Origin of the sequence: Deinococcus sp. AB2017081 (genome assembly GCF_034440735.1) — a bacterium.
Classification (GTDB): domain Bacteria; phylum Deinococcota; class Deinococci; order Deinococcales; family Deinococcaceae; genus Deinococcus; species Deinococcus rufus.
In genome coordinates this window covers 228,127-284,183 of record NZ_CP140098.1, presented here as the reverse complement: position 1 = coordinate 284,183, position 56,057 = coordinate 228,127, and the positions used below count along the sequence as shown (strand labels likewise).

General features: G+C 71.4%; 52 protein-coding genes and 1 pseudogene (2 of these 53 only partly in view). 22 read left to right on the top strand and 31 right to left on the bottom strand.

The annotated features are described in order from the left end of the window. Window positions 1–278 carry the 5' portion of a prepilin-type N-terminal cleavage/methylation domain-containing protein gene (locus tag U2P90_RS01350; RefSeq protein ID WP_322473462.1) on the bottom strand. The gene continues 136 nt to the left of window position 1, outside the view, so 278 of the gene's 414 nt are visible here — the first part of the coding sequence; the start codon lies at window positions 276–278; its stop codon lies off the left edge, out of view. Between the two features lie 441 nt (window positions 279–719). On the opposite strand from U2P90_RS01350, the gene dnaB reads away from it, so the two are divergent. From dnaB to nrdR, 5 genes are all read left to right on the top strand, one after another. After that, the gene (dnaB, locus tag U2P90_RS01345) at window positions 720–2,066 is read left to right on the top strand and encodes a replicative DNA helicase (protein WP_295821987.1); all 1,347 of its coding nucleotides are present in this window, start codon (window positions 720–722) and stop codon (window positions 2,064–2,066) included. Continuing rightward, window positions 2,066–2,746 carry an NUDIX hydrolase gene (locus tag U2P90_RS01340; protein ID WP_295821989.1) on the top strand — a complete coding sequence of 227 codons (681 nt, stop codon included), beginning with the start codon at window positions 2,066–2,068 and terminating at the stop codon, window positions 2,744–2,746. The genes dnaB and U2P90_RS01340 overlap by 1 nt, the downstream gene beginning before the upstream one ends. A 97-nt stretch (window positions 2,747–2,843) precedes the next feature. Then, window positions 2,844–3,047 (top strand): hypothetical protein, encoded by a 204-nt coding sequence (locus tag U2P90_RS01335; RefSeq protein ID WP_295821992.1) that lies wholly within the window; start codon window positions 2,844–2,846, stop codon window positions 3,045–3,047. Window positions 3,048–3,076: 29 nt separating this feature from the next. Next, window positions 3,077–3,811, top strand: a complete 735-nt coding sequence (locus U2P90_RS01330) for an SDR family NAD(P)-dependent oxidoreductase (protein ID WP_322473461.1) — start codon at window positions 3,077–3,079, stop codon at window positions 3,809–3,811. Window positions 3,812–3,821: 10 nt separating this feature from the next. Beyond that, on the top strand, window positions 3,822–4,277 hold the full coding sequence (gene nrdR / locus U2P90_RS01325) for a transcriptional regulator NrdR (protein WP_295821995.1): 456 nt from the start codon (window positions 3,822–3,824) through the stop codon (window positions 4,275–4,277). Window positions 4,278–4,476: 199 nt separating this feature from the next. Here nrdR and U2P90_RS01320 read toward each other — a convergent pair whose 3' ends face one another. The 7 genes from U2P90_RS01320 to U2P90_RS01290 form a co-directional block, all read right to left on the bottom strand. After that, window positions 4,477–5,202, bottom strand: a complete 726-nt coding sequence (locus tag U2P90_RS01320; protein WP_322473460.1) for a 2'-5' RNA ligase family protein — start codon at window positions 5,200–5,202, stop codon at window positions 4,477–4,479. 67 nt (window positions 5,203–5,269) lie between these two features. Continuing rightward, window positions 5,270–6,226, bottom strand: coding sequence for a branched-chain amino acid ABC transporter permease (locus tag U2P90_RS01315; RefSeq protein ID WP_322473459.1), 957 nt, complete (start codon window positions 6,224–6,226; stop codon window positions 5,270–5,272). Continuing rightward, entirely contained in the window at window positions 6,223–7,113 is an 891-nt protein-coding gene (locus U2P90_RS01310) for a branched-chain amino acid ABC transporter permease (RefSeq protein WP_322473458.1), read from the bottom strand. The genes U2P90_RS01315 and U2P90_RS01310 overlap by 4 nt, the downstream gene beginning before the upstream one ends. A gap of 123 nt (window positions 7,114–7,236) precedes the next feature. Then, window positions 7,237–8,448, bottom strand: coding sequence for an ABC transporter substrate-binding protein (locus U2P90_RS01305; protein WP_322473457.1), 1,212 nt, complete (start codon window positions 8,446–8,448; stop codon window positions 7,237–7,239). A gap of 38 nt (window positions 8,449–8,486) precedes the next feature. Continuing rightward, on the bottom strand, window positions 8,487–9,233 hold the full coding sequence (locus U2P90_RS01300) for an ABC transporter ATP-binding protein (protein ID WP_322473456.1): 747 nt from the start codon (window positions 9,231–9,233) through the stop codon (window positions 8,487–8,489). After that, entirely contained in the window at window positions 9,230–10,015 is a 786-nt protein-coding gene (locus U2P90_RS01295; protein ID WP_322473455.1) for an ABC transporter ATP-binding protein, read from the bottom strand. The genes U2P90_RS01300 and U2P90_RS01295 overlap by 4 nt, the downstream gene beginning before the upstream one ends. 123 nt (window positions 10,016–10,138) lie before the next feature. Continuing rightward, window positions 10,139–10,759 carry a 1-acyl-sn-glycerol-3-phosphate acyltransferase gene (locus tag U2P90_RS01290; RefSeq protein ID WP_322473454.1) on the bottom strand — a complete coding sequence of 207 codons (621 nt, stop codon included), beginning with the start codon at window positions 10,757–10,759 and terminating at the stop codon, window positions 10,139–10,141. 368 nt (window positions 10,760–11,127) lie between these two features. Between U2P90_RS01290 and U2P90_RS01285 the strand changes: the two genes are divergently transcribed. Continuing rightward, window positions 11,128–11,718 (top strand): molybdopterin-dependent oxidoreductase, encoded by a 591-nt coding sequence (locus U2P90_RS01285; RefSeq protein ID WP_322473453.1) that lies wholly within the window; start codon window positions 11,128–11,130, stop codon window positions 11,716–11,718. Beyond that, window positions 11,715–12,977 (top strand): sensor histidine kinase, encoded by a 1,263-nt coding sequence (locus U2P90_RS01280; protein WP_322473452.1) that lies wholly within the window; start codon window positions 11,715–11,717, stop codon window positions 12,975–12,977. The genes U2P90_RS01285 and U2P90_RS01280 overlap by 4 nt, the downstream gene beginning before the upstream one ends. Window positions 12,978–13,142: 165 nt before the next feature. On the opposite strand, the gene U2P90_RS01275 is transcribed toward U2P90_RS01280, so the two are convergent. Continuing rightward, on the bottom strand, window positions 13,143–14,300 hold the full coding sequence (locus tag U2P90_RS01275) for an anhydro-N-acetylmuramic acid kinase (RefSeq protein ID WP_322473451.1): 1,158 nt from the start codon (window positions 14,298–14,300) through the stop codon (window positions 13,143–13,145). Between the two features lie 319 nt (window positions 14,301–14,619). Between U2P90_RS01275 and U2P90_RS01270 the strand changes: the two genes are divergently transcribed. Continuing rightward, complete coding sequence (locus tag U2P90_RS01270) at window positions 14,620–16,146, top strand: DEAD/DEAH box helicase (RefSeq protein ID WP_322473450.1); 1,527 nt, start codon at window positions 14,620–14,622, stop codon at window positions 16,144–16,146. 247 nt (window positions 16,147–16,393) lie between these two features. Here the strand turns inward: U2P90_RS01270 and U2P90_RS01265 are convergent, their stop codons facing one another. From U2P90_RS01265 to U2P90_RS01255, 3 genes are all read right to left on the bottom strand, one after another. After that, complete coding sequence (locus U2P90_RS01265; protein ID WP_322473449.1) at window positions 16,394–17,335, bottom strand: type I phosphomannose isomerase catalytic subunit; 942 nt, start codon at window positions 17,333–17,335, stop codon at window positions 16,394–16,396. Between the two features lie 71 nt (window positions 17,336–17,406). After that, window positions 17,407–18,240 carry a hypothetical protein gene (locus tag U2P90_RS01260; RefSeq protein ID WP_322473448.1) on the bottom strand — a complete coding sequence of 278 codons (834 nt, stop codon included), beginning with the start codon at window positions 18,238–18,240 and terminating at the stop codon, window positions 17,407–17,409. 168 nt (window positions 18,241–18,408) lie between these two features. Beyond that, window positions 18,409–21,195, bottom strand: coding sequence for a hypothetical protein (locus U2P90_RS01255; protein WP_322473447.1), 2,787 nt, complete (start codon window positions 21,193–21,195; stop codon window positions 18,409–18,411). A gap of 65 nt (window positions 21,196–21,260) precedes the next feature. Between U2P90_RS01255 and U2P90_RS01250 the strand changes: the two genes are divergently transcribed. Beyond that, window positions 21,261–22,655 carry a hypothetical protein gene (locus U2P90_RS01250; RefSeq protein ID WP_322473446.1) on the top strand — a complete coding sequence of 465 codons (1,395 nt, stop codon included), beginning with the start codon at window positions 21,261–21,263 and terminating at the stop codon, window positions 22,653–22,655. On the opposite strand, the gene U2P90_RS01245 is transcribed toward U2P90_RS01250, so the two are convergent. The 10 genes from U2P90_RS01245 to U2P90_RS01200 all read right to left on the bottom strand — a co-directional run bounded on the left by U2P90_RS01245 (window position 22,630) and on the right by U2P90_RS01200 (window position 34,731). Then, window positions 22,630–23,955 carry a hypothetical protein gene (locus U2P90_RS01245; RefSeq protein ID WP_322473445.1) on the bottom strand — a complete coding sequence of 442 codons (1,326 nt, stop codon included), beginning with the start codon at window positions 23,953–23,955 and terminating at the stop codon, window positions 22,630–22,632. The genes U2P90_RS01250 and U2P90_RS01245 overlap by 26 nt on opposite strands. After that, a complete protein-coding gene (locus U2P90_RS01240; protein ID WP_322473444.1) occupies window positions 23,952–24,641 on the bottom strand; it encodes a hypothetical protein in 690 nt (229 codons plus the stop codon). Before U2P90_RS01240 ends, U2P90_RS01245 begins: the two co-directional genes overlap by 4 nt. Next, window positions 24,638–27,781 (bottom strand): hypothetical protein, encoded by a 3,144-nt coding sequence (locus tag U2P90_RS01235; protein WP_322473443.1) that lies wholly within the window; start codon window positions 27,779–27,781, stop codon window positions 24,638–24,640. Before U2P90_RS01235 ends, U2P90_RS01240 begins: the two co-directional genes overlap by 4 nt. 97 nt (window positions 27,782–27,878) lie before the next feature. Beyond that, window positions 27,879–28,289: a response regulator gene (locus U2P90_RS01230; protein WP_295820960.1), complete on the bottom strand. Its 411-nt coding sequence runs from the start codon at window positions 28,287–28,289 to the stop codon at window positions 27,879–27,881. Then, window positions 28,286–28,603, bottom strand: a complete 318-nt coding sequence (locus tag U2P90_RS01225; protein WP_295820962.1) for an STAS domain-containing protein — start codon at window positions 28,601–28,603, stop codon at window positions 28,286–28,288. The genes U2P90_RS01230 and U2P90_RS01225 overlap by 4 nt, the downstream gene beginning before the upstream one ends. Window positions 28,604–28,639: 36 nt before the next feature. Continuing rightward, on the bottom strand, window positions 28,640–30,226 hold the full coding sequence (locus U2P90_RS01220) for an ATP-binding SpoIIE family protein phosphatase (protein WP_322473442.1): 1,587 nt from the start codon (window positions 30,224–30,226) through the stop codon (window positions 28,640–28,642). Further along, window positions 30,213–30,566: an STAS domain-containing protein gene (locus U2P90_RS01215; RefSeq protein ID WP_322473441.1), complete on the bottom strand. Its 354-nt coding sequence runs from the start codon at window positions 30,564–30,566 to the stop codon at window positions 30,213–30,215. Before U2P90_RS01215 ends, U2P90_RS01220 begins: the two co-directional genes overlap by 14 nt. Then, entirely contained in the window at window positions 30,563–32,524 is a 1,962-nt protein-coding gene (locus U2P90_RS01210; protein ID WP_322473440.1) for a glycosyltransferase, read from the bottom strand. Before U2P90_RS01210 ends, U2P90_RS01215 begins: the two co-directional genes overlap by 4 nt. Then, a complete protein-coding gene (locus U2P90_RS01205; protein WP_322473439.1) occupies window positions 32,511–33,695 on the bottom strand; it encodes a hypothetical protein in 1,185 nt (394 codons plus the stop codon). The genes U2P90_RS01210 and U2P90_RS01205 overlap by 14 nt, the downstream gene beginning before the upstream one ends. Window positions 33,696–33,846: 151 nt before the next feature. Next, the gene (locus U2P90_RS01200) at window positions 33,847–34,731 is read right to left on the bottom strand and encodes a DNA repair protein (protein WP_322473438.1); all 885 of its coding nucleotides are present in this window, start codon (window positions 34,729–34,731) and stop codon (window positions 33,847–33,849) included. Between the two features lie 71 nt (window positions 34,732–34,802). Here U2P90_RS01200 and U2P90_RS01195 point away from each other — a divergent pair, with 71 nt between their 5' ends. The 3 genes from U2P90_RS01195 (at window position 34,803) to U2P90_RS01185 (ending at window position 38,132) form a co-directional block, all read left to right on the top strand. Further along, a complete protein-coding gene (locus U2P90_RS01195; RefSeq protein ID WP_295817170.1) occupies window positions 34,803–35,453 on the top strand; it encodes a trimeric intracellular cation channel family protein in 651 nt (216 codons plus the stop codon). A gap of 283 nt (window positions 35,454–35,736) precedes the next feature. Continuing rightward, window positions 35,737–37,110 carry a deoxyribodipyrimidine photo-lyase gene (locus U2P90_RS01190; RefSeq protein WP_322473437.1) on the top strand — a complete coding sequence of 458 codons (1,374 nt, stop codon included), beginning with the start codon at window positions 35,737–35,739 and terminating at the stop codon, window positions 37,108–37,110. Then, window positions 37,110–38,132, top strand: coding sequence for an MBL fold metallo-hydrolase (locus tag U2P90_RS01185; protein ID WP_322473436.1), 1,023 nt, complete (start codon window positions 37,110–37,112; stop codon window positions 38,130–38,132). The genes U2P90_RS01190 and U2P90_RS01185 overlap by 1 nt, the downstream gene beginning before the upstream one ends. Window positions 38,133–38,135: 3 nt before the next feature. On the opposite strand, the gene U2P90_RS01180 is transcribed toward U2P90_RS01185, so the two are convergent. After that, on the bottom strand, window positions 38,136–38,528 hold the full coding sequence (locus tag U2P90_RS01180; RefSeq protein ID WP_322473435.1) for a hypothetical protein: 393 nt from the start codon (window positions 38,526–38,528) through the stop codon (window positions 38,136–38,138). Window positions 38,529–38,643: 115 nt separating this feature from the next. Here U2P90_RS01180 and U2P90_RS01175 point away from each other — a divergent pair, with 115 nt between their 5' ends. From U2P90_RS01175 to U2P90_RS01155, 5 genes are all read left to right on the top strand, one after another. Beyond that, complete coding sequence (locus U2P90_RS01175) at window positions 38,644–39,201, top strand: DinB family protein (protein WP_322473434.1); 558 nt, start codon at window positions 38,644–38,646, stop codon at window positions 39,199–39,201. Window positions 39,202–39,489: 288 nt separating this feature from the next. Next, on the top strand, window positions 39,490–40,155 hold the full coding sequence (gene trmH, locus U2P90_RS01170; RefSeq protein ID WP_295817162.1) for a tRNA (guanosine(18)-2'-O)-methyltransferase TrmH: 666 nt from the start codon (window positions 39,490–39,492) through the stop codon (window positions 40,153–40,155). 210 nt (window positions 40,156–40,365) lie between these two features. Further along, window positions 40,366–41,184, top strand: coding sequence for a TerC family protein (locus U2P90_RS01165; RefSeq protein WP_295817158.1), 819 nt, complete (start codon window positions 40,366–40,368; stop codon window positions 41,182–41,184). Window positions 41,185–41,482: 298 nt separating this feature from the next. Beyond that, window positions 41,483–42,055 (top strand): dienelactone hydrolase family protein, encoded by a 573-nt coding sequence (locus U2P90_RS01160; protein WP_322473433.1) that lies wholly within the window; start codon window positions 41,483–41,485, stop codon window positions 42,053–42,055. 86 nt (window positions 42,056–42,141) lie between these two features. Further along, a complete protein-coding gene (locus U2P90_RS01155; protein WP_322473432.1) occupies window positions 42,142–43,374 on the top strand; it encodes a 2,3-bisphosphoglycerate-independent phosphoglycerate mutase in 1,233 nt (410 codons plus the stop codon). A gap of 389 nt (window positions 43,375–43,763) precedes the next feature. On the opposite strand, the gene U2P90_RS01150 is transcribed toward U2P90_RS01155, so the two are convergent. The 6 genes and pseudogenes from U2P90_RS01150 to U2P90_RS01135 form a co-directional block, all read right to left on the bottom strand. Beyond that, window positions 43,764–45,107, bottom strand: coding sequence for a M20/M25/M40 family metallo-hydrolase (locus U2P90_RS01150; protein ID WP_322473431.1), 1,344 nt, complete (start codon window positions 45,105–45,107; stop codon window positions 43,764–43,766). A gap of 49 nt (window positions 45,108–45,156) precedes the next feature. Continuing rightward, complete coding sequence (locus U2P90_RS20150) at window positions 45,157–45,426, bottom strand: Imm7 family immunity protein (RefSeq protein ID WP_380101408.1); 270 nt, start codon at window positions 45,424–45,426, stop codon at window positions 45,157–45,159. Continuing rightward, window positions 45,341–45,736, bottom strand: a pseudogene (locus tag U2P90_RS20145) (Imm7 family immunity protein); the annotation flags it as partial. The gene U2P90_RS20150 and the pseudogene U2P90_RS20145, both read right to left, overlap by 86 nt. After that, window positions 45,621–46,613 (bottom strand): UDP-glucose 4-epimerase GalE, encoded by a 993-nt coding sequence (galE, locus tag U2P90_RS01145; protein ID WP_322473430.1) that lies wholly within the window; start codon window positions 46,611–46,613, stop codon window positions 45,621–45,623. The pseudogene U2P90_RS20145 and the gene galE, both read right to left, overlap by 116 nt. Before the next feature lie 33 nt (window positions 46,614–46,646). Then, window positions 46,647–47,732, bottom strand: a complete 1,086-nt coding sequence (locus tag U2P90_RS01140) for a quinone-dependent dihydroorotate dehydrogenase (protein ID WP_322473429.1) — start codon at window positions 47,730–47,732, stop codon at window positions 46,647–46,649. Window positions 47,733–47,767: 35 nt separating this feature from the next. Then, complete coding sequence (locus tag U2P90_RS01135) at window positions 47,768–48,223, bottom strand: RrF2 family transcriptional regulator (RefSeq protein WP_295817143.1); 456 nt, start codon at window positions 48,221–48,223, stop codon at window positions 47,768–47,770. Window positions 48,224–48,444: 221 nt separating this feature from the next. Between U2P90_RS01135 and U2P90_RS01130 the strand changes: the two genes are divergently transcribed. Together U2P90_RS01130 and U2P90_RS01125 are read left to right on the top strand one after the other, a co-directional pair. Next, window positions 48,445–50,334 (top strand): chorismate-binding protein, encoded by a 1,890-nt coding sequence (locus U2P90_RS01130; RefSeq protein WP_322473428.1) that lies wholly within the window; start codon window positions 48,445–48,447, stop codon window positions 50,332–50,334. Beyond that, a complete protein-coding gene (locus tag U2P90_RS01125; protein WP_322473427.1) occupies window positions 50,331–51,053 on the top strand; it encodes an aminotransferase class IV in 723 nt (240 codons plus the stop codon). The genes U2P90_RS01130 and U2P90_RS01125 overlap by 4 nt, the downstream gene beginning before the upstream one ends. Before the next feature lie 50 nt (window positions 51,054–51,103). On the opposite strand, the gene U2P90_RS01120 is transcribed toward U2P90_RS01125, so the two are convergent. Beyond that, entirely contained in the window at window positions 51,104–51,694 is a 591-nt protein-coding gene (locus U2P90_RS01120; protein WP_322473426.1) for a hypothetical protein, read from the bottom strand. Window positions 51,695–51,926: 232 nt separating this feature from the next. On the opposite strand from U2P90_RS01120, the gene U2P90_RS01115 reads away from it, so the two are divergent. The 3 genes from U2P90_RS01115 (at window position 51,927) to U2P90_RS01105 (ending at window position 55,866) form a co-directional block, all read left to right on the top strand. Then, window positions 51,927–52,901 (top strand): polyprenyl synthetase family protein, encoded by a 975-nt coding sequence (locus U2P90_RS01115; protein WP_322473425.1) that lies wholly within the window; start codon window positions 51,927–51,929, stop codon window positions 52,899–52,901. A gap of 306 nt (window positions 52,902–53,207) precedes the next feature. Beyond that, a complete protein-coding gene (locus U2P90_RS01110; RefSeq protein WP_322473424.1) occupies window positions 53,208–54,452 on the top strand; it encodes a Glu/Leu/Phe/Val family dehydrogenase in 1,245 nt (414 codons plus the stop codon). Between the two features lie 91 nt (window positions 54,453–54,543). Continuing rightward, window positions 54,544–55,866: a Glu/Leu/Phe/Val family dehydrogenase gene (locus U2P90_RS01105; protein ID WP_322473423.1), complete on the top strand. Its 1,323-nt coding sequence runs from the start codon at window positions 54,544–54,546 to the stop codon at window positions 55,864–55,866. A gap of 82 nt (window positions 55,867–55,948) precedes the next feature. Here U2P90_RS01105 and U2P90_RS01100 read toward each other — a convergent pair whose 3' ends face one another. Continuing rightward, window positions 55,949–56,057, bottom strand: partial view of a helix-turn-helix domain-containing protein gene (locus tag U2P90_RS01100; RefSeq protein ID WP_295817132.1) — the 3' end only. It continues 257 nt past the right edge of the window; 109 of the gene's 366 nt are visible here — the last part of the coding sequence; the start codon falls outside the window, past its right edge; it ends in the stop codon at window positions 55,949–55,951.

The window sequence follows — 56,057 nt, the reverse complement described above, 5'->3', positions numbered from 1 at the left end:
ACACCAGCAGGGAGGGCGGCTGCATCCTGGGCGAGGAGGCAGGTCTCACCCGCGGCGGTCATATCGGCACCCGCCTTGGTTTTGAGCTTGCCAGTCACGGTATCGCGGTTGGACTCGACGGCGGTGATGGTGTTGCGGATGAAGGTGGTCGCGGCGCTCTCGTTGGCCTTGGTGCGGGCGCTGAGCAGGTTGGGGATCAGGACGGCGGCCAGAATCCCGATGATGGCGATGACGATCAGAAGCTCGATGAGGGTGAAGCCCTGCGTGCTGTTCTTCATGGTGTTCTCCTGGGGCCATGCCGGGGGGATATATACCGGCCGACCTGCTCATGGCGTTCGCAGGCTCGGGTGTCTCCCTTCCTGCTTGAGATCAGCTTATGGAGAGGATTCTCACAGTGTTCTTACGGAGTCGTGTCATGCCATCTGCTTTTCCGGAGAATTGTTGAATGCGATATTTACTGAGCACGACAGCATTTTTCACGTCGTCAGGATTATTAAGACTCCGCCACCTTTCACATTCCGTCACAACTGACCCCGCTTGCCCTGTCCGGCGGGGGTGGTATGCTGCCCCTCAGTTCAGTCCAGCGGCCCCGGCCCTGGCGAATGGGCTGGCACCCTGGCGGTGACCTCCCCACACTCCACCCCACCATGACTTCGCCCCGCGTGGCCGCCTTCCAGCGGCGGCCCGGTGCGGCGAACGTCCGGAAGGAAGGTACGCATTTGGAACTCACGCCGCGCGTTCCCCCGCACAGCACCGATGCCGAGATCAGCGTGCTGGGCAGCATCCTGCTCGACAACGACACCCTGAACACGCTGGGCGACTCAGTCGCGCCGGACATGTTCTACCGGGAAGGTCACCGCAAGATCTTCACCAGCATGCGGACGCTTCAGGAACGTGGCGAGCCGGTCGATCTGGTCACGCTGTCCGAAGACCTGCGCGTCAAGGGGCAGCTGGACGAGGTGGGCGGCCTGACGTACCTGATCGGTCTGTCGGATCAGGTGCCCACCGCCGCGTACGCCGAGCACTACGCGCGGATCGTGCAGGAGAAGCACACCCTGCGCCAGCTGATCAGCGCGTCGGGCAAGGCCATGCAGCTCGCGTACGACGCGGCGCTGCCCCTGGAAGACCTGCTTGACCGCGCCGAGAAGATGATCTTCGAGGTGGCTGAACAGAAGAAGAAGGGCGAGAGCTTCTCGGACATGGGCGAGGTCGTCCATAACACGTTCGAGTACATCACGCTGCTGCACGCCAATAAGGGCATACCGGACGGGGTGAGCAGCGGGTTCCGCGATCTGGACGAGCAGATTTCGGGCCTTCAGAAGGGCAGTCTGAACGTGCTGGCGGCGCGGCCCTCGATGGGGAAGACAGCCTTCGCGCTGTCCATCGCGCAGAATGTCGCGCTGCGTGGCGAGAAGACGGTCGCGGTGTTCAGCCTGGAGATGCCGTCGGTACAGCTGGCCCTGCGCATGCTGTGCAGCGAGGCGCGGGTGGACATGAACCGCATCCGTTCGGGGCAGCTCAACGAGCGGGATTTCGAGCGGCTGGCCCACGCCGCCGGGCGGCTGGCCGAGGCCCCCATGGTGATCGACGACGAGGCCGATCTGACCCTGAACGGCCTGCGCAGCAAGCTGCGGCGAATCGCGGCGCAGCATGGGCAGCTGGGGCTGGTGGTCATCGATTACCTCCAGCTGATGTCGGGCGGCAAGAGCACCGGCGGATCGGACAACCGGCAGCAGGAGATCAGCACGATCTCGCGTGGCCTCAAAGGTCTGGCGCGTGAAATGGAAGTGCCGATCATCGTGTTGAGTCAGCTCAGCCGTGCCGTGGAGCAGCGGCCGAACCATCGGCCCATGCTCAGCGACCTCCGTGAATCGGGCGCGATCGAGCAGGACGCGGACATCGTCATGTTCATTTACCGCGACGAGTACTACAACAAGGAAACCGATCAGCAGGGCATCGCGGAGATCATCATCGGCAAGCAGCGCAACGGCCCCGTCGGTACGGTGAAGTTGCAGTTTCACAGTGCGCACGTGCGGTTCAACGATCTTGCGCCGGAGGGAGTGTAATGGCGGAGGATCACGCGCAGGGACAGGCCGGATCGCAACGGCGCAGGCGGCGGCGGCGTGGGGGCACGGCGGGGCAGGCGCTGCGGCCCGGTCAGGTGACGAACACGACGGCCGTGCCGGTGCCGGCCGCGCCGCAGAAGCGCGGGCAGAAGCGCCCGCTGGCCGATCCGCGCATCGCCGTGGGCTGCATCGTGCTGCGCGGCGAGGAGATCCTGCTGGTACGCGAGCGGGGGCGCTGGTCGCTGCCCAAGGGGGGCCTGGAATCCGGTGAGCTGGTGCAGGACGGAGCGCGGCGCGAGACCTTCGAGGAGACCGGGATCGTGGTCGAGCTGCGCGATCTGGCGTTCATCGTCGAATTCCAGGCGCAGACGTGGGGCCACCACCTCCAGTTCTTCTATACGGGCCGCGAGGTCGGTGGCACGCTGTCGCCCCGCGATCCGGACAAGGACGTGCAGGAGGCCCGCTTCGTGCCGATCCGCCAGCTGCGCGAGTTCATCCGCTTCCGGCCCCGGCTGGTGGCGCTGGAGACATGGCTGCGGGAGCGCCGGCCCCGGCATTTCGTGTTCAACCTCGACCGCGAACCGGCCATGCTCCGCAAGCGGCGGCGGGTGGGCGAGCCGGTCGGCAGTGCCCAGGTCATCGAGCCCGAGGTCGAGGGCGACGGCGAGCCTGACCTGTAGATGCAGCAGAGCTGAGTGGGCGGTCGGGGGCACTCGGCCGCCTTCTCGCTGTGTGGGGCAGGCTTGAACCCGTGTCGTAGTCTGCTATCATCAGAATATGAAGCACAAATTACGTAACCAGGTGGACATCCACCCCGCCAGCGGGCGCGGTTACGTCCACGTCTGCCCCACGTGCGGGCAGCCCATGACCCTGCACGACCTGCGCGACGGCGACCAGGCGTACTGGTGCCATGCGTGTGACCGGGGCCACCGCGCTGGCGATCCCCCGCTGGGTGCCCTGAGAGAACAGCAGGCCAGCTGAACGTAGCCCATCGCAGTATGCTGGAGGGTATGACCAGTCCTGCCCACCCCCTGCCCCACAGTGCGCTGCCCACCGGCCAGCCGCTGGCCGGACTGGTGGTGGCCGTCACCAGTGCGGATCAGGGCTACGGCCGTCCCATCAGCAGCGCCCTGGCGCGGGCGGGGTCCAGTGTCGTGCTGATCGGGGGGAATGCCGAGACGCTGGCGGCGGCGTCCAGTGGCCTGGAGGCTCTGGGCGGCACCGCCATTCCGATCAAGGCCGACGTGGGTGTGCCGCTGGACTGGCTGAGCGCCCAGAACCGCATCCTGGAGATCTTCGGGGCGCTGCACGGCATCGTGCACCTGGCCGACAAGCGGGCCAGCTCGGATTTCACCATGCTCAGCGAGAACGAGTGGATGGATCTGTTCAACTGCAACGTCAAGAGCAGCGTGGGAATCGCGCAGATCGTGCGCCGCCGGCTGCCTGGCACGTGGCTCACCATCATCGGGCCGCATCTGGACGAGCAGGGGCTGCATGCGTGGCCGCAGCGGGGCGCGATCCGGGCGCTGGTCGAGCAGGCGCATCTCGAGGATCTGCGCCTGAACCTCGTGCTGCCGGCGCGGGCCAGCAGCGGCGATGAGACGCTGGATCAGCCGCTGGCCGACACGGTGCTCACCCTGGCGCTGCCGAGCATGGCGCACCTGCGCGGGAACGTCATGGACGTGCCGCTGCCGCCGGTGCCCAGACTGCGCGTGTCCGACAGTCCCTACGGCCTGACGCTGTGACGGTGCGGCCATGAAGTGCCCGTACTGCTCGGCCCCCGACAGCAAGGTCGTGAACTCGCGGCCCAGCGACGACGGAGCCAGTATCCGCCGCCGCCGCGAGTGCCTGAACTGTGCCCGGAGATTCACCACCTACGAGCGGGCCCAGCTCGAACCGCTGATGGTCGTCAAGCGCAGCGGCCCCCGCGAGGCCTTCAACCCGGACAAGCTGCTGCGCGGCCTGACGCTGGCGACCGAGAAGCGCCCCGTCGATCAGGACGTGCTGCGGGCCTTCGCCTACGGCTTCGAGGACGAGGTCGGACTGAGCGAGATTCCCGCCACCGAGATCGGCAAGCGGGCCATGACCTTCCTGCGCCCGCTGGACGACGTGGCGTACATCCGCTTCGCCAGCGTGTACCGCGACTTCGACAGCCTGGAGCGCTTTATCGAGGAGATCCAGGGCCTGAAGAAGGACGAGGGCGAGAGCTGACCGCGGTTGGAGGTGGAGCCCCTGGGCATCTTCTCAGCCCCGGGATGGAACTGAAAACCGCTGTCATCTCAGGGACTCGCTTGGCTCGTTTCAAAGGTACCCAGGGCGACACTCACTACCTCTGAAATCTACGGTGAGTCCAGCGTGGGGGCGTCCCCGCGCCCCCCGTCCACGCTATGCCGCGCTGGACGGTAACGAGTCAGGTCCGAAGGCCGTGGCTTCCCAGCGGAACGATCGTGACCCGGTTCGGGTACCGTACGTAGTGCACCACCGTGAGCTCAGTGACCGTCGTCACTCCTGTCCACGCCTCCCGATGGGCGGTGAGCCAGCGTTGCAGGGCCGCGGCATCCACGAGTGGGCCACCGAAGACGGCCAGACTGGCGTGAGCCGACGTGCGCACGCCGTCGGCTTCCGGGCCCGTGTGGGCGGCGCGCCGTTCCAGGTGGCCGTGCAGGGCCTCACGCAGGGTCTGCAGGGTGGAGGACATCGGGTAACCCTGGGCAATGATGCCTACCCGATTCGCGTTCACACCGCGGAAGGCCACCTCGAACGGATCGTGCTGCGCACAGACATCGGCCACGGCGTCCAGGTACGTCTGGAGCAGGGGATCTCCCAGGTGGGGCAGCGGCCGGTAGACCTCGCACGACCGGACGGTGACGTGCAGGGTGGAGGGGTCGTAGAACGTGTGCCCGTCGCCCGCCAGGGGCTGGATTTCTCGGATCAGGCGCTGCATGGCCACGGTCACGGGCGGGGTCAGGCGGGCCACGACGCTGAGTCCCCAGCGGGGGCTGCCGGTCTGTGGCACCGGATCGGCGTCCACCTGCCCGCCGCGCAGGTCGGGTTCGCCGGAACGCCACATCCGGTCGTAGCCGTCCTGGATCTGGCGGTAGGCGGGCGTTGTGTGGAGATCCAGGGGGGAGTCCATCCGGTTCATGGTAGCCGCACCAGCACGAGCCCCCGCGCACGGCGGGGCCACGGAGACGGAGTGCGGCCTACTTCCGCCGTGTCCAGTGCTGCACGGTGCCGACCACACCCCGGCGGAAGAACAGCACCACCAGCACGAACACCACGCCGGTGACGATCCCGACCGGGAGGTTCGCGGTGGTCAGGATGTCGCGCAGGATCAGCACCAGGCCCGCGCCGATCACCGGGCCAAACAGGGTGGTGGTGCCGCCCAGCAGGGTCATCATGACGACCTCGCCGGAGGTGCGCCAGTTCACGACCTCCAGGCTGACGACCCCGTGGCCGAAGGTGTACATGCTGCCCGCCAGCCCGGCGAGCGTGGCGCTGATCAGGAAGGCGGTGAACTTGAAGCGCTGTGGGTCGTAGCCGATGCTCTGGGCGCGGGGCTCGTTGTCGCGCACGGCCTGCTGGGCCCGCCCGAACGGACTGCGCACCGTGCGCCACGCGACAGCGAAGCCCACGGCGAACAGCACGAGGCACACGTAGTAGCGGGTGGTCGAGTCGCTGAAGTCCAGCCCCCAGAAGCCGGGACGCTCGAAGCCCTGGAGGCCGTTCTCGCCGCCGGTCAGGTCTGTCCATTGCAGCGCCAGGAACGAGATCATCTGCGCGAAGGCGAGCGTGATCATGGAGAAGTAGATGCCGGCGCTGCGCACGCTGAGGTACGCGACCGGCACGGCGAGCAGCAGCGCAGTCAGGGTGCCGCCCAGCAGCGCCACGGGCACGCTCTGGCCGTTCGACAGCAGCGAGGCGGTCACGTAGGCAGACGACCCCCAGAACGCGGCGTGCCCGAACGACAGCAGGCCGCTGAAGCCGAACAGCAGGTCGAAGGCGACCGCGAACAGTCCCCACGCCAGGATGTCCAGCGCCAGAACCGGGTAGATCAGTTTGGGCAGCACCAGCAGCAGCAGGCCCAGGCCGGCCAGCCACACGGCGCGGGTGGTGCGTTCGCGGTCGGTCAGCGCGGCGGTGCGGGGGAGGGCGGTCACCGTGCCCCCTCCGGCAGGCCGAACAGGCCGCTGGGCCGCACGAGCAGCACCACGAACATGAGGACGAATACCAGGGTGTTGGCAACCGGCGGGTACAGCGCCGCGCCCACGGCGGCCAGCACGCCCACCGCGAAGCCCGTGACCACGCTGCCCAGGATGCTGCCCAGCCCGCCGATCACGACGACCGCGAAGGTCGTGATGATCAGCTCGGCGCCCATGTAGGGCTCGACCGAGTAGATCGGCGCGGCCAGCACGCCCGCCAGCCCCGCCAGGCCCACGCCGACCGCGAACACGCCCGTGACCCACTTGCCCACGTCGATCCCGAAGGCGCGGGTCACGCCGGGGTTCTCGGTGCTGGCGCGGATGATCGCGCCCACGCGGGTCTTCTCGATCACGAACCACGTCAGCACGCAGATCACCAGCGACAGCGCGATCACGAACAGGCGGTATTTGGGGAACACCACGAAGCCCAGGTTCACCACCCCGGACAGCACCTCGGGCGGCGAGTACGGCGCGCTGGACACGGCGAAGCGGCTGAGCATGACCTGCTTGACAAGGTCCTGGGTCAGCAGCGTCAGGCCGAAGGTGAGCAGCAGGTTGTAGCTGGGCTCCAGCCCGTATAGCCGCGACAGCAGCGTGCGCTCCAGCACCGCGCCCAGCAGCCCGACCAGCACCGGCGCGATGACCAGCGACGGCCAGAAGCCCAGGCCCAGCGCCTGCCCCAGCGCGAAGGCCGTGAACGCGCCCAGCATGTACAGCGCCCCGTGCGCGAAGTTCACGATCCGCAGCATCCCGAAGATCACCGCGAGGCCCAGCGACAGCAGCGCATAGAACGCCCCGTTCACGAGGCCGTTGAAGACCTGAATCAGCAGTAACTGTGTATTCATTCCATCCCTTTAGCCGGCGGCGTTCATCCGGCCCCTACACCTCCGGCCAGGGGCTGGTGATGCGCTGCCCCTGGCCTCCGCTTCCGTGGCCTCTGGCATGGCCCACCCGCTACGCTCCGTGAACTACATCCGGCACTTGCTCTCGCTGAGCGGCATGAAGGCCTTCGCGGCCGGAATGGTGCTCAGGCGCGTGAAGAGGTCGCCGGTCTCCTTCGCGTCGGCCTTGGCCTTGACCTGCACGGTATGCACATCCAGCAGGACGCGGTGATCCTGGGCGCGGATGGTGGCGTGGCGGGCGAACATGTCGTCGAAGGTGGCCCCTTCCAGGGCCTTGACCACGGCGTCGCCGTCATCGGTCTTGGCGCGGGCCACCGCGTTCAGGTAGGTCAGGGTGGCGGAGTACACGCCGGCCTGCGCCCACGTGGGCTTCTTGCCGAAGGCCTTCTCGAACTTCGCGGCCCACTGGCGCGAGCGGGCGTCGAAGTTCCAGAACCACGGCACGGTGGCGATGGCCCCCGCGAAGGCGTCCTGGCCCAGCGCGGCGACATCCGTCTCGAACAGCAGGCCGATCCCGAGGCCGACCCCCTGCTTCTTCAGCCCGAACTCGTTGTACTGCTTGACGACGTTCACGAGGTCGTTCCCGGCCTGCATGGTGCCGAAGATCTTCGGTTTCAGGCTCTGGGCCTTGAGCAGGTAGGACGAGAAATCCGTGTTGGGGAAGGGGGTGGCGTCGCTGGGGGCGGCCAGCTTCCCGCCGTTCTCCTGCACGGCGGCCGTCATCTGGCGGTTCAGATCCTGCCCGAAGGCGTAGTTGGGGTAGATGATGTACCAGCTGCTGCCGCCGCGCTTGGTGACGGCCGTGCCGGTGCCGTTGGCGAGCATGTAGTTGTCGTAGGCGTAGTGGAAGGTGTACTTGTTGCACGACTCGTTGGTCAGGGCGGTGGTGCCGCCGGTCACGACCATCACCGGGATCTTCTTGCCCTTGGCGACGGCCGCCGCCGACAGCGCCGCGCTGCTGGTGGGCAGATCCACGAGCATGTCCACGCCCTGGCGGTCGATCATCTCGGCGGCCTTGTTGCCGGCGACATCGGCCTTGTTCTGGTGGTCGACGCCGCTCACGCTGATCTTGCCGGCGTAGGCCTTGTTGGCCTTCATGAAGTCCTCGGCGGCGAGCTGCGCGGCCTTCACGCTGCCCTGGCCGGACAGCTCGGAGTACACGCCGGACAGGTCGGTCAGGACGCCGACCCGGATGCTCCCGCCCGACAGGGTCTGGGCGTGGGCCGCGGTGGGCAGGCTCAGGGCGAGGGTCAGCAGGGCACAGGTGGTCTTGTTCATGGGGTTCCTCCGGGAGGTGGGGCTGGATGGACGCTCTTTCAGACGCTCAGGTGGTTCAGGAGGTCGCCGCGCCGGGTGTGGGCCTCGGCGCGGCTCAGTTCGTCGACGATCTCGCCGTCCACGAACACGTAGTGGCGGTCGGCGAGGCGGGTGGCGAAGTTCAGGTTCTGTTCGACCAGCAGGATGCTCATGCCCTCGGCGCGCAGGGTCTCGATCATCCGGCCGATGGCCTGCACGATCACGGGCGCGAGGCCCTCGCTGGGCTCGTCGAGCAGCAGCAGGGTCGGGGCGCTGCGCAGCACGCGCAGGGTGGCGAGCATCTGCTGCTCGCCGCCCGAGAGCTTGCTGCCGGGGTGGTGGCCGCGCTCGCGCAGCACCGGGAAGGCCTCGTAGGTGCGCTCGGTGCTCCAGCCGCCCCGGCGGGCCGGCGGGAGTTCCAGGTTCTCCTTCACGCTCAGGGTGGCCAGGATCGCGCGTTCCTCCGGCACCCACGCCACGCCCCGCGCCGCGACCCGGTGGCTGGGCAGCCGGGTGATGTCGTGGCCGCCCAGGGTGATCTGCCCGGTGCGCGAGCGCAGCACGCCCATGATGGATTTCAGGGTGGTCGTCTTGCCCGCGCCGTTGCGGCCGATCAGGGACACGACCTCGCCTGGGTTCACGTGCAGATTCACGCCGTGTAGCACGTGGCTCTGTCCGTAGAAGGCGTTCAGGTCGCGCACGTCGAGCAGCGGCTGGGTGCCGGCGTCGGGGGTCGGGCCAGGAGTGGGGGCGGCGTGGGCGGTCACAGCTGCGCCTCGTCGCCCAGGTAGGCCTCGATCACGCGTGGATCGCGGCGCACGTCGTCGTAGGCGCCGCTGGCGAGCACCGCGCCGTATTGCAGCACGGTGATCCGGTCGGCCAGTTCGGCCACCACGCTCATGTTGTGTTCGACCAGCACGACGGTGCGGCCCTGTGCGACCTGCCGCACCAGGCCGGTCACGCGGGCAATGCCCTCGCTGCCCATGCCGGAGGTCGGCTCGTCGAGCAGCAGCACGCGCGGCTCCTGGGTCAGCGAGATGCCGATCTCCAGCTGCCGCTTCTCGCCATGGCTCAGGTCGGCGGCCAGGCGGGCGTGGGCACTGCCCAGCCCCACGTCCGCGAGGATGCGGTCAGCCCGCTCGCCCAGGGCGTCCAGGGCGCTCAGGCGCGACCAGAACTGTCCCGGCAGCCGGGTGGGCGACTGGAGGGCGACCAGCACGTTGTCCCGCACGGTCATGGTCGGGAACACGCTGCTGATCTGAAACGAGCGGCTCAGGCCCCGGCGCACCACGGCGTGAGGGGCCAGCGTGTCGATGCGCTCACCGAACAGGCGCACCTCGCCGCTGGTGGGGGTCAGGAAGCCCGAGAGCAGGTTGAACAGCGTGGTCTTGCCCGCGCCGTTCGGGCCGATGATCGCGTGGATCTCGCCCTCGCGGATGCCCAGCGTCACGTCGTTGGTGGCGCGGAAGCCCCGGAAGTCCTTGACGAGGTTACGGGCCTCCAGGGCGGGTGGCGCGCCGGGTGTGGGCGCTGGATGTGGTGTGGTCATGGCCGTCACGGCGACCGGCCGGATGCAGCGTCGGGCATCGTCCCCCCTTGTGTACGGTTGTGGTACGGGGGGAGTGTAGGGGCGGGGCGTCACACCCCCGTTACACCGGGAGCGGTGATGGGTTCAGGTGCGGCTGGGGCCGCCCACCTCGGTGGGGCGGGGGTAGGCGGGGGTCTCGTTGCCGGGCACATAACCGCGCACGCCCTGGAGCAGCGCCCGGATCTGCGCGAAATCGGCCTCAATGTCGCCGCTGGGATGCACGTAACCGATCATGCCGAAGCGCCTGCGTCCCCAGTCGAAGGCGGTCACACCGATGGGCACGCCGGCCTCCAGCGCCATGTAGTAAAAGCCGGTCTTCCAGTATTCGCCCCGCGACCGCGTGCCCTCGGGGGCGACGGCCAGCACCAGTTCGGGCTCACGGTCGATGATCGCCACGACGGCATCGACGAAGTTCCCGCCGGCCCGGCGGCGGTCGACCGGCAGCCCACCCAGCGCCCGCATCAGCAGGCCCAGCGGCGGCGTGAACAGCTCGCGCTTGGCCAGGAAGTGCATCGGCAGCCGCATGGTGAGGGCCAGCAGGATGCCCGGCCAGAAGTCCATGTTGCTGGTGTGCGGCGCGACGGCGGCGACGAACTTGGGTCCGGGCGGTGGGGCCAGCACCGGCGTCCAGCCGAGCACCCGCATGGTGAGCCCGGCCAGGCGGGAGGTCAGGGTGGGCGTGCGGCCGGGCCACAGGGGAGACATGTCGCGCGAGTATACGGGTGTCCGGCGCGGCGGCGAGATCAGTGCCGGTGGGTGTCGTGGCCCGGTGCCGCACGTTCGGTGGCGGGCCGTTCCTGCCATGCGGCCAGCAGCAGCGAGACGACAATGACCACCCCGGCAAGCATCAGTTCCATGGGTTCATGATGGAGGTGCTCATCCGACCTTCATCTGACGGACAGGCGCATGGATGCTGGAAACCGCACGGCCGCCCCCCATCCTGCTGCCCCTGCCGGGGGCATGGAGCACCGGGGGTTCCCACCGGCGGCGGAGGTGGGCTGACGGCCCCCGCACCCCGAACGCCGGTTCAGGCAATGATCCACGGTGCCCGGCCCAGCCGGTAGACTGTGGACGTGATCCGTCGCCCTGCTGTCACCCGGCACCGTCATGCGGTGCGGCGTGCGGTGGTGATCGCGGCGCTGGCGGTCAGCGCGGCCCTGAACGCGGCGGGCGCGCCTCCGATTCCGGCGCGGCCCCTGCCGGGCATCCCGGTCTTCGAGTACGTCCGGCCGGCGCGGCCCCTGCCGCCCACCCTGCCGGGCGAGGCCACGGTGCTGACCGTCGAGAACGGCACGGTTCGGCACGCGCTGACCCTGCGGCAGCTCAAGGCCCTGCCGGCCGTGCGCTACCGCACCAATCACCTGCAGCTCCGGCAGGACTACACCTACGAGGGCGTGACCCTGCGCGACCTGGCCGGTCTGGCCGGCTTCCAGGGGCGCAACATCCGGGTGTACGCCGCCAACGGTTTTGCGACCACCATCCTGGCCAGCGACTATATGCACCATCCGATCATGCTCGCGTACTCGGCCGACGGCAGCTCCATCCCGGTGCTGAGGAAGGGGCCGCTCACCGTCGTGCTCCCCGCGCGGCCCGCACGCTTCCACCAGCCCGCCTATTCGTCGGCCTGGGTCTGGTTCGCGGAGCGCGTCACACCGGCACCGTGACCCGGCTGAAGTTCGCGCAGGGCAGATGGCGCGGATCGGCCGTGCTGGTCGGACTGCGCGAGGGGCTGCTGGCCGCGCTGCCGGCCGTGCTCACCGTGACGCTGCTGCTGCTGGCCACCCAGCCGGCGTACCGTTCCCTGATCTCGAGTGGTAACGGCTGGACGCCCTACGCCTATCAGGCCCTCGCCCACGACGTCCAGGCATACGAGATCAGCCGGCTGCGGCGAGACCTGACCCCGGCACAGGTGGCGTTCACAGGTCAAATGGCGCTGTCGAGCGCGATTGCACCCGCGCAGTTCGGGGCGCTGGCCGAGGTCGAGCGCCTGGGCGAGGCGCGGCTGTCGCGCGTGGCCGCCCTGCTGCGCCAGGACACCCTGGTGTCGCTGAGTCAGGCGTCGCGGGAGGCCGTGGCCCTGAACGCCCAGGCCGCCGAATACGCCCGTGGCGTGGCGGGGCGCTACGTGAGGCAGCTGGCCCGGCTGCAGAGAATCCTGATCGGCACAGCGATCCTGACGGGGCTGCTGAGCATGCTGCTGACCGCGCGGGCGCTGATCATGTGGCGCGCCGAGCGGCACCGCCGCACCCGGCGCGAGACGCGCCAGCGCGAGGCCCTGCAGTTCGCCAGCCACGAGCTGCGCCGGCCCCTGCAGTCCCTGCTGCTGGCCAGCGACCTGCTGCGCCATGCCGACTCCCCGGAGCGGCAGCAGTACCTGCTCGCCATGATCGAGGACAGCGCCGCGCAGCTGGCCAGCCGCGCCGACCTGACCCGCCTGAGCACCCTGTATCTGGACGTGACCCTGCGGGTCGAGGCCACGGATGTCCGCACCGTGCTGCGCCCCCTGGCGTCGGCCCGCGTGAGCGTGGCGCTCCCGGACGTCCCGGCGATCTGGGAGATCGACCGTGACCGGGTGCGGCAGATCATGGAGAATCTGGTGGAGAACGCCCTGACCTACACCCGTGGCCCGGTCGAGGTGAGGCTGCGCGTCTCGCAGACCAGCCTGGAGATCACGGTGCGCGACCACGGGCCGGGCCTGCCGGCCGATCAGCTGGAGAGCGTGTTCCTGCCCTTCGAGCGGGGGCCGCACGGCCAGCAGGACGGGCATGGCCTGGGCCTCCCGCTGGTGCGGCGCTACGCCCGTGCCCACGGCGGCGACGTGACGCTCGCGCCGGCGGTGGGCGGCGGGCTGGTCGCCACCGTGCGCCTGGGCGAGCCGCCCTCGCCGCTGACCGAACCGCGCCGCCCGACGCTGTTCGAGTGATACCAATTCCGATTGAATCGGTTCAGAGAGCCGATTCCATCCGACCGGAGGGACTCGTAGAGCTGCGAAGCAGAGAAGGAACAGGATGCCGGCTCTGCGGCATGGAGCCGCGACCGGCGCTGTCCCGGTGGTGGCGCAATAGAGCGGAGTCGGCATGAGCCTGGGTCACGGCGCGGGGCGCGACAGCTTGCCGGCGATGACGGCGTGGCGGGCTCCGGTCGTGGCGGGCAGCGTGTTCGGCCAGCCCTGGTAGGCGTAGTAGCCCAGCACCGCGAAGGCCGCCGCCTCCCGCGCCGCCGAGTTCCAGCCGCGTTCCTCGAAGGTCACGACGGGCACCGGCGCGAGCGCCTGCCGGAACTGGGCCATGAACGTCGGATTCAGCGCCCCGCCGCCCGCCACGACGATCTCGTCCAGGCCCAGCGGCAGTACGAACTGCTCGTAGGCCTGCGCCACGCTCCGGACGCTGAAGGCCGTGACAGTCGCCGCGATGTCGCGGGCGTCCAGCTCGAACACGCCGGGGAGCTGCTGGAGGTTCCAGCGTTCCCGCCCGGTGGATTTGGGCGGCGCGGCGAGCAGGTAGGGATCGTCCAGCCACGTGCGGATCAGGGGGTCGGCGACGTATCCGCTGGCTCCCAGCTGCCCGCCGTCGTCGAAGCGCCGACGGAACAGCCCGGCGGCCTCGTCGATCAGGGCGTTGGCGGGGCCGGTGTCGAAGGCCAGCACGCCGGCCACGTCCAGGCCCGGCAGGTAGGTCAGGTTGCTGATCCCGCCCAGGTTGTGCACCGCCCGCCGGACGCCGTGCTCGGCGTACATCAGGTGATCCGCGAAGGGCACCAGCGGCGCGCCCTGTCCGCCGGCCGCCATGTCCGGCGGGCGGAAGTCCGAGATGACCGGCCGCCCGGTGCGCTCCACGATCATGGACGCCTCGCCGATCTGGAGGGTGCTGCGGGTGTGCCAGCCCCGTGCCGGATCGGGGGCGGGGATGTGGTGCACCGTCTGGCCGTGGCTGGCGATCACGTCGGCTCCGTCCGAGAGTTCGGCGGCGGCGGCGGCGAGCACCTCGCCAATCCAGAAGTTCGCCTGGGTGAGGTCGCTGGTGCGGGCGTCGTCGCGGCCGGCGGCCAGCAGCGCGTCCCGCAGGTCGTCGGTGAATGGTGTGTGGCGATGCTCCAGCACGGTGACGCGCGGGGCCGGGCCACTGAGCTGGGGCGGCCGGCCGGGCGTGCCGCACGCGGGCCAGCCGGGCAGCTCGATCAGGACGGCGTCGATCCCATCGACGCTGGTGCCGGTCATCAGGCCCAGGACGCGGGGGGCGCGGGTCATGCCCGGCACCGGGCGCGGTCGGCCGCGCGGGGAGCGGAGGAACAGGCCGTGCTCGGGACAGGCAGCATCCGCGCATTGTGCCACTGCGGGCCACGCCTGCCGGAGCATGTCCCGCTGTCCACTGTCCCGTCACGCGGAGCGGAACAGTCATCCCGGCCCGATCTGGGGCATGATGGGAGGGCGTGGCAGGTCGCCGCAGGGCCCTGCCGGAACGCTGGACGTCCGCCGCCTCAGTTCGGAGGCCGCGAGTCGCGCCCGTTCTCCTCTCACCAATGCCGCGTCCCGCGGCCCGCCCCTGCGGGCGTCACACAGGATGTCCATGACCCGAACCCGAACTGCTCCCCGGAGCGCTGCCACCCCTGCCGCCCCCTCGACCTCCGAAGGCGCCGCGCCCACCGTCCGCGACTGGCGGGCCTTGCTGGGCGACCGCACGCCCACCCCCGTGCAGGAAGGTGCGATTCCCGCCCTGCTGGCCGGGCGCGACGTGATCACGACCGCCCGCACCGGCAGCGGCAAGACGCTGGCCTTCCTGATTCCGGCTGCCGCCCGTGGCATCGGCATGCGCGACGTGCGCGGGATGCGCCCCGAGGTGCTGGTCGTGACGCCCACGCGCGAACTGGCCGTGCAGATCCGCGACGTGGCCCGCGAACTGGGGATGACCGCCGGGCGCATCACCGGCGGGATCACGCCGGGCCAGACGCGCAGCGAGGCGACCGGCAAGGGCCTGATCGCTGGCACCCCTGGCCGCCTGAAAGACCTGATCACCCGGAACGAACTGAGCCTGGCCGGGCTGAAGTACGTGGTGCTCGACGAGGCCGACGAACTGCTGTCGCTGGGCTTCCTGCGCGACGTGGGCGACATCCTGCGGGCCGCGCAGACCCAGACGGGCAGCGGACACGGCGGCCAGCACCTGCAGCTGGCGATGGCCTCCGCGACCTTCCCGGCCGAGATCCGCTCGGTCGCGGAGCGGTTCATGGTGCGTCCCGAGCGCATCGACATCGCGCCGGCCCGCCACGCTGACAGCGATTCGAACGCCGCCGACATCATGGGCGGCGCGACCGGGGCCACCCACCTGCTGCTGAACACGACCCGCGACGACGTGCTGAACGTGGCCGCCACGCACGCGAAAGACGCCCTGAGCAAGCCCGGCGGCTGCGTGGTCATCTTCTGCCGCACCAAGGCGCTGGTCAAACGCCGCGCCGAACGCCTGAACGAACTGCTGAGGGGCGAGATCGTGAGCCCCCTCCAGGGCAACATGGATCAGAAGAAGCGCGAGCACACCATGATGCTGCTGCGTGAAGGCAAGTCCCGCGTCCTGGTCGCCACCGACATCGCCGGGCGCGGGATCGACCTGCCGGAGGTGCGGCTGGTGATCCACATGGATATCGCCCAGACCTCCGAGGATCACGTGCACCGCTCCGGCCGCACGGCGCGGGCCGGGCGGCCCGGCGTGAACCTCGTGCTGCTGATCCCCGAACAGCGTGGGTTGTGGCAGAGCGTGCGCCGGGGCCTGCCCGAGGCGCTGCACCCGCCCCTGAGCCGCGAGGAGACGCAGATCGACCGCGCCATCCAGGAGAAGCAGGGCCAGGGCAGCGGCAACGGCGTGGGCCGGCAGGGCGGCGGTCAGCCCAGGGGCCAGGGTCAGGGTGGGCCGCGTCCGCAGGGGGCGGCCCAGGGTGGTCGTTCCGGCGGCGGTCAACCGTCCGGTCGCAGTGAGGGTGGCGAGCGGCGCGGCCAGTCGGGTGGCGGCCAGGGCCAGCGTGGCGGCAGCGCTCCGGCAGGCACCGGGGCCGGGCGCGTCGGCCCGCAGCCTGCACGGGGCCGGGGCGGACGCGGTCGGCGGTAAGAAGGATCGACTGGGCTGATTGCAGTGGGGCTGCGGGCGAACCCCTCTGCTTCGCAGGTCTCCGAGTCCGCCCCTCCGGGGCACCTCCCCTGGGGGGGAGGCAAGGATGTGATGGTTGGCTCCCCCCCAGGGGAGCTGTCAGCGCAGCTGACTGAGGGGTTCGTCCGCCGCCCCACCGCCCCTCCCACCCCATCCAAAAAGAAGACGCCCTGGATCGTGTGTCCAGGGCGTCTTCTTCTGTCCTGACTCAGCCCGGTCTCGCTACCAGGGCGCGGCCCTCGCCGTTCAGGTGGTACAGGCCGGTCGTGGCGGGCACGATGGCGGTCGCGTACTGCGGCAGCTCCAGCGACTCCAGGCCGGCTTCCAGGGTCAGGGTGCCCTCGACGGTGGTGACGATGTGCACGCGGCCCGCCGTGTCCTGGGCCTGCTCACCCGGCACGCCGCGCAGCGTGAAGTACTCGCACGCCACCAGTTCGCCCAGTCCCAGGGTGTCGTGGCCGGCCCGGAAGTCGCCCTGCGCGTGCGGATCGGTCACGCGCACGGACTCCTCGATGTGCAGCCTCCGGCCAGCGCTGGCCGGGCGATCCCAGTCGTACACGCGGTAGGTGGTGTCGCTGGCCTGCTGCACCTCGTACAGCAACAGACCCGGCCCCAGCGCGTGCAGGGTGCCCGCCGGGATGAAGATCGTGTCGCCGGCCTCTACGGTGCGCCGCACCGACAGCTCCAGGGTGTCCTTGCCGTGGCGGATGGCAGCGGCCAGGGTCTCGGGAGCGGTGCCCGGCACCACGCCGGCCAGCAGTTCCGCATCCGGGGCGGCCCGCAGGATGTGCCACGCCTCGGTCTTGCCGCGTTCGCCGGGGCCGACCATCTCCTGGGCCTGGGCGTCGTTCGGGTGCACCTGCACGCTCAGCCAGTCGTGGCAGTCGAGCAGCTTGATCAGCAGCGGAAAGCCTGTCTGGGCGTCCAGGCCCGTGCCCAGCAGGGCCTCCGGGTGGGCGGCCATGATGCCGCCCACGGTCTGTCCGGCCAGTGGCCCCTGCTGCACGACGCTCTCGCCGTCCGCGATCCACGCCTCGCCGATGGGCGTGCCGTCGGCGGTGGGCGGAGCGAGCAGGTCACCGCCCCACACCCGCGGGTAATAGCGGGGGGTGAGCAGCAGGAAGGCCGGCAGGGACGGAGGAGCACTCATGGGCCCAGGGTACGGCAGGCCCGCCGGACACGGCAGGGGCCTTCTCTTCATGGCAGATCGGGGCGGCTGGATCAGGGCGTGCGGGACACGGCCCAGCCCTCGGCCGTGACCACGCCGCCGGGCATGGCCTGAGGCAGCGCGGCTCGGGCATTCACGGGAGTGAGCGGGAGCACGGTATTCCAGCCGCTCCGGGTGCCTTCCACGGTCAGGGTCTCGCCGTCCTCCAGCGCATTGCCGTGGGTGTCGGCCAGGGCGTCGACCCGCTGCGGGGCAGTCCAGCGGGCGCGGGCAGGCGGGCCGGGCAGCACGTCCACGTCCCCGACCTCGCCGGCCGCCTGTCCGGTCGTGGCGACGACGTGCATGACGCCGGGCACGCGGGAGGTGGGCAGCCAGGTCCACGCATACAGGTGCTGCGGAGTCATGGTGGCCGTCACGACCGTGCCGTCGGGGCGGGTCGAGCGGACGGTGACGGGCAGCGCGGACACGTTGCCCTGCGCGTCGACCGGGTGCAGCACCAGCGCGGGCGGCCGGATCCATGTGACCCGGATGGCCCGCGCCCCGATCTTGAGTTGCAGCGGCGTGACCGGCGGGCCGGGGTCGCGGCGCAGCTCGCCGGTCACGACCTGTCGGCCGACCTGCACGCGGTAGGGCGTGAGACCGGCGCGGGCGTAGGGCACGCTCAGCTCGGCCCGGCCACGTTCGGTGCGGCCGTGCACGCGCACGGTGCCGGCCGGCGTGAACAGCGTCACCGTGACGGGCCGCCCGCCGGGCAGCTGCGGGCCGGTCAGCAGGAAGGCGGTCGAGGTCGCGGTGGTGCTCACGTCCACCTGCGGCGGGAGCGTGTCTGCGTCCTTGTGGGCACACGCCGCCAGCAGCAGGAGCAGCACCAGCAGCACCACTCTCATGGGCTGGGCCTCATACCAATTCGGATTGAATCGGTTCAGAGAACCGATTCAATCCGACCGGAGGGACTCGTAGAGCTGCGAAGCAGAGAAGGAAGAGGATGCCGGCTCTGCGGCATGGAGCCGCGACCGGCGCTGTCCCGGTGGTGGCGGAATAGAGCGGAGTCGGTATCACGGATGCGGCTCCGGGATGAAGGCGTTCAGGGTCACGCGGTAGGTGCCACCGGGCCGGGCGAAGGTGCCGGGCACCGGGCCGGGCGGGGGGGCCGCCTCGGTCGGGCGGGCGGGCCGGGTGGTCAGTACCCGCAGGCCGGCGGGCGGGGTGGCCGGCACGCGGAAGGCCCACGCGGCGCCGGGCGGCAGGTCGCGGGGGCTGATGGCCTCGTGCACCCACGCCGCGCCGCGTGCGTCGAGCAGCGTGACCAGCGCGTGGGCCACGCCCACCGGGCGCGTCCCGACGTTTGTGACGACCACCTCCAGCTGCCCGCCGCGCACCCGGCTGCGGGCCATCAGGGGGCGCTCCTGCTCGCGGCCGGTCACCACGGCCCGCGCCGCGACCTCGATGTCCAGCGGCTGCGACGCTGTCGCCAGTGAGTCGGGCTGGAAGTCCACCCGGAAGGGCGTGCGCTCGCCGGGGCGCAGCTTGTGCAGGGTCAGTCGGCCCACGTTCTCGCGGGCCAGCGGAGCGCCGCCTGCTCCGCGCAGGATCACGGTGACGGTCGTGTCGGCGGGGCGGGCGTCCACGTTGCGCAGTTCGCCCACGACGCTCAGGCGGCCGTCCGGGACACGGATCAGACGGGTGCCCAGCACCTGGAGCACCGGCCGGTCGAGGACATCGGCGGCGGCGGTCGTGCCCACCGTCAGGCGGCGTGGGCTGCGGTAGAAGGCCACCCCCGGCTGCGTGGTGCCGGGCGTGGGTGCGGTCGGCGTGAGCGTGGGCACCACGTCGGCGGCCCAGCCGGGCGGGGCGGGCCGCACCACGGTATCGGCGGTGTCCGTCCACAGACCCAGCGGCGTCCACCAGTGGCGCATGACCGGCACCGAGTCGCCCACGCGGCCGCGTGACTGCACGTGGTCGAGCCGCGCGTACTCACCGCGCAGGCCCCCGCCGGCCGGCCGCTGCCGCGCGGCGGCGACCACCGCCGCCGTGGCAGCGTGTTCCGGCACCAGCCGGGGCCGCAGGCCCGCCCCCGCCAGCAGCGCCCCGGTGCCCAGCAGCAGCAGGGCCACCGGCCGGCGCGGCTCGGCCAACACGGTCACCACCCGCCCCGAGCGCCCCACGTCGTAGCCGGCCCCGGCCAGGGTGACGGCCGCCAGCAGCAGCGACGCGATCGGCAGCACGCCCCACACCACGCCCAGCGGCGCGGGCAGCTCGGCCCGCGCCGGGCGGGCGGGCACCGGCGGGATGTCCTCGCGCTCCCAGACCATCACGCCGTTCTCGACCGCGCCGATGGGATGGAAGCCGTACACGTGCAGCAGGGGATCGAGCACGGTGGATTTCGCGTACACGAATTTCAGGTTCGTGCGCTCCGGGTGCGTGAGCAGGGCCGTGAGCGGCCCCAGGACCGGCAGGTCGGCGCGTTCCGGGAGGTCGGCCAGCCCGCGTGGGGCCGTGCCGGGCACGCGCGGCAGTTCCGGGGGCAGGTGCAGCAGCCCCGAGGGCGTGCCGGCCCGCGTCCGGGCCGACATCAGCGCCAGCTGGCGGCCGAAGCCCACCGTCAGGAAGCGGTAGCGCCAGTGCTCGTCCTTCTCGATGAAGTTCAGGATCGGTTGCAGGTCGATCCGGGCGGGTTCCTGGGCCCGCTGGGTGCCCAGGGCGTGCAGCCCCACCGAGTACAGCGCCGTGCCGGCGATCAGGGCCATCAGACCCACGCGGGCAGCGGGGACACCGGCCGCGCCGGTTCGCAGGCCCAGGCCCACCACGCCGGCCAGCGGCAGGCACAGCAGCAGTCCGAAGAACAGCAGGGTCTCGGGGGGCGTGGCGACCAGGGCCGGCTGCCCCAGATGGGCACCGAGTACGGCCAGCGCGGCGATCCCCGCGAGGCCCGCGCCGGCCCGCGTCAGGGCGACCGCGCCGCCACACGGCTGACCGGGCCGGGCCCGTCGCCACAGGCCCGGCAGCGCCCACAGCACGCCCAGCAGCGGCACCAGCAGCGTGACCGCCACATCCCGGCCGGCCGCCGCCGCCACGCCCGGTGCCCGCAGGTTCACGCCGTCCGGGCCGCTCCACGCCGCGCTGAACGCCAGCATCAGCAGGCCCGGCGCGGCGCACAGCGCGGCCAGCCACAGCGTCCGGATCATGCGCCGGCGACTGCGCGGCTCCAGCGCGGCCAGGGCCAGCACGGTCAGCAGCCCCAGCGGCAGCGCCGCCCCCGGACACGCCAGCCCGGCGGCCAGCAGCGCCGTGCCCGAGGCCCACCACACCCGCCGTGGCCCGGTGCCGCGCAGGGCGGCGCACAGCGCGGGCACGGCGCTGAGCAGCACGGCCGCACCCAGCACCGCGTCCAGATGCCCGAACACGCTCAGCTGCGTGGCGACCCCGGCCGAGACGCCCGCCAGGAGGGCCGCCAGCCCCGCCGCGTCGGCCGGGACGCCCACCACCCGCGACGCCCGGTAGGTGCCCACGACCAGCAGCAGCGCCGTGAGCAGCTGGAGGGTGCCGTACGCCCCGGCCGGGGTCAGCTGCTGCTCCAGCACGGCCAGCAGCTGCGGCACCAGCGGCGGCAGGCCGGTCAGGGGCATGCCCGCGTACCAGCGCGGCTCCCACGGATCGAAGGGATGCTCGCGGTACGCCGAGGCCAGCAGCAGCAGCGTGCCCGCCCGATCCGAGTTCAGGAAGGCCCGCGAGAGCATCAGCGTGCCGTGCAGCAGCCCGGTCAGCAGCAGCGCCATCCACAGCAGGCCGCCCGGCACCGGACGGGCCAGCGGGGGCGCGGACGGGGGCGCGGCGGCGCTCATGGCGCCACGCTACGACACGGGCCGTCACGCGCGTCTGAACGCCGGGCCCATGCTTGAATGCGGGCGTGGCCCCCCGCCCCCTCCGTGCCCGGCCCCGGCCCGCGCTGTTGCTGGTGGCTGCGCTGCTGGTGGCGCTGCTGGGGCTGGTGCTGCTGGGTCTGGGCGTGCGGGCGCTGCTGGCGGCCCGGAGCGGGTCGGCGTCCGCCGACGCGCAGACCGCCGTGGGCGCCCTGGGCGACGGGGGCGGCATCCTGGCGTGGCGGCCCGACCTGGGCAGCCCCCGCGAGATGGAAGCCTCGACCCGCGAGGCGATCACGGATGCGTGGCTGCGCGGCGAGCGCGAGCTCCGCTACGCCGTGCGCAGCGGCACCGTGGCCGGGCTGGAGGATCTGTTCCAGTCGGCCGCGCTGGAGGATGCCCGCGCCACCGCCGCCAGCGGAAACGCCCTGCTGACCTGGGCGCATGCGCCGCAGCTGCGCTTCTATGCCCCGGACGGCACGACGGTCGCGTTCACGGACACCTTCCGGTACGTGGCCGTGAACCCGGACGCCGGCACCCCGCCCGAGGTGCTGCGCGTGGCGACCCGCACGCTGGATGTCGTCATGATGCTGGACGACGGCAACTGGCGCACCCACCACCAGCGGGTCATGGCCGACCGCGAGCTGCCCCCGGCGCTGCCCGGCGTGCCCCCGGCCGGCGTCCGCGCCGTGCGGGCCGGCCCTGAGTGGTGGACGCGCCGCGCCGACACCCTGCAGCGCGACGTGAGCGCGGTGCGGGAACTGCGGCTCGATACGCTGCTGCTGGCGGTGGATCTCCGTGCCGGCCCCCGCGCCGTGACTGCCCTGGCCGCGCCGCTGCGCACGGTGCTGACCGCGGCCCGCGCCGCCCAGGTGGCCGTCATGCTGGACGTGCAGGCCCCGGCCCTCGATCCGCTGCTGCTGCCGGCGCTGGACGCCGCGCTGCGGGCCGTGCCGCCGGATCCGGGCGTGGCCGGCGTGCTGCTCGCTCCCGGCACGGCTCCCACCGCCGAGCGGCTGGACGTGTGGCGGCGCGTGATCCGCGACCGGCAGCCCGGCGTGCCCATCGGGCTGCGCGGCGACGTCGCCCCCGGCGCGGCCGAGTTCCGCGTGGGGCGCGGCGCGTGGCCGACCTACCGCCTGCGCTGGTGGCCCGGCTGGCCCCTGACCGACGCCCGACGGGCGTGGCAGGTGCAGCAGTTCGTCGCCGCGCATCCGGGCGGGCTGGAGGTCGGTACCCTGTACGACGAACCCGGCGGCACGCGCGGCCTGCTCACCCCGGACGGCTCGTTCCGCCCCGAGGCGCGGGGCGTGCGCGGCGAGGCCCGGCCCCCCGGCCTGCCTGCCGTCCTGACCGAACTGTCGCCGCTGCTGCTGCTGCTCGTGCTCGAATGGCGGCGCACCCGCCGCGTGAACCTCAGGGCGCGGCAGGCCCGCGGATGAGCCGTGTCCCGCGCGCCGTGGGCTGACCGTCCGGGCCGAGCACGTCCGCCAGGGCGGCCTGCCATCCGCCCCGCGTGCCGGCCGCCGCCAGGGCCGCGTCCTGGGCCCGGCGCTTCCACGGCAGCGGAGGCAGCCGGCCCCGGCCGGGCACGGCCAGCAGCGCGTCCGGGAAGCGGGCGGCCACCGCCGGATCGGCCGTCACCACGCCCGACAGGCCCACCCGCCGCGCCACCGTGAGGTCGGCCGATGCGCCGCGCAGGGTCGCCACCAGTGGCACGCCGGGGGCCGCCAGCCGCAGCGCCCCCACAGCCGCGACACTGCCCGGATCGGCCGGATCGACCGGGCCGGGGTCGAGGGCCAGCGTGCCCGGCGGCAGCAGGGCAATCACCTGGGCCCGCAGCGGCACGGTCTCCAGCGTCAGGGGCGTGGTGAAGGCGGGCACCAGGGCCACCCCGGCGTGCGCGGCCCGCGCCGCCCCGAGGTTCAGGGCCTGCAACTCGGCGCGGGTGGGCGGCCAGGCCAGCGGCACCCACAGCGGCCCCAGGTCGCGGCGGCGCACGTGGGCCAGCCACGTGTCCCAGGTCTGCGGTGTCCAGTCGGCCCAGGTCTTCGGCAACGTCAGGGATCGCCACGTGCCTACGCCCGGCGTCAGGGTCGGGGGCGGTGTGGGCACGGGCGACGTCTGGCCCACCGGCCTCAGCTGCTCGACACGCCAGCGGCCGTCCGCCCGGCGCAGCGTCACGTCCACGGTGCGGCGGGCCACGACGATGTCCGTCCAGGCCGCGTCGCCGGGCAAGGCCGTGGCCGTCCAGTATCCGTCGCGCAGCGCCACGCGGTCGCCGTCGGCCGGGGCGGGGCCGGACAGTGCAGCGGCACGCAGGGCCGCGCGGTGGTTCCAGTCGAGCCGCAGGCCGCGCTCCTGCCCGTATGCCCACGCCAGGGCCGGGCCGGTGAACACGCCCGGCAGGCCGGACACGTCGCCGGAGCGCTGCGCGTAGGTCAGTTCCGCGTGGGCCAGCAGGTACGCCTGGCGGATGTCCTCGCGGGACACACCGTCCAGCTGTGCGTCGGCCGGGCCGGGCTGCCAGCGCAGGGGCGGCACCGGCTCGGGACGCCGCGCCAGGTTCAGGGCGCTGACCTGCTCCTGTACGGCGGTCACGCGGGGATACACGCGGCCCAGCACCTGTAACAGCAGCAGCGCGCCCCCCAGCGCCCCCAGCAGCAGCAGCGCGAACACGGTCCGCTTCAGGCGGCGGGCCCGGTGGCCGTCGGGCCGGCGCCCGGCAGGCGGCGCGGTCACGGTGAATCCCACGGCAGGGTCACGACCGCGCCCGCCACCGCCAGCCGCAGTGTCCGGGCGCCGCGCAGCGGCGGCGTGTCCACGTCCACGCGGCCCTGCACCGTGAACCCCCGTGCGGACCACAGGCCGCCGCCCCGGTCATCCAGGGCCGCGATCTCGACCGGGGTGCCGTCGTCCGGCAGCGCGCCGTCGTCCCAGGTCAGGGGGCCGATCCGCAGCCGGTCACCGCCCCACAGCAGGGGCGGGACGCCGCCCAGCAGGGCCGAGCGGGCGACACCACGGGTCTGCGCGTGCCACGTCCCCGCGTGCACGTCCAGCGTCCACGCGCCGGCTGTGTCGGGCAGCAGGATCCAGCGGGCCACACCGTTGACGGTGGCCCGCGCCGCGACGAGTTCCGCTCCGCCGGGGCCGCGTCCCGTCAGGGTGACCAGCGTGCCGTCCCGCACGGGCGTGCCCGCCGCGTCGGTCAGGGTGGCGCTCAGCGCCCACGGCTCGCGCCGGCCGATCCGCACGACGTCCGGCGTGAGGTTCAGCGTGCCACGGGCGACCGGCGGGGGTGGGTTCAGCGCCGTGGGAACCACAACCGGCGCGGTCTGCGGCACGAGCATGAGATCCGCCGGACGCTGACACGCGACCAGCCCGGCGAGGAGCACTCCCGCGAGGACAGCAGCGGCCCGGCCCGTCACGGCACCTCCCGGCGGAAGGCGTCCGCGACCACCGTGACCTCCAGCGGCGTGCTCCGCAGCGGCACGGCCGGCGATCCGGTGCCGGGGCGCAGCTCGCGGTAGCCGGGCGGCAGTTCCAGGTGCAGCGGCGCGGTGCGGGCCTGCATGGGCGGCACCGCTTCCAGCAGGAAGGACTGCGTGACCCACGCCACGCCCCGGTCGTCGCGCAGCGCCGTGATCACGTTGGTGATGGTCGCCTCGGTCGCGCCGGTGTTCTCCACGCGCACGGCCGCGCCGCTGCGCCACAGGTTCAGGCTGCGGTCGGTGCTGCGCGTGCTGGCCGTGCCCTGGGCCCGCACGTGGAAGGCGGCCACCTCGGCCGGGGTCACGCGGAGGCCGGCCCCGTCGAAGCGCACCAGGAAGGGGCTGCGCTCGCCCGGCAGCAGGTGGTGCAGCGCCCGCTCGGCCGCGTCGTTGCGCGCCAGCTCGGTGCCGACGGCGTCCGTGAGGGTCGCGGTGATCGTGATGGCGGCCGGCAGCGGCCCGTCGTTCACGACCTCCCCGACCACGGCCACGAGGTCGCGGGCACCCGGCGCACTGCCCGCCGCGACCACCCGCGAGGACAGCACCCGGATCGGGACCGCGACGGGCGGCAGGGTGCGCTCCAGGGCGGGCAGCGGGACGACGCGCTCGGGCGGGCGCACGGTGAGCTGGGGCCGGGCCAGCAGCCGCCACCCGGCCGGCGTGCGCCGCAGTTCCTGACGGATGACCTCGCGCCGCTCGCCCAGCGCCGTGAACCACGTGAGCTGCACGCGGGCGCTGGCCGAGCTGCCCACCCGCGCCGGGTCGCCGGTGTACGTCACGTCCATGACCTCCAGGCGGTCGAGCTTGGCGTAGCCGCTGCGCAGGCCGCCGACCACCGACAGGTCGAGCCGCCAGCGTTCCTCGGTCAGGCCGCCCTGCGGCAGGATGAAGGTGTAGGCCTCCCCGAAGCGCTTGAAGTCGATGGCGTCCCAGTACGCCAGGATGGCCCCCGGCACGGTCGGCTGGGGCCGCAGCAGCCACGCGGCGCTGCCCAGGCCCGCCAGGCCCACGGCGGTCAGCAGCAGCACCGCCCGCCAGCGCTCGCGCAGGCCCAGCCGTCCACGTCGGCGCAGGCGCGAGCGCCAGCGGGCCAGCGGCCGGACCTGCGCCAGCCGGCCCCACCACGCGCCGCGTCCCGGCGGGGCGTCCGCGCTGTCCTCGCGCAGCCAGCGCACCCAGAACCGCCGCGTGCGCTGCAGCGGGGGCACGGGCCCCACCCGCACCCCCAGGCTGAGCAGCGCCGCGATCGCCGCGCCCGGCGGCAGCAGCCCCCACATCAGCCGCTGCCACGCGGGCAGTTCGCGCCGGGGCAGCCGGGTGGGCAGCGCCGGAATCCCCGGGTGTTCCCACACCATGATGTTGCCCGGCAGCGTGCCCTGACGCTCCCAGCCCAGCGCGTGCAGCATGGGGTCATAGAAGGCGTCGTTCGACAGGATGAAGCGCAGGTGGTACTTGGCCGGCATGGTCAGGAACTGTGTCAGGCTCGCCAGGCCCGGCACGCCTGTGTACTTGGCCCCCTCCAGCCGCTCGACGGGCGTGGTCGTCAGCTCGGGCAGGCGGCGGGCCGAGTGGTAGTTGCCGTCGGGGCTGGTCGCGCGGGTGTTCGCCGCCAGCCACGCCATCTGGTCGCCGAAGCCCAGCGTCATGTAACGGTAGTTCAGGTGGTCGCCCTGCTCCAGGAACCGCACCAGCGGGGCCACGTCGATGCGCTCGGGCTGGAAGCGGCGCTGGTAGGTCAGGGTACAGACCAGCACCGACAGCGTGGCCGCGCCGGCCAGGCCCAGCACGCTCAGCAGGCGGTGCACCCGGCGGCCCAGCCGCGCCACGGCCAGCGAGCGCAGCGCCCCGTGCCGCCACGATTCCAGCACCAGCCCCGCGTACGGCAGGATCAGGATGGTCGCCCAGAACGTGAAGCGGTCGAGGGTCAGGATGTCGAAGGCCCCGCGCAGCAGCAGCTTCGGGATGGGGGTGGTGCCGCCGGTGCCCAGCAGACTCAGCAGCAGGATGCTGGCCGTGACGGGCCAGCGCGGCAGCGAGCGGAAGGGCTGCAGGCCGCGCCGGATCGCGTCGGCGTACAGCGGCAGCAGCGTGGCCCACGGCACCAGCCAGAACATGAAGCCGAACTCGCGGCGCACCAGGAAGTTCTCGCGGCTGCCGTGCGGGATCGATACCTGCGTGATCGGATCGGCGCGGCTCCACAGCCAGTACGGCAGCACCACCATGACCAGCGCCGTGATCGCCAGCGCGCCGTAGATACCGCTGCGGTACACGCGCGGCAGCAGGCGGTACACCCGGCGGCCCATGCGGGCGATCACCCCGCGCCCCTGCGGCTCGCCCGGGCGGGGGCGGGCCGCGCCCTCCAGCACCAGCGCCAGCACCACGGGCGCGACGAAGAACACCGAGCCGAACAGTGTGGTGACGTGGTGCGCGGCGGTCGTGGCCGCCGTGAAGGCCGCGCCCTTCAGGAGCAGCGCCCGCTGCCCGGTGCGGATGTAGCCGGCCGCGTACGGAATGGCGTTGAGCAGCAGCCCCAGGCTCAGGGTGGTGGGCAGCTGCCCGAACACCTGCACGGTCTCGGCGATGGCGCTCGACAGCACCAGCAGCACCGCGCCGTAGCCGGCGGCGCGGGCCGGCACCAGCAGCTTCCCGAAGCGGTAGATGCCGATGGTGATGCCGCTCAGCGCGAGCAGCTGCGTGGCCGCGAAGGCCCCCAGCAGGCCCAGCGGATAGCTCAGGGTGCCGATCAGGAAATGGCTCAGCGGCGGGTACGACGTGAGCGAGAAGCCGGTGTACCAGCGCGGCTCCCACGGATCGAACCAGTGCTGCGCGTAGTGCGAGCCGAAAAAGACGTGGATCAGGGCGTCGTAGGTGCGCAGGAAGCTGCCGCTCAGCAGCTGCGAGCCGTGCAGCACCGCGACCAGCAGCAGGGCCAGCGCGAGCAGCTGCCGCCCGGCCCGCTCGTCGCGGCTCAGGGGACGGGCACTGCGCGGGCCGGCACTGTGCGGGCCGGCACTGTGCGCGGTGGGCCGCACCTGCGGCCAGCGCCACGTGGCCGCCGGTGGCAGACGCAGGGCCACGTGACCCTCACACCGGACTGAAGCGCTTCCAGACCGCGCGGATCGTGCGGCGCAGTGGAAGTTCGATCCAGTCCGGCGGGGTGGTCATGTCACAGCCTCAGTGCGGCCGGGTGGCCACGAAGACCGCGTCCAGCAGTTCGTAGCGGCTGAAGGGCTTGGTCAGGAAGGCGCGTGCGCCCAGCGTCACCGCCTCCTCGCGCAGGCGATCCTCGCCGGCACTCGTGAGCATCACCACCGGCGGCGCGTCCGGCTGCTGGCGCAGGGTGCGCAGCAGATCCAGGCCGCTCTGGCCCGGCAGGTACAGGTCGCTGACGATCACGTCGACCACGCCCAGTTCGAGTTCTGCCAGGGCGTCGGGGACGCTCCCCACCACGACCGGGTGGTGCCCGGCCTGTTCCAGGATGTGCCGCACCAGCAGCCGCATGGCGGGCGCGTCCTCGATGACCAGGATGTGCTGGGCCGTCACCTGTCCGAACAGCGTCATGTTGGCGGGCATCCACCCGCTCACGCCAGATCCTCCCGCAGGGGCAGCACGCGGTCGAGCAGGGTCAGGGACAGCAGTTCCCGGACCGCCGGACCGGCCCCGGTCAGGCGCAGTTCGTCGCCCCGCGCCCGCAGCGCCTTGAGGGTCGCCACGACCCCGGCCAGGGCGCTGGAATCCATGAAACTCACGTCCGCGAGGTTCAGGTACAGGTGGCCGGTGTGACCGGCGAGGTGCGCCTGCAGGGTGCTGCGGAACGTGGCGGCCGTCTGGGCGTCGAGCCGTCCCGACACGTGGAGCGCGTGGCCGTCGGCGCGGGGCTGGGGATCGGTGATGTTCATCGGAAGTCTCCTGGCAGGGCGGTGGGAGGGATGGAGTCAGGGTGCCGGGGCGCGGAATTGCAGGGTCTGGCGGTTCAGGGGGCCGCTGCGGTCGTACGCCCACACCCCGGTACAGCGGCGCACGATCAGCAGGCCGTAGCCGTGTTCGCGCAGTTCGCCGGCCGGGCCGGTCGGCTGCGCGGTCGGGTCGTGCGCCGTGCCGTCGTCGTGGAGCGTCACGTACAGGTGGTCGGCGTCCGCGTGGGCCCGCAGCGTGATCCGTGTGGCTCCGCCGTGCACCACCGCGTTCACGACCAGTTCGGTCACGGCCAGTTCCGCGCCCAGCCTGGCCGGGTGGTCGTCGCCGCCCACGCGGCGCAGCGCCTCGCCCACGTCCGGCAGGACGTCCAGGGAGCCGGGCAGGGTCAGCGTGACGCTGCGCTGCGCCGGGTCGCGCTGCACGGCCAGCAGCGTCAGGTCATCCATCACGCGGTAGCCGTGCAGGGCCTGCAGCGCCCCCGTGATGAAGCGGCGTGGGGTCGTGGCCGCGTGTGCAAGCTGCTGCACGGCGTCCAGCCCGAGCTGGGTCTCGGCGGCGCCGTCCCCGCGCTCGGCCTCGCTCAGGCCGTCGCTGTACAGCAGCAGCTGGTCGCCCGGATGCAGCCACACCGGCACGCCGGCCAGATCCTCGATCGGGAAGGTGCCCAGCGGCGGGGCCTGGGCCGCGAAGCGTTCCAGCGTGCCGTCGGCCCGCCGCAGCAGGGCGGGCGGGTGGCCCAGGTTCAGCACGCGGACGCCGCCGGTCGGCGACAGCCGCAGCGCCGCCAGCGTGCAGAAGGCCTGCGCACGTTCCAGGTGGCGGTACAGCGCCTCGGACAGCGCGCCGGCCAGATCGTCGCGCCGCGCGGCGACCGGCAGCGTGGCGGCGAACATCGCCGTGAGGATCGCGGCGGGCAGGCCCTTGCCGCTCACGTCGCCCACGACCAGCCAGTCGCGCTCCTGGAACTGGAAGTCCCCGCCGAAATCGCTGGCCGGCTGCGAGTGCACCTCCACGCGGTAGCCGGGGGGATCGTCGAGCTGTTCGGGCACCACGTGGCGCCACACCGCGCGGGCCTGCACCCGGTCGCGCTGGGCGGCGGCGTGGTGCTCGGCCTCCTGGCGGGCCTGCACGGCCTGCAGCGCCGAGTCGAGCAGGCTCACGAAGGCCTCCAGCAGTCGGCGTTCGCCCGCCTGGAACTGCCGTTTGCCCCACAGCGCCACCCAGCCGCGCGGGAAGGGCACGCTCAGCAGCGCGGTGGGCCGCCACGCGTCCCGGTACGGCGGGCCGGTGTAGACCCGCCCGGTGCTCAGCACCTGCGGCTGCTGCGGTGCCGCACAGCCCTGGAGCCATCCGGGCGCGCCGCCCACCCATCGGCCGTCGAGAAACAGCGCGGCGCGGGGCGTGTTCAGCAGCGCCGCCGCCTCCTGCACCAGGCCGGCGGCCTGGGCGTCGGTCGTCATGCCCAGCACCTGCGGGATCAGACGCTGCAGGAACACGACCTGATCGCTGATGTCCGCGACCTGCGTGAGCAGATCGGCATAGACCGCGTCGGTCTCCAGGGCAGCGGGCGTGCCGCCCAGCGCCCCTGGTTCAGACCGAGCCATGGGCTGCGCCGCCGGCTGACGGGCCGGTGTCCACGACAGGCAGCACAGCGTAGAGGCCGGTGATCTCCATCGCCAGCCGCACGGCGTCGCGGACATTCAGGATCTCGAGCTTCATGTTCTGGGCCGCTGCGGTGCGGTTCAGGCGCACCAGCGACGCCAGACCGCTGGAGTCCATGAAGCTCACGCCCCCCAGATCGAGCCGGGTGGTCGGCGCGAGCGGCTCGGCCGCGTCGATGAGTGCTCCCACCTGGTGGGCGTCCAGCCGGCCCTCGAGGCTGAGCACGCGGCATTCGCCCCGGGCAGTCGTCGTGATCTTCAGGGTGATCGGTGTGGTGTTCATGCGTTTGCCCCCCTCGGGCCGGCCGTGGTGGCCGGGTGGTCAACCAGTGATTCGAGATGCAGCAGGTACCAGTCCGCGACGTCCGCCAGCGGCAGTCCAGACGCCACGCGCCAGTTCGCCTCGCCCAGCGCCGCCGCGTGCCGGGGATCGGACAGCACGCGCCACAGGGCGTCGGCCAGGCTGGCCGGGTCGTCCGGCGTGAAGTACTCGGCGCGGTAGCCCTCCTCCTCGATCAGGTCGGCGAGGTCGCCGATGCGCGGCATGACCGCCCCGCGTCCGAACTCGCCGGCCTGGTGCAGCACGCCGCTCGACCCGGTCGTGGCGGAATACGGGAAGGCCACGACGGTCGCGCCGGAGAACACCCCCGCCACCGCGTCCTCGGCGACGTACCCCGTGAAGGTCACGTTCGGCAGGTGGGCGTAGCGCTGCCGCACGTCCTCCAGGTAGCCCGGCGCGTTGGGTGTGTCGCTGCCCGCGATGACCAGCCGCACCTGCGGATTGCGGCCGAGCAGGATCTCGTGTGCGTCAAGCAGCACCTCCACGCGCTTGTATGTCCCGAACTTGCCGAAGGCCATCACGGTGGGTAGCAGCGGCAGCGGTTCGGGCGGCTGCGGGATCTGGAAGGTGCCGTGCGGGGCCAGGAACACGTTCTGTGCGCCGTACCGCTCACGCAGCAGTTTCACGTAGCGGGGCATCGTGGTCGCCACCAGGGTCGACGCCAGCAGCGCCCGCGTGAAGACCCGTCCGAACGCCTGCGTGACCGCCGTCTTCAGGGGGTGCCCGCCGAAGCCGGCGGTGTCCAGGTCGACCGTCTCGAAGAGGTTGTGCAGCAGCGTGATGGTCGGGAGACCGCTTAGCCGGGCGAACATGGGCGTCAGCAGGCCCAGCGCGGCCGGCACGCGGCGATCCCCGAAGGACGCCATCTGCAGGTTGAAGATCACGGCGTCGGGCCGGGCGCGGCGCAGAGCCCACAGCACCTTCACCACGCTCAGGGGATCGTTGAACGCCCACACCCGCCGGACGTTCGGCGCGTCGGCGATGGCCTGCCCGGCCCTGTCGGCCGGGAGCCGGTCTGCGATGACGGTCACGTGCGATACCTCGGGCTTCTCGGCGAGCACGCGGGACAGGTGCAGGCCGTACTCGTTCAGGCTGCGGCGTCCAGGCGGATACGCACTGACCACCGCGATGTGCAGGCCTCCACCGGTCTCGGGTGCCCGCCGGGCGTGCACCCGGCGGATCTGGACGATGTCGCGCAGGAACTTCAGCCCGTCCCGGATGGGATCGACCTTCGAGTCCGGGGCGTCCACCCACATGACCGGCACCTCGTCCACCCGCAGGCCGTCGCGCGCGGCGAGGTACAGCAGTTCGAGGTCGAAGGAGAAGCCGTCCATGCGCTGGCGGCGGAACAGGTCGCGGGCGACCTCGCCCCGGAACAGCTTGAAGCCGCACTGCGTGTCCTGGAGCCGCACACCGGTCGAGAACTGCGTGATCGAGCGCAGCGTGCCGGACACGGCCCGGCGCAGCACACTCTTGCCGGCCTCGACCGCTCCCCCCGCCGCGCGGGAGCCCACGGCGATGTGCGCCCCGGCACGGATCTGCGCGATCAGGCGCGGCAGCTCCTCGATGGGCGTGGAATTGTCGGCGTCGGCGAACAGCACCAGGTCGCCGCGGGACGCGAGCACCCCCCGGCGCACCGCGCCGCCCTTGCCGGTGTTCGCGTGCTCGATGACCCGCAGGTTCGCCCAGCCCAGGCCGCGCGCCAGGGTCGCGGTGCCGTCGCGGCTGCCGTCGTCACTCAGGATCAGTTCCCACGGCTCGTTCAGGCCGCTCACGGCCACCGCGAAGGCCGCCAGGGTGGGCAGCATGCGCTCGGCCTCGTTGTAGGCGGGAATGACGATGCTCAGGGTGACGTGCGGCAGTGGCGTGTCGCGCCAGCGCTCAAACTCAGCGTAGGACATACAGGGGTCTCCGGGTGACGGTGCTCAGGAGGACGAGGAACGCGGCCGGCAGCAGCAGCCCCTTGCCGACCAGGGCGGCCACGGCCAGGGCCGACGGCGTGGTGCCCAGGGCCACGGCCAGCCCGGTCAGGACGGCAGCGCTCCCCGCGTACAGGGCGGCGCTGCGGCCCACGGTGGCGGCGTTGCCGCCGGCCAGCAGGTGATTGACCACGGTGCCTCCCAGCGTGAGCAGCAGCGTGCCCAGCGCACACGCCGGCAGCAGGGCCGCCACCTGGGCACCCACGGTGGCACCGAAGGCCAGGGCCGCACAGGTCTGCGGCCACAGCGTGAAGAGCAGGGCCGGGGTGCCCGCCAGCAGCAGCGTGCCGCCCAGCGCGGTGCCCAGCAGGCGGCCCGGGGCACCGTCGCCGCGGGCGACCAGCGGGAACACGGCCACCTGCACGGCCCAGCCGGCGAAGAACACCACGCGGGCCAGGGTGGCGGCGGCGGCGTACGCCCCGGCGTCGCCGGCCGTCAGCAGCATCCCGCCCAGCAGGACGTCGCCGTACAGCAGCGCGGACTGGCTGGCGGCGGCCAGGGCCAGGGGCGGCACGGCCGCGTCCGTGCGGATCCGGGGGCCCGTGTCCGGCGCGGCGGGTCTCACCAGCGGCAGGGCCAGCAGCACGCCGGCCAGCGTCGCGGCGACGGCGGCGGCCGGGCCGTCCATCACCTGCAGCAGCGGAATGGTCAGCACGATCTTCAGCCCGTGTTCGGCGACCAGACTGCCGCTGAAGGCCGACACGCGGCCGTCGCGCTGGGCCGCGCCACGCCACGCGCCCAGCAGCACCAGCGCCGGCAGGATCACGGCAAAGCCCACCATCCACGCGGCCGGCACGCCCAGCAGTGGCCCCAGCGAGACGGCCCCGAGCAGCAGCAGCGCTCCGGCCAGCGCTCCCCAGGTCACGCCCATCCGGGACAGTCGGCCGTCGGAGCGGCGCGTCTGGGCCTGCTGGAAGGCCACGGGCAGTGCCGCCGCGATCATGAACAGCGAGGTGAAGCTCGCGTAGGCCCCGTAGCCCTCGGCATCCAGCACACGCCCCAATAGCAGCGTATACGCGTAATTCAGGGCACTGGACACTAGGATCGCCGCGACCGTCATCAGTCCCGTGCTCTGGAGGTGTCGTCCAGTCATGTCCAGGAGTGTGACCGGCGGGCGCTTACATCCTCCTTTCACCGGCGGCACACAATGCCGCATAGATCACGTCATGGGCCGCACCGTTCACGACCATGGCCGGTGTGGGTGAACGCGGTTCATGGCCGTGCGGTGGGTGGCACGGCGGTGCTCAGTTCTCCCGCAGGCCGTGCTTGAGCACCTGCGCGAGCATGCGCGTGGTGCCGGCCTGGTGCTCCTCCAGTTCCGCGTGGGCGGTACGCAGGGCCGTGCGGTAGCTCTCCGCGCTGCGGGCGTCGGCTCCCTCCTGCGTCACGACGACCGCCTGCACCGTGAAGTGCGCCTCGGGCAGTCGGCTCAGGTTCGCGCCGGCCCCGGCGTGCCGGGCGGCCAGCAGCGCCCCGAGCAGGCCGACCTCCTCGCTGCGGGCCATCAGCTCGCGCTGGAAAGTACGGTCCTTGATGCTGGTGATCACGTCCCACGCGGCGTCCGACAGGGCCTCCTGGGGCGACGCGGGACGGGCGACCTCGACGTGCAGGGTCTCGCCGCTGCGCCACGCGCGGCTCAGGGCGCCGCCGCGGGCGGGCATCCAGTGCGTCTCGAAGTCACGGGCCTCCTCGATCACCGCCTTCAGGGTCGCCATGGGCGCCTCGGCGCTGACCCGGTGGCCCTCGCCCAGCGCGCCCCACAGGCTCAGGCCGCGCTCGTCGAGGGCCTGCATGGGCGCGTAGGCCTGTGCGATCGCCGCCGAACCGCTGCTGACCAGCGCCGTGCGGGCCCCGTCCGTCAGCAGGGCGATGTCGGCCCCGCCGTCGTCCCCCTCGACCAGTTCGGCGGCGTGCCGCAGGTGGTGCAGGCCCAGCCCCCAGCGGCGCTGTGCCTGGGTCAACGCCTCGGTCAGCGCGGCGTTCATGGTGGGGGTGTCGGCCCCGCTGTCGGCCAGCGCCCGGACGCGGCTGTCCACGCCGGCGGTCGCCATCAGGGCGTCGAAGGCGTCCAGGTGCGCGTACGGCGAGGACGGGGCGGTGGGGGTCTCTTTCGTCTTGACTCGGGCCATGGCTTCCCCATTCTGCCTGAAACAGAACGCGCCGTGTGTGGTGCCGTGCGGCCCCCGGTACAGTGGGAACCGTGCACGAACTCGCGTGGTCACCGATCACCCTGGCTGCTGGCCTGCGGGCGCTGGATCTGGCGGGCATCCTGGCCTTCGCGATGTCCGGGGCGCTGCTGGGGGTGCGCAAACGCTTCGACCTGTTCGGCGTGCTGGTGCTGGGCTGCGTGACCGCCGTGGGCGGCGGCGCGATCCGCGACACCCTGACCGGTCAGACCCCCCCGTTGTTCCTGCGCGACGAGACCTACCTGTGGGCTGCCCTGGTCGGCGCCGCCCTGGCCTTCGCCGTCGGCGAGCGTCTGGCCCGCTTCGAGCGCACCCTGAGCGTGTTCGACACGGTGGGTCTGGCGCTGTTCGCGGCGTCCGGGGCGGTGGGGGCCATCAATTTCGGGCTGGGGCCGCTGGGCGTGGTCTTCGCCGGCATGCTGTCGGGCGTGGGTGGCGGCATCATCCGCGACCTGATCGCCAACGAGGTGCCGGAAGTGATGTACCGCCGAGATCAGCTGTACGCCACCGCCGCCGCTGCCGGAGCCTTCACCGTCTGGGCGCTGTACCCGCACGTCACGCCCTTTCAGGCGCAGTTCGCGGGGTCTGCGGTCGTGATCGCGCTGCGCTGGCTGTCGCGCCAGGGCTGGGTCAGGTTGCCGGTGCGGCGCCTGCCGGGGGGGTAGGGGAGGAGGCTGGCCTGCGGGCGAACCCCTCAGTCAGCTGCGCAGCCAGCTTCGCTTCAGAGGAGCCAGGAACGTGTGTCACGGCGTTTTCCTTGCCTCCCCTGGACTCGTAGAGCCCGTAGGGAGGGGAGGTGCCCCGCAGGGGTGGAGGGGTTCGCGAGCGGCGTCACCGAGATTCCCACCCTGCTGACTGTGCCATCCCTGAGGTCTGGTGGACTCATCCCGCCCCTCCGCGTCAGCCCGCATACCGTCCCTGAACCCGACCTCCGCTACAACAGACGCCATGATCCATGACTCGCGCGTCCAGCCCCTGCGTCCCGGCGAGCCCGTACGGAAGGGCCCGAATGCAGGGTTCGTGCTGCTGTGGGTGCAGGCCAGTGTCCGCACGCGCGACAACCACGCGCTGGAATACGCGGTACGTGAGGCCAACCGCGTGGGCCTGCCGCTGGTGGCGGTCTTTGGCCTGACCCCCGACTACCCCGAGGCCAACGCCCGCCACTTCCAGTTCCTGCTGGAAGGGCTGCGCGACCTCCGGGCAAACCTCGCGGCGCGGGGCATTCCCCTGCGCGTGGGCCTGGGCTCTCCGCCCCAGGTGGCCCTGGACGCAGCGGCACAGGGCGCGGCCCTGGTCGTGACCGATGTCGGCCATGTACGCATCCAGCGCGAGTGGCGGCAGTGGCTTGCACAGCGCCTGGACGTGCCCCTGGTGCAGGTCGAGTCCGAGGCCGTGATTCCCGTCCACACCGTGAGTCAGCGGCAGGAATTCGCGGCCCGCACCATCCGCCCGAAGATCCACCGGCTGCTGCCGGACTACCTGGTGCCGCTGGAGAATCACGACCTGAAGCGCACCACCCGCGACTGGGACGCCGGCCTGGACGTGGGCGACCCGGCGGCTCTGACCGCTACCCTGCCCATCGACCACAGCGTCCCACCCGGCCACGAGGAAGGGGGCGAGAACGCCGCGCTGGATATGCTGGAAGACTTCGTGACGCGCAAGCTGGAGACCTATGCCACGCGCCGGAATGACCCCACCGTGGACGGCAGCAGCCGCCTGAGCGCGTATCTGCACTACGGCCACCTCTCGCCGCTGAGCGCCGCGTTGAGCGCACGCGAACACGCCGGCCCCGGCACGGACGCCTTTTTAGAGGAACTGGTGGTGCGCCGCGAGCTGAGCTTCAACCTGTGCACCTTCAACCCCGCGTATGACCGCTACGAGGGCCTGCCCGTCTGGGCCCGCGCCACCCTGGAGGAGCACGCGGGCGACCGGCGCGAGTACATGTACACACGCGAGGAGTTCGATGCCGCCCAGACCCACGACCCGTACTGGAACGCCGCCCAGCGCCAGATGACGCGCACTGGCCGCATGCACAACTACATGCGGATGTACTGGGGCAAGAAGGTGCTGGAATGGACGCCGGATCCGCGCACGGCCTACGCCACCCTGGTCTGGCTGAACAACCGCCACGAGCAGGACGGCCGCGATCCCAATTCCTGGGCCGGGCTGGGCTGGGTGCTGGGCCTGCACGACCGCCCGTGGCAGCGCCGCCCGGTCTTCGGCATGGTGCGCTACATGAACGCGGGCGGGTTGAGGCGCAAGTTCGACATTGAGAAGTACGCGCGGCAGTGGGGGCCGGACGCTGTGGCACAGTCGGGGTGATGGTGCCTGACTCCCTGCTCCCTGTCCGCCACGTCACGTCCGGCGGAACCCGCGTGTATACCGTCACGGTACCTGCCTTCCCGCACCTGCCGACCAATGTCTTTCTGGTCGTACGTGGCGACCCTAAATGGCCGGACTACACCGCACTGGTCGATGTCGGCGGTAGCCACGAGGGCAGCACTGCCGCCCTGAGCGCCGGTCTGGAGGCCGTCCGCACGGAACATGGCGAGGCGTGGTCGTGGGACACGCTGTCGCGGATCGTCGTCACGCACCCGCACCCGGATCACGTGGCGGGGCTGCCGTTCGTGCGTACGTTGACCACCGCGCCGCTCGCCGCCTTCCACACCGCCGTGCCGACCATCGAGCACCCGCAGGCACGGCGGGACGCGGGGCTGGCGGGCATAGAGGCCCAGCTGACGTGGGCGGGCATCCCGCCAGACAGTGACTACGCCACGCGCCTGCGCCGCCGCGCCGGGAACCTCCTGCTGCCGTCGGGCGTCCGTGTGGACACGCCCCTGCATGACGGCGACGTGCTGGACGACGTGTTCACGGTCATCCACACGCCCGGCCACGAGGGCTCACAGATCTGCCTGCGCGTGGACGACGTGCTCCTGAGCGCCGACCACCTGCTGCCCCACAACTCTCCGCCGCTCATGCCCGAGCGGATGCAGCCGGGCGCGGGGCTGGCGCACTACCTGGCGTCGCTGGACAGAACCGAGGCGCTGGCGGGCGTGACCGTCGCCCTGGGCGGCCACGACGGCCCGATGCCGCAGTGGCGGGAGCGGATCGGGGCGCTGCGCTCGCGGTACGCCGACAAGCTGGATGGGGTGCTGGAGGCGGCGGGCGAACCGCAGACCGTCCACGACCTCATGCATGCGGTCAATCCGCGCCTGAAGGCGGTGCAGGCGCTGCTGCTGCTCGACCAGACCGGGGCGCTGGCCGAATACCTGGCGGCGCGGGGCGACCTGACCGAGAGCCGGCGCGGGGACGGCGCGGCGCTGTACCTGCGGGCCAGGAACTGAATCTCAGGCTGATGTTAGGGCCTGGCGCATCGTGGGCTCTTTGAGCGCAGTGAGTTGCTTGAAGCCAATCACCATGCCGATCGGAACCAGGGTCAGCAGCAGCACGGCATTGACCCAGAGCCAGGGCCACGCACGGCGTCCGTGTCCGTGTGTCACGGCCCACGTGAGGCTGACCGAGTAGAACAGAGAGCTGCCGCCGATGATCACCGTCAAGATGCTCTGGATCAGTTCCTCTGGGCGGGGATCCGGGGTCAGGGTGGCATACAGCGGAGGGGGTGGCGGGCCGGTCAGAACGAGGATCAGCAGGAGCCCGCCCAGGGCCAGCAACAGGAGAGCGAAGTTCCGCTGGTAACGCAGGGCTGTGCACAGCTGCTCGGTGGGGGTGGCCTCGTACAAGGGTGTTCTCCTGGGGGCCGCATGCGGCGAATGACGTGTCAGCGTCAGCGTAGTCAGGCACTGTCACAAACCTCTTGCCTCCAGGGCGTAACCGGACGCGGCGTACACTCCGGTCATGACACAGCACGGAGACACCCCACCCACCGAGCAGGAGCAGATGGCCGCGCTGCGCGCCGCGTATCCCACCCCGGACGATCTGGTCAGCCGCATGCACCGTGAACTCGACGCCTTCGGGGCCGTGATCCGCGCGGCCGAGCCGCACTGGAACACGGTGCAGCCGGGCCGCGGGTGGACGCCTGCACAGGAGCTGGAGCACGCGATCATCATCAACGAGGGTACCGGCCGGCTGGTGCGGCTGCTGCGGTCGGACAAGGAGATCCGCCAGCCCCCACAGGTGCCCGGCGAGTACGAAAACGGGAAGCGCCAGGCTCCGGCCAGCACCATTCCGACCGGCGACCAGACGCCCGAGCAGCTGCTGGAGCGCCACGCGGCTACCCGTGACCTGCTGGCGGTGGCGGCCCCGGCCGATCCCGGCCGCACCTTCTATCACCCGTTCATGGGTCAGCTCGACGCGCTGGACTGGCTACGCATGGCCGCCTACCAGACCCGGCACCACCGGCAGGCGGTCGAGCGGGGCCTGGCTGCACTCGGCGGCGCCGCACCCGTCCGCTGATCCGTCGGCCCCCGGCCGGAACTGCGCCGTCCAGACGTGTGGGGCAGGGCTCGTCGGTGCGGTGGCATGGTCGTCGTCACAGATGATGCGGGTCACGCGGAGCTTGGGCGGGTTGTGCATGTCTTCCCCCGTGGTCGAACCCGGCAGGGTGCCGGCATGGATATGGTCTCGGTGTCGGCCCCTCCCCCCGGAGCAGGTCGGCTGTCTGTGGAGTTCGAGTATCGCCACCGGGCGTGATCAACCCGTGATCGGGCCGGGCCGGCCGCCGGCTGCGCTACGCTGCCCCCGATGACCCCGGAGCGTTACGCCAAGATCCTGCGGGTGCTGAGCAAGCGCCAACCCACCCTGACCGTCCTGATGGATCAGGTGAACAAGCCCCACAACCTGTCGGCGATCATCCGCACCTGTGACGCTGTGGGCGTGCTGGAGGCACACGCGGTGCCGCCCGACGACGGCCGCGAACTCGACTTCCAGGGCCAGACCTTCGACGCCACGTCCGGCAGTGCCCACAAATGGGTGTCGGTGCAGCGACACGCCAGCGCCGTGCAGGCCGTGCGCGATCTCCAGGGTCAGGGTGTGCAGGTGCTCGCCACCCACCTGTCGCAGCGCAGCGTGGACTACCGAGACGCCGACTACACGCGCCCCACCTGTGTCCTGCTGGGGGCCGAGAAGTGGGGTGTCGGCGACGAGGCGGCAGACGCCGCCGACGGCAACATCGTCATTCCCATGTTCGGCATGGTGCAGAGCCTGAACGTGTCGGTGGCCGCCGCGACCATCCTGTTCGAGGCGCAGCGCCAGCGCCTGGCGGCCGGGATGTACGACACGCCGCAGCTGTCCCCGGCGCAGTTGCGCGGCCGCGCCTTCGAGTGGGCGTACCCGGAACTGGCGGCCACATGCCGTGCCGAGGGCCGCCCGTACCCCGTGCTGGACGACACCGGTCAGTTGCCCGGCTGAACGGACGGCGCCCCCCACCCTCCGGGCCGCACTGTTTTGGTGCAAAACGTTCATCCGGCGTGTGGCCGCTGCACCGGGCGGTGCTCTATTGTGGGGCGATCACCGCGCCTCTTGAGCGCCCTGCGAGGGCGCTGTGGGGCCAGAGGAACCAAGGAACATGTCAGAACTCCCCACCCTGCTGCCCTTCCGTGGCACGCCCGGAGGCCGCTGATGTTCGGCCTGCAGATGCCCCCCGTCAACGCCGAATTCTGGGCGATCCTCGGCACCCTGGTGCTCCTCGAGGGCCTGCTCTCGGCCGACAACGCCCTGGTGCTGGCCGTCATGGTGCGCCACCTCAAGGGCGAACTCCAGCGCAAGGCGCTCGCCTACGGCATCGGCGGCGCGGTCGTCCTGCGCATCCTGGGTGTGCTGCTCGCCAGCTACATCCTGGAATACTGGTGGCTGCGCGCCTTCGGGGCCGCGTACCTGGCGTACCTCGCCATCTCGCACTTCGTCAAGCACCGCAGCACCGAGGATGAGGCCTCCGGTCAGGCGAAGGGACGCGGCTTCTGGGCCACGGTCGTGCTGCTGAACCTCACAGACCTCGCGTTCTCGGTCGATTCCATCCTGGCGGGCGTGGCGCTCATCCCGCGCGGCATGCCGCGTGAGCAGGGCCTGACCATCGTGGTCATCGGCGGGATCATCGGCCTGATCCTGATGCGGATCGCGGCGACCGTGTTCCTGAAGCTGCTCAACCGCTATCCGGCCATGGACAACGTCGCGTATGCCCTGGTGGGCTGGATCGCCGTGAAATTGGGTGTGGAGACGCTGGAGGCCGCGCACGAGGTCTACCCGTCGGTGCCGACCTTCCACATGGCCCCGGTGCTGTTCTGGGGCGTCATGGCCGCGATCGCCGTGATCGGCACGTTCCTGGCGACCCGCAAGCCTGCCATGACCGAGGACGCCGCCGAGGCGAAGGCCGAGGACGTGGTCAGGAGCTTTGACGACACCGTCGCGGACGCCGCCGACGGCCGGATCGACGGCCGCTGACAGCGGTGTTCGGCGTTCAGTTCCACCCCGGGGCTGAACAGATGCCCCAGGGCTCCACGGAGGCCGCTGTCATGTCAGGGACTCGTTTCGCTCGTTTCAGAGGTACCCGGGGCGACCCTCACCACCTCTGAAATCTGTTGTGAGAGAGCTCGGGAGCGGGCCACCCGGATCCGGGGTGGCCCTGTTCCTGTCGCGGGGCAGGCCAGGACGGGCGGCAGCCGGGTTCCGGCCGGTGTTTGGATGCGCTGTGGTGCAATAGCCGTCACAGGCTGACGGCTATTGCGCCCAGACTGTGGGCATGGCTGAACTTCTCGTGTTTCATCACGCCCAGGGCCAGACGGCCGGATTCCTCGCCTTTGCAGACGATCTGCGCAGTGCCGGGCACGTGGTACACACGCCCGACCTGTACCACGGCCGCACCTTCGACACCCTGGAGGCCGGGATCGGATACGCCAGGGACGTGGGCTTCGGTGCCCTGCTGGACAGCGGCGTGCGGGCGGCCGACGGCCTTCCCGACGGCCTCGTCTATGTCGGCTTTTCCATGGGTGTCATGCCCGCGCAGCAGCTCGCGCAGACCCGCCCCGGCGCACGCGGGGCGCTGCTGCTGCACGCCTGCGTGCCCGCCTCCGAATTCGGCGGGTGGCCGGACGGCGTGCCGGTGCAGATCCACGCCATGGACGCTGACCCCTTCTTCGTGGAGGACGGCGACATCGACGCGGCCCGCGATCTGGTGGCCTCGGTGCCGGACGCCGAACTGTTCCTGTATCCGGGCGACCAGCACCTCTTTGCAGACCGCAGCCTGCCGTCCTACGACGCGGCGGCGGCCGAGGTGCTGACCCGGCGCGTCCTCGATTTCCTGAACTCGCGCTGAGCCGTACGCCCTGACGCGGCGCGTCACCCCTGGGCCTGCGCATATGCCTGACGGAGGGCTGTTGGTGTCCGGCGTACACTACCCGCATGAGCGACCTGCTGGACACCATCCGTGACCTCGCCAAGAAGACCGACAGCAAGATCCTGATGGTCGTGCTCGACGGGATCGGCGGCCTGCCGCTGGAACTGAACGGCGATACCGAACTCGCCACGGCGAAGACCCCCAACCTCGACGCGCTGGCCCGCGAATCGCAGCTCGGGGCCGTGGAACTCGTCGGCGCGGGCATCACGCCCGGCAGCGGCCCCGGCCACCTGAGCCTGTTCGGCTACGACCCCCTGAAGTACGTCGTGGGGCGCGGTGCCCTGTCGGCCGTGGGGATCGGCGTGAAGCTGGGCGCGGGTGACGTCGCCGTGCGCGGCAACTTCGCCACCCTGGGCAAAGACCGGATCGTCGACGACCGCCGCGCCGGCCGCCCCAGCGACGAGAAGAACGCCGAGATCGTCGGGAAGCTCCGCGCCGCCATTGCCGACATCGACGGCACCCCGGTCGAGATCTACACCGAGAGCGAGCACCGCTTCGTCGTCGTGTTCCGTGCAGATGGCGGCCCGGCGCTGGGAGCGAACCTCAGCGACGTCGATCCGCAGGCCACCGGCGTGCAGCCCATGACCGCCGTGGCCCACGACGACGCCAGCGTGAAGACTGCCGACCTGGTCAACGCCTTCGTCACGCGGGCCGAGGCCGCCCTGCAGGGCGAGTCGCAGGTCAACGGCGTCCTGTTCCGGGGCTACAGCGACGTGCCCCACTTCCCCAGCTTCGACGACGCCTACCAGCTCCGGGCCGCGTGCATCGCCAGTTACCCCATGTACAAGGGGCTGGCCAGCCTGGTCGGCATGGATGTCCTGACGGTCGAGGGCCACGAAGACGCGCTGGACGGCAAGGTGCAGGCCCTGACAGATAACTGGAGCAAGTACGACTTCTTCTACTTCCACGTCAAGAAGACCGACAGCACCGGCGAGGACGGCGATTTCCAGGCCAAGGTCAAGAAGATCGAACTCTTCGACCAGCTCCTGCCCCAGCTGCTGGCCCTGAATCCCGACGTGATCGCCATCGTCGGTGACCACAGCACGCCCAGCAAGCTCGCCACGCACTCGTGGCATCCCGTTCCGCTGCTGATCCACAGCCAGTACGGGCGCAAGGACGCGGCCACCCGCTACACCGAGGACGAGGCGCTGCGCGGCAGCCTGGGCCTGCGCCGGGGCACGGACGTGATGCCGCTGCTGATGGCGAATGCGCTGAAGTTGAACAAGTACGGGGCGTAATTTTCACTGATTTCCCACCCCCCCAGCCCCCCTACCCGGAGGGCAGGGGGGAGCGAAGCGCTGCGCTCGGCATGTCGTCGCCATGCCTGACTCGCCGTCGGTCATGTGATTGACGTTGGCGAGGGGTAGCGTCCCTGCCCTCCGCGCCTGCGCCGTCACCGCCCGTGCGCTTCGCGCCCGATGGCATTCGGTCAGGGGCAGGGGAGGGGGCCTCGTCTTTGAACCCCTCCCCCCTTGCAGGGGACTTGGAGAGCTGCGTGCAGAGGCTGGGACTCGAAGAGCTGCGAAGCAGAGGGGGGTGGACGGCAACGCCGTCCGTACTGCAGTTGACGTTGACTCCATGCGCGAAATCCCTTTCCGGGAACGCAGCCTGAGGTCAGCGCCCCGTCCTACCCCCTCGCCAGGGCGTCCATGAACTCCACGGCGAATTCCACGCCCTTCTCGAAATCGCGGCGCAGGATGTTCTCGTTGGGCGCGTGAACCCGGCCGGTCGGGTTGCCGATGCCCATGGCGATCACGGGGGCACCGACGTGCTGCATGAAGGGATGCATGGGGCCGCTGCCACCCGAGCTGGGGTGCAGCAGGGGGGCGTGGCCGTGTACCTGCTCGGCCACGCGGGCGGCGGTCTGCACGAAAGGGCTGCTCAGGTCGCTGCGCGACGGGTGCTGGTGGCTCTCCAGTTCGACGATCTCGATGTCGTCCAGGCCCTGGGCGTCCAGATGGGCCCGCAGCAGCCGCACGACCTTCGCAGGATCCTGATCCGGCACCAGCCGGAAGTCGAGTTTCACCATGCCTCCCTCGGGGAGCACAGTCTTGCTGCCCTGTCCCCCGTAGCCGCCATGGAAGCCGTTGACGTTCACCACGGGCTTGAAGTTCATGTGGTGGTGGAAGTCCTGCGGAGCACCCAGACGGCGGGTGACGCCGTAGCCGTCCATCAGCGCCTCGCCGTCTCCGGGCAGGGCGGCAATGGCGTCCAGATCGGCCGGACTCTCGGGACGGATGTCGTCGTGGAAGCCGGGAATGGTGACGGTGCCGTCCTCGTCCCGCAGGGACGCGACGGCGCGGGCCAGCCGGTACAGGGGGTTGTCCACGACCGCGCCGGTCGACGAATGCAGGTCACTCGCGGCCACGCGGCAGCGCAGCTCCACGCACACGATGCCCTTGAGGCCCGCGTACAGCACCGGGCGGCCTTCTGGAGTGATCGAGCCGAACTCCCACCACACGCCGTCGGCCTTCAGCTCGGCCGCGTGTTCCTGCACGAAACCCTCCAGGCTTGGGCTGCCGACCTCTTCTTCGCCCTCCAGCAGCCATTTCACCTTCAGGGGCAGCGCACCGCCGTGGCGCTCGCGCAGGGCACGCAGGCCCGCCAGACGGCTCACGAACTCGCCCTTGTCGTCGCTCGCGCCGCGCCCGTACAGACGGTCACCGCGTTCGGTCAGCTCGAAGGGCGGGCTCTCCCACAGGTCGGCCGGGTCTTCCGGCTGCACGTCGTAGTGGTTGTAGATCAGCAGCGTGAACGGCCCCTCGCCCGCCTCGGCGACCAGCACCGGGGCCACCTGACCGGGGTGCATGGTCACGCGGAAGCCCTCGGCCTCCAACAGGAGCTGCACGGCGTCGGCGGTCTCGCTGAGCATGCGGCCCTGCGCCGACACGCTCTGCAGGGCCACCAGATCGCGCAGGTCGTTCAGGCCGCGCTGGATGTGGGCGCTCAAGTCAGAACCGGGGGAAGTCATACCCGCAGGGTAGTGGATCGTGGGGAAGGTCAAACTCAGTCTCAAGCCGTTATGAGTGTCCATCCCAGGCGTCTTCCGTACCTGGGATGGTCGGTGACAGGAAGGGATCGAGGCGCGTCGTCAGCTGTCCACGAGTCATTACGATCACTTGAAAATTGTTCTCTCCGGCAGGCACGTCGCCCTCGTCGTCCCGCCAGTACAGCAAGCCAAATGAGGCCCGGAGCCTCACGACAGATCCAGGACAGCAAGTGCTGTATATCCGCCCAGTACGACATCCGATGATTTTTATAGCCTCGCAGATGCAGGAAGCACTCGCCATTCATATAGCCGAAGTCCATCACGGCGTTTTGGTCGTGCCGGATTGAATCCATGGCACCCCCCGTCCAACGGAGCTCATTGATCAACTCGCTCAGCGCCGCAATCATCTGGCCTTCGCTCTGATGATGCTCATCGTCATCCAAAGAGGCCGCCGACGCCCGGATGGCGAACCAGCCGTGGAACTCAAACACCGGCCTACTTCCTGAACCCGTGCGGATGCTCCCGGTGCCAGTCCCACGCCGTCTGCACGATGGTCTGCAGATCCGTGAACTGCGGCGTGAAGCCCAGCTCCTGCACGATCTTCGTGGCATCCGCCACCAGCCGTGGGGGGTCACCGGCGCGGCGCGGCGCGATCTCGCGGGGCAGGGGCGTGCCGGTCACGGCGTCCACCGCGTCCAGCACCTGTTTCACACTGAAGCCGTGGCCCAGCCCCACGTTGTAGGTCGCCGCGTCCTGCCGCCCGGCGCCCAGCGCCTCGACCGCCAGCACGTGTGCGTCGGCCAGATCCTGCACGTGCACGTAGTCGCGCACACACGTGCCGTCCGGGGTGGGGTAGTCCTCGCCGAAGATCATCATCTTCTCGCGCTGGCCCAGCGCCGTCAGGCACGCGAGTTCGATCAGGTGCGTCTGGTTCGCGTGCGCCTCGCCGATGTCCCCGGCCGGCGACGCGCCGCATACGTTGAAGTACCGCAGGATGGTGTACGGCAGGCCGTGCGCCGTGTGGAAGGCGTGGATCATGCGCTCGGTCATCAGCTTGGTCTCGCCGTACACGCTCTCGGGCTGCATGGCGGCGTCCTCGGGGATCGGCACGGCGTCCGTGGTGCCGTACACGGCGGCCGTTGAGGAAAACACCAGCGGGATCTTGCGGGTGTCCACGATGGCCTGCAGCAGGTTCAGGCTGCCCACCACGTTGTTGCGGTAGTAGCGCGCCGGGGCACGCATGCTCTCGCCGACCTCGATCAGCGCGGCAAAGTGGATCACGGCGTCGGGCTGGGTGCGGATCAGGGTGTCCTTCACGGCTCCGGCGTCCAGCAGGTCGGCCCGGACGAGTTCCACGTCTCCCGGCAGGGCCTCCGGATGCCCGCTGCTCAGGTTGTCGAGCACCACCACCGTGTGCCCCGCCGCCCGCAGTTGCCGCACCGTGTGCGACCCGATGTACCCCGCCCCGCCGACCACCAGGATCTTCATGGCGTGCAGGCTAGCAGGGGAGGAGACGATGGGTCAGGCGTCCACACCGACCACATCGGCCACGCTCTGCGCGCCGTCGCGCTCCAGCAGCGCACCCAGCCCCCGGTTCAGTTCCCGCACGAGGCCCGGCCCCCGGTAGATCAGGGCAGAGTAGACCTCGACCAGATGGGCGCCGGCCCGCAGCTTGTCGTAGGCGTCCTGCGCGGTGAAGATGCCGCCCACGCCCACGACGGGAATCCGGCCGCGTGTGATCCGGTAGGCGTCGCGCACCAGGGCGGTGGAGCGCGTGGTCAGGGGCCGGCCGCTCAGGCCGCCCGCCTGCTCGCGGTTGGGGTGGGTCAGCCCGTCTCTGCTCAGTGTGGTGTTGCTGACGATCACCCCCTGGGCCCCGGCGTCCAGCGCGGCCTGCACGCTCGCCCCGAAGTCGTCCGGGTGCAGATCCGGGGCGAGCTTCACCAGAACGGGTGGGTGGCGCAGCGTGCGGACGCGCCCGGCCTCGACCTCCGCGACCACGGCCCGCAGCAGGACTTCCAGATCCCCGGCGGCCTGGAGGGCGCGTAAACCCGGCGTGTTCGGGCTGCTCACGTTCACGACGAAAGCGTCCGCGACGTCCTGAAGCACCCGGACGCACGTCAGGTAGTCGGCGATGGCGTCCTCGTTGGCGGTGGCCTTGTTCTTCCCGATGTTCGCCCAGACCGGCACCGGCCGCGTGCCCAGCGCCGTGAGCCGCCCATACAGCGCGTCGGCCCCGGCGTTGTTGAAGCCCATGCGGTTGATCAGCGCGTCGTCCTCGGGCAGACGGAACAGGCGGGGCCGGTCGTTGCCGGGCTGCGGCCTGGGCGTGACCGTCCCGACCTCCAGAAAGCCGAAGCCCAGCGCCCCGAAGGCCGGCACCGCCACACCGTTCTTGTCCAGCCCCGCCGCGAGGCCCACCGGCGAGGCATAGGTCTGCCCCCACACGGTCTGGGCCAGTCGGGTGCCCTGCGGGGCGGTGACGGTGCGGGCCAGCACAGGCCAGCCGGGCACCCGGGACGCGGCCTCCAGGGCTCCCAGGGTCAGGTGGTGGGCGCGTTCCGCGTCCAGGCGGAACAGCAGCGGCTTGGCAAGCGAGCGGTACATCGCCTGTCAGGATAGTGCGCAGGTGTGCTGACCGCTCAGGCGCGGGTGAACATGGGTTCGAGCTGCACCAGCCGGGCGTGCTGCTGCTGCTCGCTCTCGACGATCAGGTCGGCCAGGGTGGTGCCGCCCAGCACGTCGCGCAGGGCGGTGTCCACGCGGTGCCACAGGCCCTGGGTGCCGCACACGTTCTGGTGGTCGCAGGTGTGGTCGTCCTCGACGCACGACACCGGGGCGATGCTGCCCTCCATGGCCGTCACGACGTCGTAGGCGTTGATCTCGGCGGCGGGGCGGGCCAGCCGGTAGCCACCGTGCGCTCCCCGGATGCTCCGGATGAACCCCGCGCGGCGCAGGTTGCTGGCGATCTGCTCCAGGTAGTGCTGGCTGATGCCCTGGCGCTCGGCCACGTCCTTGAGCGGCACGGCCGCGCCGTCGTGCCGACCGATCTCGATCAGCGCACGCAGGCCGTACTGGGCTTTGGTGGACACCCACATACCGGCAGTCTAGCGCGGAATCCCGGGTGAAGTGTAAGGAATTGCGCCGGTGGTCGGGGAAACGGTGCAGGGGGCGAGGGTGTGGCGGCGTGAACCCCTCCGCCCTTCGGGCACCTCCCCTGGGGGGCCTGGCCGTGCAGCGGACTACCCCCTCAGTCCGCTGCACGGCCAGGCCCCCCGCTGACTGCTCTTCCCCCCCTCCTGGCCCTAGAATCCGGCGCGTGAGCACCGCCCTGCCCTCGCCCGCCGACGTGCTGCGCCGACTGCGTGGCCTGGACGCGCCCGGTGTGGTGCTGCTGGAATCGCTGGGGCCGGTGGTGGAATACGGGCGGTACTCCTTCCTGAGTGCGTGGCCCGAGCAGGTGCAGACCCACCTGCCCGACCGGCCCACGGCGCCCGGCGTCTTTCCCGCGTGGCTGGGCGGCCTGAAGTACGGCGCGGCCCGCACCTTCGGCCTCGCGGCGCACGAGGAGAACGGCGCGGCGATGTGGTGGGGACACTACCCCTCGGGGCTGGTGTGGGATCGGGAGGGCGGCACGCTGGAGGTGGTGGGCGAGCCGCACGTGGACTGGGCGGCCGTGCTGACGGGCAGCGGGGGCAGTGTGCCGGAGCTGCTGGTACCGGAGCTGCACGTCGGGCCGTTCGGTCAGGACGACATGGACTACGTCTCAGGTGTCCATGCCGTGCAGGAACTCATCCGGGCGGGCGAGGTCTATCAGGTGAACCTGTCGCGGGGCGTGCGTGCCCACGCGACCGGCGACCCGCTGGCCGCGTACCTGCGCCTGCGCGAGGTGAATCCCAGCCCCTTCATGGTCTTCGCCGATCTGGGTGACGAGGCCATCGTGTCGTGCAGCCCCGAGCGGCTGGTGCGATGGGACGGCGGCACGGTCAGCGCCCGGCCCATCGCGGGCACGCGCCGCCGGGGCGACACGCCCGCCGAGGACGCCGCCTTCGAGACCGAGCTGCGCACCAGTCCCAAGGAGACCGCCGAGCACACCATGCTGGTGGATCTCGTGCGGCACGACCTGGGCCGGGTGGCCGCGCCGGGCACGGTCACGGTGCCCGACCTGATGCTCGTCGAGCGCTACAGCCACGTCATGCACCTCGTCTCGGAGGTGCGGGCACGGGCGCGGGAGGGCGTGACATTACCGGAGGTGCTGGCCGCGACCTTCCCCGGCGGCACGATCACGGGGGCGCCCAAGGAACGGGTCATGGAGGCCATCGCCGCGCTGGAACCCGGCTCGCGCGGGTGGTACACGGGGGGCTTCGGTCTGGTGAGCGGGCCGGTGGTGGACATCAACATCCTGATCCGCACGGCGGCCTTCACGCGCACCCCGAGCGGCTGGGAGGTCAAGGTGCGGGCCGGGGGCGGCATCGTCATTGACGCCGATCCCGTCCGCGAGGCGCAGGAGACGGTACACAAGGCGCAGGCCCTGCTGAGCGTGCTGGCCGGTGTGCCGGGGCGGCCCGCGCAGCCGCCCGCACCGCCCGCGCCGGGCCGTCCGTGGGCACCGCCGCCCGCGACCGCGCGGCCGGGGGGACGGGTTCTGCTGCTCGACAACCGGGACTCGTTCACGTGGAACCTCGTGCACGACCTGCTCGCGCTGGGGGCACACGTGGACGTCCGTTCCCAGGACGAGGACGTGGACGCGCTGCTCGCCACGCACCCGGACGCCGTGCTGGTGGGGCCGGGGCCGGGGACGCCGGACACCAGCGGGAACACGCTGGCACTCACGCGCCGCTGCCTGGAGATGGGGGTGCCGCTGCTGGGCGTGTGCCTGGGTCATCAGGCGCTGGGGCAGGTGCTGGGCGGGCAGGTGGAACGCGCCGCGCCCGTGCATGGCCGACCCGAGGCCCTGCGGCATGGCGGTACCGACCTGTTCGAGGGCGTGCCGACCGGGGCCGCCTTCGGGCGCTATCACTCGCTGGTCGTGCGCGGCCTGCCAGATGCCGTGGTCACCGCGACCAGCGCCGGCGGCGAGGTGATGGCCCTGCGCGTCCCGGATCGGCCTGCGTGGGGCGTCCAGTTCCACCCCGAGAGCGTGCTCAGTCCGGCGGGCCGGGTGCTGCTGGGCAACTGGCTGCGCCTGAGCGCCCAGGCCCGGTCGTGAGGGCGCTGCCAGAGGGTGTGGACAGCCCCGCGTGGCTGCACGGCGAGTCCGCGTTCACGACGGTTCGCACGCGCCACGGTCGTCCCCTGCTGCCTGACGCACACCTGGCCCGGCTGCACGACACCTGCGCATTCCTGGGCCTGCCCGTACCACAGACCGTGCTGCCCGACCTGGACATCCTGCCGTGGGGCCTGCTGCGGCTCACGGTCACGGCGTCCGGCACGTTCTGGTCGCACCGGCCCCTGACGCCGGGTCTCCCGCCGGTCGGCGGCGTGGACGTGCGCCTCACGGGCGTGCAGGTGCATCCGCAGCTGGGAGTCCACAAGACCGGCAACTATGTGCCGTACCGGCTGGCCGCGCAGCAGGCCGCGCCCGCCTTCGAGGGCTGGCTGACCGACGCGGCGGGACACGTCGTGGACGGCAGCCGCACATCGCCGCTGCTGGAGCTGGACGGCGAACTGGTGTGCCCGGCAGGCGGTCTGCCCGGCGTGACCCGCGCCGCGTTCCTGGCGGGGCGGCCCCATGTGCAGCGGGCCGTGTCGGTCACCGACCTGCCGCGCATGACCGGCGCGTGGCTGTGCGGCAGCGGCGTGGGCGTCGTGCCGGTGCGGCGGCTGGACGGGCCAGGGCTGTCGCTGGAGCTTCCAGTGCGCTGGCCGCAGACCACGGACGACGCGCTGGTGTGGCCGGAGGACGACCCCGCGACATCCACAGCATGAACCGCCCCCGGCACTGACGGTGCTGGGGGCGGTTCTGCACGGGACTGCGCTCAGTGGCCGGTGCGTTCGCTCTGCATCTGCCCGCTGCCCAGGGCGTCTTCCAGGCGCACTGCGCCGTGGCGGCGCATCAGGGACAGGGCCTCGTCGCCACGGGTGCCGCTGGGATCCCGGGCGATCACCATGGTGTGGCCGCCGTGCAGCGCCGCCTGGAAGCGCTCGGCCTGTGCGGCGGGCACGCCCATGGTGCGCAGCAGCTTCACGTAGTCGCCGTGGTCGCTGCCGGCCAGCGCCCCGAACAGGCCGCCCAGCGCCGCGCCGCCGATGACGCCGAACAGCACACCCAGCAGTCCGCCCTCGGCATACACGCGGGTCTGAGAAAACAGGCCCAGCAGCCCCCAGATCGGCACGGTCATGAGCAGGCCGCCGACCACGCCCATCACCGCGCCCTTGATCACGCTGCCGGTGCCACCGGGAGCACCAGCCTCGGGGCTCACGCCGGTCGCCTGGGCGATGTCGTTCTCGGCGACCACGTCGGACAGGGCGAAGCCCAGATGATCGCGCTGGAAACCGCCGGTCTTCAGTGCCTCGAGCGCCTGCTGGGCCTGGGTGGGTTCGCGGAACAGGGCAACGACACTTTCCATATGCTGACGTTGTAGCACGGCACCCTGGCAGGTGGGCAGGGAGAACGTCCCGACAGCGTTCATGCGGGGCAGGGGTGGGGATCGATCCCCCAGGCGGGGGTGATCCGGAGGTCGCGGGCCGATGGAGTGTCCTGCACCGTGTTGTCCTGCACCGTGTCCGGCGGTGGCGTCGGCCCTGGCGGACAGCAGCACGCGGTACGTTTGCCTAGAGCGGATTTCCTATACTCCGGACGTGACCACCTGGGCAGCCCTGAGCGTGCCGGATGCCGCGTTCGAGACGCGGCTCAGAAGCGTGCTGCGCTCGAAGGTGGAGTTCATCGAACTGATCGGTGAGGATCTGGTCGCGGCGGGCGGCAAGCGCACGCGGCCCCTGATCACGTACCTGTCCGCGCAGCTGCTGGGCGCAGCTCCGGAGGGCCCGGCGTGGCCGCACGTCGTCGATCTGGGCGTGTGTGTGGAACTGCTCCACTCGGCGTCGCTGCTGCACGACGACCTGATCGACGACGCCGACACGCGCCGGGGCCACGAGGCGGCGTTCCGACGATTCGGCAATGTGGTCAGCGTCATGAGCGGCGACTTCATGCTCTCGCGGCTCCTGATCCTGCTGGCGGGCATGCCCGGCGGCCCGGCGCTGACCCGCGCCTTCGGCGAGACCGCCAGCGTGATCTGCGAGGGCGAGGTCTTGCAATTCCAGGTGGCGGCATACCAGGAGTACGCCATGACCCACTACCTGGACGTCATCCATGGCAAGACGGCCGCCCTGACCGAACTCGCCGCCCGCAGCCCGGCGCTGCTGTTCGGCGCCACACCGGAACAGCAGGCGGCCCTGGCGACCTTCGGGCGAGAGTACGGGCTGGCCTTCCAGATGCAGGACGACCTGCTGGATCTGGCGGGCGACGAGGCCGTGATTGGCAAGCCGGTGGGCGGCGACCTGCGCGAGGGCAAGGCCACGCTGCCGCTGCTGTACCTGCTGGACGGCCCCCACGGCGCGCAGGTGCGGGCGGTACTGGAACGCCGCGCCGCGCAGCCGGGCGACGTGATGACTGTGCGCGACCTGGCCCTGGAGACGGGCGCCTTCGACCGGACGCGCCAGGAGATCCGCCGCCGGGCCGCGCTGGCCGTGCAGGCCCTGGCTGTCTTCCCAATGTCCGAGGCCCGCGCCGAACTGGAACGCCTGGCGACGCGCGAGATCGAACGGGCCCGCTGACCTGCGCTGGAGCATCGCCGTCCACCTCTTCCGGACGGTGACTTCCATTTGCCAGGTACTGGTTCGGCGCGGCTGCCGGGGTCGCGGTGGAACCGATTCCCATTTTTCACGTGTATGTCGTCCTTTTCGGGGGTTGACGCCGCCGGATCTCCCGGTGAGGATGGGGGCGGCCCCACGTCAGGCACCTGCCCCCTCCGGAGGGGCTGTCCTGCGCCGCCGCAGTTGTCTATGCGTGTATGCTCCGGAAGTCAATGCAGCACATCATGGCCGCCCAGCCGTGGCGCGGCCCGAGAAGGAGACCAGCGAATGCGGGCATCAGGACTCAACTGGCAGGGCCTCATGGAACAGCTCCAGCAGGCGTTGCCCCACTGCGAGGTCACGGATCAGTCCCTCGCGTATTTCAAGTATCCACGCCGCACCGTCAGCCTGAACCTGCCGGTACGCATGGACGACGGCTCGGTGCGGATGTTCCGGGCGTACCGCACGGTGCACAGCACGTCCCGTGGCCCCAGCCTGGGCGGCGTGCGCCTGCGCGCCGGGGTCAGCGCCCACGAGTGCGAGGTGCTCGCGGCGATCATGACCCTCAAGGCGGCCGTGGCCGACCTGCCGCTGGGCGGGGCGAAGGGCGGCATCGACGTCGATCCGGAGAGCATCAGTGAGCACGAGCGCCAGGGCCTGATCCGGCGCTACACCAGCGAACTGGTGGAATTCATCGGCCACCACGAGGACATCCTGGCCCCCGACGTCGGCAGCGACGAGCAGGCCATGGCGTGGATCCTCGACGCCTACGCTGAGAACACCGGCGAGACCACCAGCGGCGTCGTGGTGGGCAAGCCCCTGCCGCTCGGCGGGAGCTACGGCACCAAGGACGCCCGTGGCCGGTCGGCGGCCCTGGTCACCGGCCGCGTGCTGGAACAGGCAGGCCGCAGCCTGCGCCGGGCCCGCGCCGCCGTGTACGGCTTCGGCTCGGTGGGGCGCACTGCCGCGCAGACCCTGGCTGCCCAGGGAGCGCTGGTGGTCGCCGTGAGTGACCAGGGTGGGGCCACCTACGCCAGCGGCGGCCTGGATCTCGCTGACCTGACCGCCCACCGCGAGCGCACCGGCAGTGTGCGCGGTCACGCCACCGACATCTCCCTGGACGAGCTCACCGAACTGGACGTGGACGTGCTGCTGCTCGCCTACGACTACGGGGCCATCCACGCCGGGAACGCCCACGCGGTGCGCGCCGACTACGTGGTCGAGGCCACCAACCGCGCCGTCCTGCCCGAGGCCGAGCGCTTCCTGAAGGATCACGGCGTGACCGTCATCCCGGATCTGATCGCCAGTCTGGGCGGTCTGGTCGTGAACTACCTGGAATGGGTGCAGGACGCCAGCAACTTCTTCTGGACGGAAGAGGAGATCGAGGGGGCCATCGACGTGCGTGTGAATGCTGCCCTGGACGAGGTGCTGACCTTCGCCCGCACCCGGCGCACCGACCTGCGCACCGCCGCCTACGTGGTCGCCCTGAACCGTCTGCACGACGCGACGGTGATGCGCGGGGTGTATCCGTGAGGGCGCAGAGGGCAGACCCCCGGGGGCCGACCTGCACAGCCGCACCGCGGAGCGCCGCATCCACCACCGTTTCCATTCAAGGAGTTCCCCAATGACCGCCACCCAGGATCCCGCCTCCCACACGCCCGCCCCGGCCCGTGCCCACGCCATTCCCAGCTACCTCGACCCGAACAACATCGGGCCGTACGAGATCTTTCTGGAGCAGGTCGAGCGTGTCACGCCGTACCTGGGCAAGCTCGCCTTCTGGGTCGAGACCCTCAAGCGGCCCAAGCGGATTCTGGTCGTGGACATCCCGGTGCACCTCGACGACGGCTCCATCGCCCATTTCGAGGGCTACCGCGTGCAGCACAACACCTCGCGCGGCCCCGCCAAGGGGGGCGTGCGCTTCCACCAGGACGTGACCCTGTCCGAGGTCATGGCGCTCAGCGCATGGATGACCATCAAGAACGCGGCCGTGAACCTGCCCTACGGCGGCGGCAAGGGCGGCATCCGGCTCGATCCGCGCCAGTATTCGACCTCGGAACTGGAGCGCATCACGCGGCGCTACACCAGCGAGATCGGCCTGATCATCGGCCCGGACAAGGACATCCCCGCGCCCGACGTGAACACCGGCCCGCAGACCATGGCGTGGATGATGGACACCTACTCCATGAACGTGGGCCGCACCGCGACCGGCGTCGTGACCGGCAAGCCGGTGTCGCTGGGCGGCAGCCTGGGCCGCGCCGACGCCACCGGGCGCGGCGTGTTCGTGACCGGGGCCGAGGCGATGCAGAACCTCGGGATGCCGCTGGAGGGTGCCCGCATCGCCATCCAGGGCTTCGGCAACGTGGGTGAGGCCGCCGCCCGCATCTTCTTCGAGCACGGCGCGAAGATCGTTGCCATTCAGGACGTGACCGGCACCATCCACAGCGAGCGTGGCATCGATCCCGGCGCGGCGCTCGCCCACCTGCGGGCCACCGGGAAGATCACGGATTTCCCCGGCACCGAGGAGATCACTGCGGGCGACTTCTGGGGCGTGGACTGCGACGTGATGATCCCCGCCGCCCTGGAAAAGCAGATCACCCTGGCGAACGCCGACCGGATCCGGGCGAAACTGATCGTCGAGGGTGCCAACGGCCCGACCATCCCCGCCGCCGACGACCTGCTGGCCGAGAAGGGCATCACGGTCGTACCGGACGTGCTCGCCAACGCGGGCGGCGTGACGGTCTCGTACTTCGAGTGGGTGCAGGACTTCAGCTCGTTCTTCTGGACGGAGGACGAGATCAACAACCGCCTCGACCGGATCATGCGCGACGCCTTCCGCAGCCTGTGGGCCGTGAAGGAGCAGCACGGCGTGACCCTGAGAACCGCCGTGTATATCGTCGCCTGCACACGGGTGCTGGAAGCGCGGGCGCTGCGGGGGCTATACCCCTGAGGCGCTGACGCGCCGCAGAGGGCGGACAGCAGAGGGCCGAGAGCTGACGATCCTAGCTCTCGGCCCTCTGCCGTCTGCGTTGTTACGCCCTGGCCCAGTCCCGCAGGTACGCCGTCACGAGGTCACTGACGTTCACGCCCTCGCGCTGCGCCTTCTCGATCTGGGCGGCCTTTTCCTCTCGGGTCATGGGC

Excerpts from the sequence above, each read along its gene's own strand:
- U2P90_RS01340 (WP_295821989.1), top strand. The coding sequence starts at position 2,066 with ATGGCGGAGGATCACGCGCAGGGACAGGCCGGATCGCAACGGCGCAGG.
- U2P90_RS01335 (WP_295821992.1), top strand. The coding sequence starts at position 2,844 with ATGAAGCACAAATTACGTAACCAGGTGGACATCCACCCCGCCAGCGGG.
- U2P90_RS01330 (WP_322473461.1), top strand. The coding sequence starts at position 3,077 with ATGACCAGTCCTGCCCACCCCCTGCCCCACAGTGCGCTGCCCACCGGC.
- nrdR (WP_295821995.1), top strand. The coding sequence starts at position 3,822 with ATGAAGTGCCCGTACTGCTCGGCCCCCGACAGCAAGGTCGTGAACTCG.
- U2P90_RS01320 (WP_322473460.1), bottom strand. The coding sequence starts at position 5,202 with ATGGACTCCCCCCTGGATCTCCACACAACGCCCGCCTACCGCCAGATC.
- U2P90_RS01310 (WP_322473458.1), bottom strand. The coding sequence starts at position 7,113 with ATGAATACACAGTTACTGCTGATTCAGGTCTTCAACGGCCTCGTGAAC.
- U2P90_RS01305 (WP_322473457.1), bottom strand. The coding sequence starts at position 8,448 with ATGAACAAGACCACCTGTGCCCTGCTGACCCTCGCCCTGAGCCTGCCC.
- U2P90_RS01295 (WP_322473455.1), bottom strand. The coding sequence starts at position 10,015 with ATGACCACACCACATCCAGCGCCCACACCCGGCGCGCCACCCGCCCTG.
- U2P90_RS01290 (WP_322473454.1), bottom strand. The coding sequence starts at position 10,759 with ATGTCTCCCCTGTGGCCCGGCCGCACGCCCACCCTGACCTCCCGCCTG.
- U2P90_RS01275 (WP_322473451.1), bottom strand. The coding sequence starts at position 14,300 with ATGACCCGCGCCCCCCGCGTCCTGGGCCTGATGACCGGCACCAGCGTC.
- U2P90_RS01270 (WP_322473450.1), top strand. The coding sequence starts at position 14,620 with ATGACCCGAACCCGAACTGCTCCCCGGAGCGCTGCCACCCCTGCCGCC.
- U2P90_RS01265 (WP_322473449.1), bottom strand. The coding sequence starts at position 17,335 with ATGAGTGCTCCTCCGTCCCTGCCGGCCTTCCTGCTGCTCACCCCCCGC.
- U2P90_RS01260 (WP_322473448.1), bottom strand. The coding sequence starts at position 18,240 with ATGAGAGTGGTGCTGCTGGTGCTGCTCCTGCTGCTGGCGGCGTGTGCC.
- U2P90_RS01255 (WP_322473447.1), bottom strand. The coding sequence starts at position 21,195 with ATGAGCGCCGCCGCGCCCCCGTCCGCGCCCCCGCTGGCCCGTCCGGTG.
- U2P90_RS01225 (WP_295820962.1), bottom strand. The coding sequence starts at position 28,603 with ATGAACATCACCGATCCCCAGCCCCGCGCCGACGGCCACGCGCTCCAC.
- U2P90_RS01220 (WP_322473442.1), bottom strand. The coding sequence starts at position 30,226 with ATGGCTCGGTCTGAACCAGGGGCGCTGGGCGGCACGCCCGCTGCCCTG.
- U2P90_RS01215 (WP_322473441.1), bottom strand. The coding sequence starts at position 30,566 with ATGAACACCACACCGATCACCCTGAAGATCACGACGACTGCCCGGGGC.
- U2P90_RS01210 (WP_322473440.1), bottom strand. The coding sequence starts at position 32,524 with ATGTCCTACGCTGAGTTTGAGCGCTGGCGCGACACGCCACTGCCGCAC.
- U2P90_RS01205 (WP_322473439.1), bottom strand. The coding sequence starts at position 33,695 with ATGACTGGACGACACCTCCAGAGCACGGGACTGATGACGGTCGCGGCG.
- U2P90_RS01200 (WP_322473438.1), bottom strand. The coding sequence starts at position 34,731 with ATGGCCCGAGTCAAGACGAAAGAGACCCCCACCGCCCCGTCCTCGCCG.
- U2P90_RS01190 (WP_322473437.1), top strand. The coding sequence starts at position 35,737 with ATGATCCATGACTCGCGCGTCCAGCCCCTGCGTCCCGGCGAGCCCGTA.
- U2P90_RS01185 (WP_322473436.1), top strand. The coding sequence starts at position 37,110 with ATGGTGCCTGACTCCCTGCTCCCTGTCCGCCACGTCACGTCCGGCGGA.
- U2P90_RS01175 (WP_322473434.1), top strand. The coding sequence starts at position 38,644 with ATGACACAGCACGGAGACACCCCACCCACCGAGCAGGAGCAGATGGCC.
- trmH (WP_295817162.1), top strand. The coding sequence starts at position 39,490 with ATGACCCCGGAGCGTTACGCCAAGATCCTGCGGGTGCTGAGCAAGCGC.
- U2P90_RS01165 (WP_295817158.1), top strand. The coding sequence starts at position 40,366 with ATGTTCGGCCTGCAGATGCCCCCCGTCAACGCCGAATTCTGGGCGATC.
- U2P90_RS01160 (WP_322473433.1), top strand. The coding sequence starts at position 41,483 with ATGGCTGAACTTCTCGTGTTTCATCACGCCCAGGGCCAGACGGCCGGA.
- U2P90_RS01155 (WP_322473432.1), top strand. The coding sequence starts at position 42,142 with ATGAGCGACCTGCTGGACACCATCCGTGACCTCGCCAAGAAGACCGAC.
- U2P90_RS01150 (WP_322473431.1), bottom strand. The coding sequence starts at position 45,107 with ATGACTTCCCCCGGTTCTGACTTGAGCGCCCACATCCAGCGCGGCCTG.
- U2P90_RS20150 (WP_380101408.1), bottom strand. The coding sequence starts at position 45,426 with ATGGCGAGTGCTTCCTGCATCTGCGAGGCTATAAAAATCATCGGATGT.
- galE (WP_322473430.1), bottom strand. The coding sequence starts at position 46,613 with ATGAAGATCCTGGTGGTCGGCGGGGCGGGGTACATCGGGTCGCACACG.
- U2P90_RS01140 (WP_322473429.1), bottom strand. The coding sequence starts at position 47,732 with ATGTACCGCTCGCTTGCCAAGCCGCTGCTGTTCCGCCTGGACGCGGAA.
- U2P90_RS01135 (WP_295817143.1), bottom strand. The coding sequence starts at position 48,223 with ATGTGGGTGTCCACCAAAGCCCAGTACGGCCTGCGTGCGCTGATCGAG.
- U2P90_RS01120 (WP_322473426.1), bottom strand. The coding sequence starts at position 51,694 with ATGGAAAGTGTCGTTGCCCTGTTCCGCGAACCCACCCAGGCCCAGCAG.
- U2P90_RS01110 (WP_322473424.1), top strand. The coding sequence starts at position 53,208 with ATGCGGGCATCAGGACTCAACTGGCAGGGCCTCATGGAACAGCTCCAG.
- U2P90_RS01105 (WP_322473423.1), top strand. The coding sequence starts at position 54,544 with ATGACCGCCACCCAGGATCCCGCCTCCCACACGCCCGCCCCGGCCCGT.